General features: G+C 47.8%; 47 protein-coding genes (2 of these 47 cut by a window edge). 19 read left to right on the top strand and 28 right to left on the bottom strand.

What is annotated here, in order from left to right; translation table 11 throughout:
* A protein-coding gene (gene cydD, locus BLS14_RS13495; protein ID WP_090952208.1) for a thiol reductant ABC exporter subunit CydD crosses the window boundary here: on the top strand, positions 1-577 show its end. The gene continues 1298 nt to the left of window position 1, outside the view; the window shows 577 of its 1875 coding nt (coding positions 1299-1875); the start codon falls outside the window, past its left edge; it ends in the stop codon at positions 575-577.
* A 1-nt stretch (position 578) separates the two neighbouring features.
* Positions 579-2528, top strand: coding sequence for a thiol reductant ABC exporter subunit CydC (cydC, locus tag BLS14_RS13490; protein WP_090952205.1), 1950 nt, complete (start codon positions 579-581; stop codon positions 2526-2528).
* Positions 2529-2734: 206 nt separating this feature from the next.
* On the opposite strand, the gene BLS14_RS13485 is transcribed toward cydC, so the two are convergent.
* The 4 genes from BLS14_RS13485 to BLS14_RS13470 form a co-directional block, all read right to left on the bottom strand.
* Complete coding sequence (locus tag BLS14_RS13485) at positions 2735-3694, bottom strand: MraY family glycosyltransferase (RefSeq protein ID WP_063567347.1); 960 nt, start codon at positions 3692-3694, stop codon at positions 2735-2737.
* 105 nt (positions 3695-3799) lie between these two features.
* Positions 3800-4477: a hypothetical protein gene (locus BLS14_RS13480; RefSeq protein WP_079695485.1), complete on the bottom strand. Its 678-nt coding sequence runs from the start codon at positions 4475-4477 to the stop codon at positions 3800-3802.
* Position 4478: 1 nt separating this feature from the next.
* Complete coding sequence (locus BLS14_RS13475) at positions 4479-5336, bottom strand: ATP-binding cassette domain-containing protein (RefSeq protein ID WP_256336444.1); 858 nt, start codon at positions 5334-5336, stop codon at positions 4479-4481.
* 19 nt (positions 5337-5355) lie between these two features.
* Entirely contained in the window at positions 5356-5724 is a 369-nt protein-coding gene (locus tag BLS14_RS13470) for a GntR family transcriptional regulator (RefSeq protein ID WP_256336443.1), read from the bottom strand.
* 270 nt (positions 5725-5994) lie between these two features.
* On the opposite strand from BLS14_RS13470, the gene BLS14_RS13465 reads away from it, so the two are divergent.
* Together BLS14_RS13465 and BLS14_RS13460 are read left to right on the top strand one after the other, a co-directional pair.
* Positions 5995-6699: an ABC transporter ATP-binding protein gene (locus tag BLS14_RS13465; RefSeq protein WP_090952199.1), complete on the top strand. Its 705-nt coding sequence runs from the start codon at positions 5995-5997 to the stop codon at positions 6697-6699.
* Positions 6699-9023 carry an ABC transporter permease gene (locus BLS14_RS13460; RefSeq protein WP_090952197.1) on the top strand — a complete coding sequence of 775 codons (2325 nt, stop codon included), beginning with the start codon at positions 6699-6701 and terminating at the stop codon, positions 9021-9023. Before BLS14_RS13465 ends, BLS14_RS13460 begins: the two co-directional genes overlap by 1 nt.
* 248 nt (positions 9024-9271) lie before the next feature.
* On the opposite strand, the gene BLS14_RS13455 is transcribed toward BLS14_RS13460, so the two are convergent.
* Positions 9272-10087, bottom strand: coding sequence for a hypothetical protein (locus BLS14_RS13455; RefSeq protein WP_090952194.1), 816 nt, complete (start codon positions 10085-10087; stop codon positions 9272-9274).
* A gap of 63 nt (positions 10088-10150) precedes the next feature.
* Complete coding sequence (locus tag BLS14_RS13450; protein WP_063567345.1) at positions 10151-10468, bottom strand: ArsR/SmtB family transcription factor; 318 nt, start codon at positions 10466-10468, stop codon at positions 10151-10153.
* Positions 10469-10629: 161 nt separating this feature from the next.
* Here BLS14_RS13450 and BLS14_RS13445 point away from each other — a divergent pair, with 161 nt between their 5' ends.
* Complete coding sequence (locus BLS14_RS13445; RefSeq protein ID WP_072733735.1) at positions 10630-11004, top strand: polyketide cyclase; 375 nt, start codon at positions 10630-10632, stop codon at positions 11002-11004.
* Between the two features lie 375 nt (positions 11005-11379).
* Here the strand turns inward: BLS14_RS13445 and gntK are convergent, their stop codons facing one another.
* The 4 genes from gntK to BLS14_RS13425 all read right to left on the bottom strand — a co-directional run bounded on the left by gntK (position 11380) and on the right by BLS14_RS13425 (position 16179).
* Positions 11380-12930: a gluconokinase gene (gene gntK / locus BLS14_RS13440; protein ID WP_090952191.1), complete on the bottom strand. Its 1551-nt coding sequence runs from the start codon at positions 12928-12930 to the stop codon at positions 11380-11382.
* Between the two features lie 129 nt (positions 12931-13059).
* The gene (locus BLS14_RS13435) at positions 13060-13887 is read right to left on the bottom strand and encodes a carbohydrate ABC transporter permease (protein ID WP_090952188.1); all 828 of its coding nucleotides are present in this window, start codon (positions 13885-13887) and stop codon (positions 13060-13062) included.
* A 21-nt stretch (positions 13888-13908) separates the two neighbouring features.
* Positions 13909-14775: a carbohydrate ABC transporter permease gene (locus tag BLS14_RS13430; protein WP_090952660.1), complete on the bottom strand. Its 867-nt coding sequence runs from the start codon at positions 14773-14775 to the stop codon at positions 13909-13911.
* A 129-nt stretch (positions 14776-14904) separates the two neighbouring features.
* The gene (locus BLS14_RS13425) at positions 14905-16179 is read right to left on the bottom strand and encodes an ABC transporter substrate-binding protein (protein WP_063567341.1); all 1275 of its coding nucleotides are present in this window, start codon (positions 16177-16179) and stop codon (positions 14905-14907) included.
* A 322-nt stretch (positions 16180-16501) separates the two neighbouring features.
* Here BLS14_RS13425 and BLS14_RS13420 point away from each other — a divergent pair, with 322 nt between their 5' ends.
* The 5 genes from BLS14_RS13420 to BLS14_RS13400 all read left to right on the top strand — a co-directional run bounded on the left by BLS14_RS13420 (position 16502) and on the right by BLS14_RS13400 (position 22743).
* On the top strand, positions 16502-17269 hold the full coding sequence (locus tag BLS14_RS13420; RefSeq protein WP_090952186.1) for a GTP cyclohydrolase II: 768 nt from the start codon (positions 16502-16504) through the stop codon (positions 17267-17269).
* Between the two features lie 259 nt (positions 17270-17528).
* Positions 17529-18107, top strand: coding sequence for a glycerol-3-phosphate responsive antiterminator (locus BLS14_RS13415; protein ID WP_063567339.1), 579 nt, complete (start codon positions 17529-17531; stop codon positions 18105-18107).
* Positions 18108-18130: 23 nt separating this feature from the next.
* Positions 18131-19618: a glycerol kinase GlpK gene (glpK, locus tag BLS14_RS13410; protein ID WP_079695492.1), complete on the top strand. Its 1488-nt coding sequence runs from the start codon at positions 18131-18133 to the stop codon at positions 19616-19618.
* 393 nt (positions 19619-20011) lie between these two features.
* On the top strand, positions 20012-21670 hold the full coding sequence (locus BLS14_RS13405) for a glycerol-3-phosphate dehydrogenase/oxidase (RefSeq protein WP_090952184.1): 1659 nt from the start codon (positions 20012-20014) through the stop codon (positions 21668-21670).
* A 68-nt stretch (positions 21671-21738) separates the two neighbouring features.
* Positions 21739-22743, top strand: a complete 1005-nt coding sequence (locus tag BLS14_RS13400; protein WP_079695494.1) for a Gfo/Idh/MocA family protein — start codon at positions 21739-21741, stop codon at positions 22741-22743.
* Positions 22744-22858: 115 nt separating this feature from the next.
* Here the strand turns inward: BLS14_RS13400 and BLS14_RS13395 are convergent, their stop codons facing one another.
* Positions 22859-23146: a winged helix-turn-helix transcriptional regulator gene (locus BLS14_RS13395; protein WP_062321783.1), complete on the bottom strand. Its 288-nt coding sequence runs from the start codon at positions 23144-23146 to the stop codon at positions 22859-22861.
* 424 nt (positions 23147-23570) lie between these two features.
* On the opposite strand from BLS14_RS13395, the gene BLS14_RS13390 reads away from it, so the two are divergent.
* On the top strand, positions 23571-23957 hold the full coding sequence (locus tag BLS14_RS13390; RefSeq protein ID WP_176854501.1) for a DoxX family protein: 387 nt from the start codon (positions 23571-23573) through the stop codon (positions 23955-23957).
* Positions 23958-24137: 180 nt separating this feature from the next.
* Here BLS14_RS13390 and BLS14_RS13385 read toward each other — a convergent pair whose 3' ends face one another.
* The 3 genes from BLS14_RS13385 to BLS14_RS13375 all read right to left on the bottom strand — a co-directional run bounded on the left by BLS14_RS13385 (position 24138) and on the right by BLS14_RS13375 (position 25810).
* Entirely contained in the window at positions 24138-24656 is a 519-nt protein-coding gene (locus BLS14_RS13385) for an AbrB/MazE/SpoVT family DNA-binding domain-containing protein (protein WP_064641751.1), read from the bottom strand.
* Positions 24657-24761: 105 nt separating this feature from the next.
* Positions 24762-25442: a CidB/LrgB family autolysis modulator gene (locus BLS14_RS13380; RefSeq protein ID WP_063567333.1), complete on the bottom strand. Its 681-nt coding sequence runs from the start codon at positions 25440-25442 to the stop codon at positions 24762-24764.
* Entirely contained in the window at positions 25439-25810 is a 372-nt protein-coding gene (locus tag BLS14_RS13375) for a CidA/LrgA family protein (protein ID WP_063567332.1), read from the bottom strand. The genes BLS14_RS13380 and BLS14_RS13375 overlap by 4 nt, the downstream gene beginning before the upstream one ends.
* 287 nt (positions 25811-26097) lie before the next feature.
* On the opposite strand from BLS14_RS13375, the gene BLS14_RS13370 reads away from it, so the two are divergent.
* Positions 26098-26982: a cidABC operon transcriptional activator CidR gene (locus tag BLS14_RS13370; protein WP_079695497.1), complete on the top strand. Its 885-nt coding sequence runs from the start codon at positions 26098-26100 to the stop codon at positions 26980-26982.
* A gap of 193 nt (positions 26983-27175) precedes the next feature.
* On the opposite strand, the gene gcvPB is transcribed toward BLS14_RS13370, so the two are convergent.
* The 12 genes from gcvPB to BLS14_RS33475 all read right to left on the bottom strand — a co-directional run bounded on the left by gcvPB (position 27176) and on the right by BLS14_RS33475 (position 45268).
* The gene (gene gcvPB / locus BLS14_RS13365; protein ID WP_072733728.1) at positions 27176-28744 is read right to left on the bottom strand and encodes an aminomethyl-transferring glycine dehydrogenase subunit GcvPB; all 1569 of its coding nucleotides are present in this window, start codon (positions 28742-28744) and stop codon (positions 27176-27178) included.
* 27 nt (positions 28745-28771) lie between these two features.
* Complete coding sequence (gene gcvPA / locus BLS14_RS13360; protein WP_072733727.1) at positions 28772-30172, bottom strand: aminomethyl-transferring glycine dehydrogenase subunit GcvPA; 1401 nt, start codon at positions 30170-30172, stop codon at positions 28772-28774.
* A 48-nt stretch (positions 30173-30220) separates the two neighbouring features.
* A complete protein-coding gene (locus BLS14_RS13355; protein WP_090952178.1) occupies positions 30221-31003 on the bottom strand; it encodes an SDR family NAD(P)-dependent oxidoreductase in 783 nt (260 codons plus the stop codon).
* Entirely contained in the window at positions 30996-34127 is a 3132-nt protein-coding gene (locus BLS14_RS13350; RefSeq protein WP_090952175.1) for a beta-galactosidase, LacZ type, read from the bottom strand. The genes BLS14_RS13355 and BLS14_RS13350 overlap by 8 nt, the downstream gene beginning before the upstream one ends.
* Positions 34128-34158: 31 nt before the next feature.
* Positions 34159-34971 (bottom strand): carbohydrate ABC transporter permease, encoded by an 813-nt coding sequence (locus BLS14_RS13345; RefSeq protein ID WP_063567327.1) that lies wholly within the window; start codon positions 34969-34971, stop codon positions 34159-34161.
* Positions 34971-35957, bottom strand: coding sequence for a carbohydrate ABC transporter permease (locus BLS14_RS13340; protein WP_090952173.1), 987 nt, complete (start codon positions 35955-35957; stop codon positions 34971-34973). Before BLS14_RS13340 ends, BLS14_RS13345 begins: the two co-directional genes overlap by 1 nt.
* 24 nt (positions 35958-35981) lie before the next feature.
* Positions 35982-37244, bottom strand: coding sequence for an ABC transporter substrate-binding protein (locus tag BLS14_RS13335; RefSeq protein ID WP_090952170.1), 1263 nt, complete (start codon positions 37242-37244; stop codon positions 35982-35984).
* Between the two features lie 129 nt (positions 37245-37373).
* The gene (locus BLS14_RS13330) at positions 37374-38558 is read right to left on the bottom strand and encodes a response regulator transcription factor (protein WP_090952168.1); all 1185 of its coding nucleotides are present in this window, start codon (positions 38556-38558) and stop codon (positions 37374-37376) included.
* Entirely contained in the window at positions 38536-40281 is a 1746-nt protein-coding gene (locus BLS14_RS13325) for a sensor histidine kinase (protein ID WP_090952165.1), read from the bottom strand. The genes BLS14_RS13330 and BLS14_RS13325 overlap by 23 nt, the downstream gene beginning before the upstream one ends.
* A 193-nt stretch (positions 40282-40474) precedes the next feature.
* The gene (locus tag BLS14_RS13320; protein ID WP_090952162.1) at positions 40475-42181 is read right to left on the bottom strand and encodes an amylo-alpha-1,6-glucosidase; all 1707 of its coding nucleotides are present in this window, start codon (positions 42179-42181) and stop codon (positions 40475-40477) included.
* Between the two features lie 292 nt (positions 42182-42473).
* Positions 42474-44462 carry an LTA synthase family protein gene (locus tag BLS14_RS13315; RefSeq protein WP_244552127.1) on the bottom strand — a complete coding sequence of 663 codons (1989 nt, stop codon included), beginning with the start codon at positions 44460-44462 and terminating at the stop codon, positions 42474-42476.
* A 308-nt stretch (positions 44463-44770) separates the two neighbouring features.
* Positions 44771-45268, bottom strand: coding sequence for an antibiotic biosynthesis monooxygenase family protein (locus BLS14_RS33475; RefSeq protein WP_072733721.1), 498 nt, complete (start codon positions 45266-45268; stop codon positions 44771-44773).
* Positions 45269-45637: 369 nt separating this feature from the next.
* On the opposite strand from BLS14_RS33475, the gene BLS14_RS13305 reads away from it, so the two are divergent.
* The 3 genes from BLS14_RS13305 (at position 45638) to BLS14_RS13295 (ending at position 50420) form a co-directional block, all read left to right on the top strand.
* Positions 45638-47959, top strand: coding sequence for a helicase C-terminal domain-containing protein (locus BLS14_RS13305; RefSeq protein WP_072733720.1), 2322 nt, complete (start codon positions 45638-45640; stop codon positions 47957-47959).
* 165 nt (positions 47960-48124) lie between these two features.
* Positions 48125-49603, top strand: coding sequence for an alpha-amylase (locus tag BLS14_RS13300; protein WP_072733719.1), 1479 nt, complete (start codon positions 48125-48127; stop codon positions 49601-49603).
* Between the two features lie 202 nt (positions 49604-49805).
* A complete protein-coding gene (locus BLS14_RS13295) occupies positions 49806-50420 on the top strand; it encodes a hypothetical protein (RefSeq protein ID WP_072733718.1) in 615 nt (204 codons plus the stop codon).
* Between the two features lie 86 nt (positions 50421-50506).
* On the opposite strand, the gene BLS14_RS13290 is transcribed toward BLS14_RS13295, so the two are convergent.
* Complete coding sequence (locus tag BLS14_RS13290) at positions 50507-51253, bottom strand: MBL fold metallo-hydrolase (RefSeq protein WP_072733717.1); 747 nt, start codon at positions 51251-51253, stop codon at positions 50507-50509.
* 204 nt (positions 51254-51457) lie between these two features.
* On the opposite strand from BLS14_RS13290, the gene uxaC reads away from it, so the two are divergent.
* The 4 genes from uxaC to BLS14_RS13270 all read left to right on the top strand — a co-directional run bounded on the left by uxaC (position 51458) and on the right by BLS14_RS13270 (position 57244).
* Entirely contained in the window at positions 51458-52900 is a 1443-nt protein-coding gene (gene uxaC, locus BLS14_RS13285; protein ID WP_072733716.1) for a glucuronate isomerase, read from the top strand.
* A gap of 200 nt (positions 52901-53100) precedes the next feature.
* On the top strand, positions 53101-53643 hold the full coding sequence (locus BLS14_RS13280) for a MarR family winged helix-turn-helix transcriptional regulator (protein ID WP_063567315.1): 543 nt from the start codon (positions 53101-53103) through the stop codon (positions 53641-53643).
* Positions 53640-55367, top strand: a complete 1728-nt coding sequence (locus BLS14_RS13275) for an ABC transporter ATP-binding protein (protein ID WP_090952159.1) — start codon at positions 53640-53642, stop codon at positions 55365-55367. The genes BLS14_RS13280 and BLS14_RS13275 overlap by 4 nt, the downstream gene beginning before the upstream one ends.
* Positions 55364-57244 carry an ABC transporter ATP-binding protein gene (locus tag BLS14_RS13270; protein ID WP_090952157.1) on the top strand — a complete coding sequence of 627 codons (1881 nt, stop codon included), beginning with the start codon at positions 55364-55366 and terminating at the stop codon, positions 57242-57244. Before BLS14_RS13275 ends, BLS14_RS13270 begins: the two co-directional genes overlap by 4 nt.
* 99 nt (positions 57245-57343) lie before the next feature.
* Here the strand turns inward: BLS14_RS13270 and BLS14_RS13265 are convergent, their stop codons facing one another.
* Positions 57344-57671, bottom strand: partial view of a hypothetical protein gene (locus BLS14_RS13265; protein ID WP_063567312.1) — the 3' portion only. 263 nt of this gene lie beyond the right edge of the window; 328 of the gene's 591 nt are visible here — the last part of the coding sequence; its start codon lies off the right edge, out of view; it ends in the stop codon at positions 57344-57346.

Below are 57671 nucleotides of genomic sequence, written 5' to 3'. Positions count from 1 at the left end.
TTTCCAGCAGCATACTTCAGGTCAGATCTTATATAACGGCCAGCCCTTATCTCCAGAGATGATGGAAGATTGGAGAAAACAAACGGCGGCGATTCCGCAGCATCCAACTATTTTCAGTGGCAGCTTAGCGGATAATGTTCGGTTCTATATGCCTGAAGCTTCGGATGCGGAGGTGGCTGACGCCATTCACGCAGCAGGTCTGCATAAGCTTACCTCCTCCTTGCCGAATGGGTTGCAGGAGCCGATCGGGGCTGGGGGAAGGCAGCTCAGTGGGGGACAGGAGCAACGGGTAGCTTTGGCGAGAGCTCTGCTTAGTGCGCGCCCGATCCTACTGCTGGATGAGCCGACTGCGCATCTGGATGTGGAGACCGAGTATGAACTGAAACAGACGATGTTAACGCTGTTTGAGGGTAAGATGGTGTTTTTGGCAACACATCGACTGCATTGGATGCCCCATATGGATCGCATTATCGTGATGGAGGGCGGCACGGTTGCAGAGACAGGAACACATGAGGAATTGTTGGCCCGACAAGGCGTATATTACCAGATGATTCAGGCCCAGATGGAGGCGGTGTAAGATGAAAGCCGGATATGAGCAGACAGAAACAGCCCGGAGCGGGAGCAAAAAGAATAGCTGGATCACTCCGTACGTGGCACAGTACCGCTGGAGACTCGTGGCAGTCATTGCGCTGGGGATATGCGCTACATTATGTGCTGTGCTGCTGCTCTTCACCTCCGGGTTTCTGATCTCCAAGTCGGCGCTCCGTCCTGAAAATATTTTGATGGTATATGTACCTATCGTGGGTGTTCGTGCATTTGGGATTTTCCGTGCCGTATTCCGGTATGTCGAACGTCTGGCCGGACATGATGCGGTTTTGCGTATACTGGCGGATCAGCGCGTGAAGCTGTATCAAATTTTGGAGCCGCAGGCATTGTTCCTGCGCTCTCGTATGCAGACGGGAGACGTACTTGGTGCCCTCGCAGAGGACGTAGAACGACTGCAGGATATTTACCTGCGTACGGTATTTCCAGCGGTTACCGCGCTCATGATGTACGGTGGAGCTGTTGTGGTCTTTGGCAGCGTTGATCTGGGGTTTGCACTGTGGATGGGGTTGTATATGCTGTTTCTGGTTGCCGTGCTGCCTGCCATCTCCCTCCGCGTGACGTGGAAGTTGCGGGTGCGACTAAAGCGGGAGAACGCCAAGTTGTACACTCGTCTGACAGATGGTGTGCTTGGCCTCGGGGATTGGATAGCGAGTGGACGAGCTGAAGAATTTGTACGTCGGCAGGAAGTGACTGAAGGACAGGCGGATATGATTCGACTCCGCTTGCGGCAATGGACGCGCTGGCGTGATCTGATTGCCCAATGTGTGATCGGACTAATGGTGGTATCCGTGACCTTATGGGCGGGAAGTGCGGCTTCTGCCGGACAGCTGCCTGCAGTCATGATTGCTGCATTTGTGCTGGTGTTGTTTCCACTCACGGAAGCACTGCTGCCCGTAGGAGATGCGGTGGAGCATATCCCGCAGTATCGTGAATCGCTGGAACGATTGCAGCACTTGGAAGGTGAAGAGCATCAGCCAGAACAGTCTGGAACCGAAGAAGCGACAGCATCAGCCGGAGCCAAAAAGGATATGACCACAGGTATATCAGGCAGCAATCCCGTAGAAGGACAACATCTGGGTTCTCTGGAGCGTAAGGAAAAAGCTTCGGACCGACGTATCCGCCTACGCATTCCGCCCAGGCTGCGAGCCGACATTCAGATCGATCAGGTGAGTTATCGTTATACGTCAGGTGCTCCATTGGCTGTGCAGGAGGTGTCTCTTCATCTTCCGCAGGGCAAACGCTTGGCTATTCTCGGTCGCAGCGGCGGCGGTAAATCAACCCTCCTGAAGCTCATTCAGGGAGCGTTACTCCCATCCGCCGGGAACGTATTCATCAATGATCTTCCGGTACAAACGATGGGCGAAAATATAACGGATGTCATTGCAGTGCTGAACCAAAGTCCACATCTATTTGATACAACAGTAGCTAACAATTTGCGTATCGGCCGTCCTTATGCAACAGACGAAGAAATCCAGCGAGTGGCTGCGCAAGTAGGTTTATCCGATCTCATTGAATCTTTGCCGCAGGGTTATCATACCCCGATGCTGGAGACAGGACTTCGTTTCTCTGGTGGAGAAAGACAGCGGATTGCACTGGCTCGGGTACTTCTTCGCGAAACGCCTGTCGTTATTTTCGATGAACCGACTGTAGGACTTGATCCTGTAACGGAGCGAGCGCTCATGCGGACGATTCTGGACAGCATGCAAGGTAAAACAATGATCTGGGTCACCCATCACCTGATGGGAGCGGAACGGATGGATGAACTTATTTTTATGGAAAATGGACAGATCACCATGCAGGGTTCTCACGAACAATTGCTAGCCCGGGAAGAGCGTTATCGCCGTCTCGTTGAACTTGATCGACCGGGTTGGGCAGATGGGCAGCAACCTGCGGTCACGCTACCACCTGTAGCCTCAAGATAAGAGCGAATATAAGGTGCAGGTGCAGATGCAGGCAGGGCAGGGATCGGATAGAGTATGGCGCGTTGACAGAAGTTTGTGCACGAATCGGTAGTTACTCTATTAAAAGGATAATTCACTTCGTCAGTGAAATAGCAAAGAGACGAGCCACAGGATCAGTGGGCTCGTCTCTTTTTTTACATCTTTTGTTGAAACGTTTGTTACTAATATTACATCTCTACCAGCATCAAAATAATGGAAGAGAGGCATAGACAGGTACTGATGAGATACAGGACGCCAACCACCTGTTTGTGATTCAGGCCAGCGCGCAGCAAGCGATAATGGGCTTGACTTGCATCTGCCTGATAGATGGCTTTGCCTTGAATGAAACGTTTGATGACCACAAAAATGTTGTCGAAGATCGGCACACCGAGTGCCAAAATCGGAATGAAGATAGACAGCATGGTCGCTTGTTTGAAAGCACCATCCAGGGCGATTACCGCCAGGATGAAGCCGAGAAACGTAGCTCCTGCATCGCCCATGAACACCTTGGCGGGGGCTTTGTTATATTTCAGATAACCCAGGGTGACCCCGACCAGCGTAATGGCCATAAGGGCAGAATCGGTTTGGCCTTTGGTCATTGCCACGATAAACAGTGTAATGGCTGAGATGGCGGACAAACCGCCTGCCAGTCCGTCCATGCCGTCCGTGAAGTTAATGACTGTTGTCACACCGAAGATCCACAGGATCGTCAGAATAAATTGCAGCCAGATCGGAAGCATAATGTATTCGGAATTGAAGGGATTCACGAACCCGGTGAACGCAATGCCGGAAGCAAATACGAGCACTGCGGCAGAGATCTGTACGAGCATCTTGGGCAGGGCAGGGAAGTCTTTGCCTTTGGTTTTGTACCAGTCATCAACTGTACCAATCGTTAACAGAAGCATTCCGCCGGCGACCAGGGCCGCCGTTTCCCATGAAATTTCTTTCGTAAGAACAATGTATGTCAGGAAGAATCCAGTAAATATCGCGTAACTCGCCGTCAGTGGAATGGGCTGCCTGTGCAGCTTACGCTCCACATCTTCTCGGGGCTTGTCCACAAAATCGAGCCGATGTGCCAGTCGACCAAGCGGCGGAATAAGCAGAACCACGACAGCAAAAGACAGCATAAAAGCCAGTATGTATACCATAAATTCGCTTGATTCACTCCTATCTACCAATTTCCCCCTATTATACGAGCTAAACAGGAAATCTGTCGATGTCATTATTGTAACCTAAGCTTCTACCCAGATAGTTTAGTATGTTCTCCCCTTTGTGAAAAACCAACCACCGGCTACGAACACGATGAAAAGCACAAGATTAAATCCAACACCCTTGATTAGTGAGTCGTTGAATAACAATGCTTCGAAAAAAGAAACAACATGAGCGCGTAGCGCGGGAATCGCTGTTCCGGTTGGAATCGCCACAATGAATAGCACCCACAGCAGCCAGCCGACAAGGTGGTGGTAGCCGGAGATTAGCATGCTTAGGAGCGCCATCGTCATCAAATAAAAAATAGTTTGGTAGAGAAAAGAACCTGCCACGCCAAATTCGTTCCAATGAAACGCTTCAATAAGGTTTACGGTGTTTTTGTGGAGTAGATTCACTTCAAGCATAGGCCATAAAGAATTAAATAAAGCGATGGCCACTGCCCACACAGCATAAACGAATTGAAGACCAAAAAAATATTGTTTTCGGCTTGCTCCTAAATGTACGATGCGGTTGTAATAGCTAAGCGGAAGTACGATTGCGAAAATGAGCAAAATAAGCAGCAGCAGGTTGCCATCCGCGATTCCTGTGTTCTGACTGCTGTCTATAAAGAGGCCAACAATGAATTCTGCCAACCTGCCAAGGAGGATTAAAATAATGACCATCCATATATAAATCCTCATTTGCAAATAGGTCGCCTTTAAATGAACGGTCAATGCACCCAATTTAACGACCTCCTTCGATTAAATACGAAAAAAACTTCTGAAGCGTCAAATTTTCAATCGTTATGTCTAGTTTGCGGGCCTGCAGCCTGTCCTCATCGTTGAATTTTTCGTAGACGGCGGCAAGCTTTCCGTGGCCGTAAGATTCTGTATGTAATACTCGCTTTCCTTTTGTGAACAAAGCTACGGCATCTGAATTTCCGCGAATCAAATAAGCTGCCATCCGTATCCGATTCATCTCGTCATGAAGCAGGAGAGAGCCCTCATCAATGATATAGACTCGCTCTGCGATTGGGGCGATTTCATCAATCAAATGCGTAGAAATTAAAATCGTACGGGGATGATTGGCGTAATCCTCCAAAAGCTCCTTGTAAAACCTTTCCCGCATCAATACATCAAGGCCAAGCACTGGTTCGTCGAATAATGTCAACGACGATCGGCTAGACAGACCGATAATGTTTCCTACGAGTGATTCTGTGCCTCTTGAGAGCTGCTTGATTTTTTTGTTGGGATCAAGCTCAAACGTTTGAAGAAGCTTATGAGCAAACGTCCAATCCCAATTGGGATAGAAATTTGCAGCGAACTGCAAAATCTCAATCAATCGAGCTCCTCCAAATAGCTTGTTATTCTCCCGTACGAAACAGCAATCTTCTGGTAGGGCTCCTTTACCCAACTTTTTACCTCTTATCTCAATGGTGCCATCATTCGCGAAGAATCCACCTGCTATGATGTTTAGCAAGGTTGTTTTGCCTGCGCCGTTTCGTCCGAGCAAGCCGTAAATAACGTTTTCCTCGAGCTGTATATCCAGATCCCGTAATGCATAGGTTCGACCATATTTCTTATTTAATTTGTCGCAACTCACCAAGATGCTCACAATGAATTCATTCCTTCCTTAATTGTTTAATCATCTCAATGATATCCTCGGTTGCCAGTTCAAGTTTGTCAGCTTCACAAATGAGATTGGACAGCAATTCCTTATAAAAACGATTTCTTCGCTTATTCTTAATCTTTTGTTTGGCATCAGACGAGACATACATGCCAAGCCCTCTTTTTTTATACAATATTTCTTCATTTACGAGCAGGCCAATTCCCTTCACAACAGTCGCTGGATTGATTTGAAAGAGCTGAGAAAACTGAGCAACGGAAAGAATTTGCTCATCCTCTCGGTAAGTTCCGTTGAGAATATCGTCCTCAATGATATCTGCTACTTGTTGAAAAATTGGCTGCTTTTCGTCGAAAGTGACGTTCATTACCTCACCACTCAGCATTGTAGTTTGTTACACATCTAGCAGGAAAACATAACTTATATGCGAAAATTTGTCAATAAACAATCGTTCTGAAGGATAAGTGATGATTTTTTTTACACTGAGTCCAGTTATTGACAATTGATTGCGATGGAATTATAGTATGCTACATGAGTGACATACTCATACACTAACATACCTACATAAATAAAAATACACTTGCAACAGGGAGCGCTCCAGAAGTATGTCAAATAAATAATGGGGAGAGAGAAATTTATGAAAACATTAATTGAATTTAAAAATGTAACGAAAGAATACAAAATTGGCGAAGTGCCGATCAAAGCGCTGAACGGTGTTGACTTTACCATTAACGAGGGTGAATTCGTTGTTGTTCTCGGTGCAAGCGGAGCCGGTAAAAGCACGATTCTCAATATACTTGGTGGCATGGATACGGCAACCTCGGGTAAAGTGACTGTTGGCGATAAGGATATTACTAGCTTTAACGAGAAGAAGCTTACGGGATATCGCGCCGAGAAGGTAGGTTTTGTCTTTCAATTCTATAACTTAATTCCTAATTTGAATGCTTTAGAGAACGTTGAATTCGCCACTGAAGTATGCAAAGACCATCGGGATGCCAAAGAGATATTAAATAAAGTCGGCTTAAATAATCGTATAAAAAACTTCCCGTCCCAGCTCTCCGGAGGAGAACAGCAGCGAGTTGCTATAGCACGAGCCGTTGCAAAGAACCCTCTGCTATTGCTATGCGATGAGCCGACTGGTGCGTTGGATTATGTCACTGGCAAGTCGGTTTTGAAGCTGCTTCAGGATTTGAATACGGAAACGAAAAAATGTGTTGTGCTGGTCACGCATAACTCCGCGATTGTGCCGATGGCGGATAAAATCATTCGGGTGAAAAGCGGAAAAATCGAAAGCGTAACGGTCAATGAGCATAAACAAAGCGTTGAAGGGATTGAGTGGTGATGAAATTATTCAAAAAATTGATAAGGGATATCAAGCAATCGATCGGTCAATTTCTGGCCTTTGTATTGGTTATCACCATAGGCGCTTTTTTCTACACGGGGTTGGTTACGTTAAGCAATAATCTTAGCTCTTATTCAAAGAATTACTTTCAAACTCATAATTTAAGTGACTTAAACGTTTACTACGACCAAGTATCCAAGCAGGATATGTCGAAGTTGAGTGGAATTGAAGGGATAAAGAAGGTGGAGGGACGGTATACCTTTGATGCGACGCAATCATTTGGTGATACTAAAGCAACTTTAAAGATCCACTCCATCCCCGAAATCAATAGCATTAATACGCCTACTATAATTGAGGGCAACATTCCGTCTCGCCAGGATCAAATCTTGCTTGATTCCCATTACGCCAAGGAGCACCAGTACAGAGTCGGGGATCAAATGAAGTTAAGCGTCAATGACCAGGAAGTGCCATTCACCATTAGCGGCTTGGGCGAAAATGTGGAATATGCCAAAAAAAACGAAACTCAGGACCATAAAACTTCGGGATTTGCATATGTGGCTGAAGCGGGAATTCCTCGAATCGCAGGTAACCTTTATTATAATGAGGTTTTAATTGACGCTGAAGAAGGGTACGATATAGACCGATTAGGCCAAAATGTTGAAGCGCAGTCTCAACAACTTTCTTATGTAAGCCAAATAAGTAAAGACCGAACATTCAGTTACTCGCAACTCCAACAAACAGTCTATAACAATAAATTAATGAGCAAGGTTATTCCGCTAGTTCTCTTTATAATCGAAGCCATCATTCTCTTCCTCACCATGTCTCGGATCATCGATTCACAAAGGAACCAGGTAGGAATTATGAAGGCTTTAGGAGTGAAGAACAGCAGTATCATGCTCCATTACATGGGGTTCCCGATACTTGTCGGTATCATAGGTTCCATTCTTGGCTGTATCGTTTCGGCAATCATATTTGTTCCAATGATTGAGGCGTCAAATGCTAGATCCTACTCTTTGCCGAACATAACATTCTCCTTATCCCCCTTCTCGATCATTATGCCTATCCTGTTCTCGAGTGCATTCGGCATGCTGGCTTGTTACTTGAGCGGCATAGGTATTCTGCGAGAACACGCAGTACAGGCGATGAGGCCTAAACCGCCGAAGAAGATGAAAAAACTGCTCATTGAACAGCTTCCGAAAATTTGGGGAAGTATTCCCTATAGCAATAAACTCATTTTGAGAAACATCTTTCTTAATAAGCAAAAGGCGATAGCAAGTTCCGTTGGCGTTGTTGTGAGCACAGTGTTGTTGATCACTGCGTTCGGGACACAAACGTCCTTACAAAGGGTCGCCGACCAGATCGAAGAGGTGAATACCTATGATCTGAAGGTTGAATACACGAGTGGGGCAGAGCTAGAAAAGGTGGAATTACCCACTGGGATTGAAAGCAGTTATTATCAATCGACCTTTCCTGTGGAATTCGCCAAGGGAGATGATCATGAGAATGCCACTCTAACCGTTACGCAGAAGTACAACGCACTTATCCAATTTTTCGACGGGAAAGATAATCCGATAACACTTATGGACAGTGGTGTGCTGGTACCAAAATCATATGCGGATCACTATAAGGTTGCAATAGGGGATACGATCCGAATTCGATTCACTGATCCTTCGTTTGCGAATAAAACGGTCGATATGAAGGTTGCACAAATATCTAATCAGTATTCCAATCCGTCTTTCTTTTGCTCGATAGCGTATCTGGAGAGTTTTGGGATCGACTACAACCCAACCACAATTCTAGTGAAAGCTAGCAATGCCACAGACCTTACTAACGTACGACAGTTCTTCGAACAAGACAATCTGGTAGATACAATCGCGGACAAGGATGATTTGAAAAAATCTGCACAATTTATTATGAAGCAGAATAGTTTTATCTTTATCATGTTTATCATTAGTGCTGTCATTCTTTCGTTTGGTGCCATCTACACCATATCCTCCATCAACATTTATGAAAGAAATCGCGAGCTGGCTACTCTTAAAGTATTGGGTTATCAAAAAAATAAAATAAATCGGCTTATCTTCTCTGAGAACATGATACTCACCACTTTTGCGGTCATTATAGCACTGCCAATCAGTGTATATATGTATTCCATTATTATTGAGGCGCTGTCGAGTACCCATCAACAAATCCCAGATCAAATAAATATTTTTGTTATGCTGATATCAATCATTATTGCATTTTTACTTACCGGGCTCTCTAACTTGATGCTTCAGAGAAAGGTCTCCCGAATTAATATGATTGAATCGTTAAAAAGTTTAGAATAAATCGGGCGGTAAAGAGTGGATTATTGCCAATAATATAAAAAACGACAAGTGTGAATTGATTCCACACATAGTAAGTCGTCCTTCAAATATGTCTTGATTCTTGATGCCTATCGGAAAATTAATGGTCAATTTTTGATGAAACACTACGAGCCTCCAAGCTGTAGTGTTTTTTACTATATAGACCTAAGTATTTGTTTGTTATTCATATAACCGGCTTAAACAGATTTAGAGCTGGGCTGTTTAAGGGCTTAGAGTTTCTGGGGCAGATAGGAACCAAAGAGGGAAATCGCCGCATCTGCGCTGTACCCATCATCGCCCTGCCAGGTTGCGGCAAAGTGGAAGTCGCTGTACCCGCCTCTGCTTTTTCGTGGCGTATCCTGCGGAACAAGCAGACCGGATGCACCCCAGATTTCGAGGATCGCGTTGCGTTCCTGTTTGCTCGAAGGAAACAAGCCTTTCCAGCGTTTCTCCAACCCGCGTGCACTCTCATGGGGTTCGCAGGTTTGCGCTGCTTCAAGCATGCTCACAAGTATAGCGATGTCTGCGTCAGTCACTTCATAGATGGCTTCCTTGCTAGCCAGCAGTAGATCCAGATCCATCAGGCAGTATAACAGGTTGTTGTGGCGAACCCCGCCCCATTTCACCCGTTCAAAGTTCAGTACATTCAGATCGACGTCCGTGTACGTCTTGTCCGATTGCAGGCGCAGGAAGTTGCAATCCCCGCAGGAGCTGGTGTTGGCATGCAGTGCACGGCGTTCCTCGTAGGTATGCAAAGGCAGTTGCGATGTTAAAGCCCAGCTGGAAAGGGCGCTGCGCAGATAAACTTTTTTGGTAGATAAACTGTGTAAAAATGCTGATACTACCCGCCGCTTGATGGAGTTGTCCTGATGAATCTCATGCAAACGTGCGACGATCTCATCATGGGTAATGGTCAGTGGATCGAACATAACACCTCTGCTTTTGGCATATTCAAAGTCATCCCCCGAGAAGTGAGCAGATATTGTTTTCCAGCCGCCGCTTCCCCAGAAGGTGCCCAGCAGAATTTTTGCCGCTTTTTTATCCAAGAAATCAACCTCCTGTATACAATCCATAAGATGATGTATCGCAAGATTCAAGCTTCGTTTTCCTTAATGTACATATTCCTCGGTTGTATTCAGAATCAGTTCAACAAGACCGGGAAAACGGGAGTTCAAATCGTCCTTTCGTAGAGAATAAAAGTGCTGTTTGCCTTCAATGCGAGGCCGGATAAGGCCTGCTTCACGCAAGATTTTGATGTGATGAGACAACGTTGATTTGGAAATATGGTCTACTTCGAAGGCGGAACAGTTTTTCTCGCCAGAGCTGGCCAGACAGTGTGCAATTTTCATCCGTACCGGATCACCGAGTGCGTTGCAGACCGTGGTCAGATTCAATTCCGAAGCCATAGGTATCGTTGGAGTTTTCATATCTATGACGGTAGCATATTCGACAATCTCTTTCAATGTTTGATTTTTTTCGAACTGAGGGTTGTTCTATGGACATAAAGTGTGGTACATTTCTTCTAGATTAGTTTGAAATTTTTCGAACTGAAATCCAAATCAGCTTATCAACCTCAGGAGGAATACCCATGACTACCTTGTTAAACAACTATTTCCGTTTATTTGACGCTTCCCGTACAGACGAACGCGCGATGCAAGATTTGTTGTCCCTGTTTACACCGGATGCCGAGATTGTGTTGAACGGCACCAGCAGAACGGGATTTGATGGTTTTATGAAGGCTTTCTATGAATACAATAGCGATGTGAAACACATGTGGGACGAATGGAAGCTTCAGCCGGACGGTAGCTATCAAACAAACTGGGCGGTATGCGGACAAGCTTCGGACGGAACGGTGTATGCCAAAACAGGCATCGATATCGCTCGTGTGAATGAGGCGGGACAGATTGTGTATTTGGAAAATGTGCAGGCAGATAAGGATGCATTCAGCAAATATAATGGATGATTGCAATAATTAGGATATAGATGCATATCCAGATTGAAATAGAAAGGGAGCAACCGATCGATTACTTTTCGATTAATTGTTCTCTTTTTTTGTCGTACTCCGGATCAGTTAGGCGTTAACTTATTTCCTACAGATAGTTCAAAGTTAGGTGTTTTATTTGGATGCATAAATGTTCTTTTGTGGTTCTTCTTATTGAGATACTTCGTTATCTATCTTGCATATCATGTCACCATTGCTGATGGTGTGGTGGGCAATGCAACTATGGTACTTGGGGTATTTGTACAAAAAAAGTACATGAAGAAGGGCCACCCCATATGTCATAGACATAGTGGGATGCCCCTCTTTAACGTGCAGCGATTCGTTGGCGTAGCTAACTCACTTCTGCATCGTTTTATTCTGAAAAGCAGCGATATCGGCATACTCTTCTTCAAACTTGCGGGAGATGCGGATGAAGATCGGCAGCAGTTCGCGATAGACGCGAACGCTATCCGGGTCTGGCTGATGCCGATGCGTCGATCCAATCATGCCGGAGACGGCGCTGAGGGAATCGATGCGGCCAAGAGCATATAGCCCCAGTACGGCTGCCCCCAGGCAGGAGCTCTCGATACTTTCGGGAATGATGACATCCTGGTCGAAAATATCAGCCATCATCTGGCGCCACAGCTCAGAGCGGGCGAATCCGCCCGTGGCCTGAATCTTTTTGGGACGTCCGATCTTCTCTTCAATCGCCAGCATGACGGTGTACAGGTTAAACAAGACACCTTCGAGAGCAGCGCGAATCATATGCTCCTTCTTATGATGCAGCGTCAGGCCGAAGAACGAACCGCGTGCATTCGGATTCCAGAGTGGGGCCCGCTCACCCGTCATGTACGGATGGAACAGCAGGCCTTCCGAGCCTGGAGGTACATTTTCGGCGACACGGGTCAATACTTCATACGGATCAATGCCGAGTCGTTTCGCTGTCTCTACCTCAGATGCCGCAAACTCATCCCGAATCCAACGGAATATCACCCCGCCATTGTTGACCGGACCGCCAATCACCCATGCATCCTCAGTGAGCGCATAACAGAAGAAACGCCCTTTCGGATCAGTGACTGGCTTGTCCACGACGGTACGAATCGCTCCGCTGGTACCGATAGTAACGGCCACGACGCCTGGATCAATGGCGTTTACGCCCAGATTGGAGAGCACGCCGTCACTTGCCCCGATGACAAATGGCGTCGAATCCGCAATACCCATCTCCTTGGCATACTCAGGATTCAAGCCTTTCTTGAGTACATGTGTCGTCGGCACGAGGCGGGACAGATGATCCGGAGTGATGCCTGCGACATGGAGAGCTTCCTCGTCCCAGTCTAGCTTTTCGAGATTCATCATTCCGGTGGCTGAGGCCATGGAATGGTCAATCACATACTCGGAGAACAATTTATAAAATACGTATTCTTTCATTGAAATAAATTTGTGCGTCTGTTTGAACAGCTCAGGTTGATCTCTGGTTAGCCACATGATTTTGGTCAGAGGTGACATCGGATGAATCGGCGTACCGGTTCTCAAATAGATTTCGTGACCGTTCATTTCGGTTTTGAGTGCTTCCGTCCACTCGGCACTGCGATTGTCTGCCCAAGTCATCGCCCGCATCAGTGGTTTGCCGTGTTCATCAATAGGCAGAATGCTGTGCATGGCTGAACTGAACGATACAAACAGGATTTCATCCGGTTTGATGCCGGCCTTGGAGGTCGCTTGTTTAACCGATTCTACTACTGCTTTGAAAATATCTTCTGCATCCTGCTCTGCAATCGCAGGAGTAGGGGTATACAGCGGGTAATCGGCACCGCCTTGAGCCACGATGGTTCCGTTCTCTTCAAACAGGACGGTCTTCGTGGAGGTGGTGCCGATATCTACGCCGATCATATAGGGTGAAGAAGCCATTTTGTCATCCCTCTTTCTTGAATATATAAGTGAAATGAATGCTGTCTATTCATCCAACTTATATGGCATCTGGTATTTATCTATAGATAAGAATATCAGACTTGAGGGATGGATCAAAATGCGCGATCCCTAATCCTTTACAGCTCCTGCGGCAATATCGGAGATAAACTGGCGGCTGATGAACAGGAACATCACGATTAGCGGAATAACAGCCAGCAATGTACCCGCGATAACCATCGCGTAATCCGTATTGTACAGTCCGTTTAATTGAGACAAAGCAATCTGCAGCGTATACTTTCGTGCATCCGTCAAGACGATCAGGGGCCAGAGATAATCATTCCATACGCCAATAAACGTGAACGCACCGAGGAAAGCAAACGCAGGCCGCAGAATGGGCAACGCCACGTTCCAATAGAGCCGAAAAAAGTTACAGCCGTCAATTCGTCCGGCATCCAGCAGGTCATTCGGTATGGACTCCGTGGCATATTGGCGAATCCAGAATATGCCGAAGGCGTTCACCATGCCCGGAATAATGAGGGCTTTGAAGGAGCCAACCCATCCGAACGTCGCCATGAGCACAAAGGAAGGGACCAGCGACAGCTGGGAAGGCACCATCATGGTGGCGAGCAGTAGGACGAAGAGCCATTTTTTACCCGGGAATTCAAACTTCGCAAACGCAAACCCTGCCAGTGAGTCAAAAAACAGCACCAGTACCGTCACCAAGCCCGATACAAACAACGTATTCATGAATGCGCCCCAGAAGTCGATCTGCTGTAGTACTCGACTAACATTATTCCATAGCTCGCTCCCAAACCAGAGCTGAGGTGGGAACTTATAAATGTCGGACGTCGTCCGGGTGGACATTACAATCAGCCAATAGAACGGGAACATGGAAATGAGCATGCCCCCGATAAGACCGATATACAACACCAGCGATTTGAGAGATTTGGACGTCATGAGCGCTCCCCCCTTGTCACTTCAGGATGACTTGCCTTGAACGAGCTTCCAGTTCACAATCGAGAACAGGGCGATAATGAGGAACATGCCCCAACCAACCGCAGCACCGTAGCCGAAGTAGTTATTAATGAAAGATTCGCGGTAAAGGTACAATACAATGGTCATCCCGGCTGCACCTGCGCCGCCATCGTTACCCACGAGAATTTGTGGCTCGGTAAATAGCTGCATGCCGCCGATTGTTGATGTGATCACAGTGAACAGAATGACGGGACGCAGCATTGGAATCGTAATTCGGAAAAAAGACTGTATCCCGGATGCCCCGTCAATCTTGGCAGCCTCGTACAATGTCTGCGGGATGCTCTGAAGTCCAGCCAGATAGATGACTGCGTTGTATCCTGTCCAGCGCCAGACCACCATGGAGGAGATTGCCACTTTGATGCCCCATGGCGCGTTCAGCCACTCCACCACTGGAAGTCCGACGGACTGTAACAGATAATTGAGAAACCCGTAGTTGTTGGCAAATAGGGCACCGAAGATAATGGCGACGGCCACGATGGACGTCACGTTCGGCAGGAAATATCCCACGCGAAACAGCGTACGGAACTTCACAAAAGGTGCATGCAGCAGAAACGCAATGATCAGGGCAAAGAACAACATCGGGATGGTTGCGTATATCCAGATCATGAACGTATTGCCCACCGCTTGCCAGAATTCTGCATCGGTCAGCATATATTTAAAGTTGTTTAGTCCGTTATAGGTCATCACACCAATGCCATCCCATTTGTGGAAGGCCAGATATAAGGAAAAACCGATCGGAAACAGTCCAAACACGGCAAACAGAATGTAAAAAGGGGAGATCGCCACATAGAGTGCACGATGTTCCCACATCCGGGACAAGAGTGATTTCTGCCGATCCAAATCCGGACTTACCTTTCCGGGATCCGGAGTGAGGCGAGGTTCGGTTACAGCCATATGAATTCCTCCTTTGCGGATTGCCATCTCATAAGAGTGTTTGAATTAACGCTGTAACTCCCGCTCAACACGGTGAACCGTATCAGGCCAGACCTGCTCCGGGTTGGCATTTTGCTTCGCAATATCATTCAGCCGCCGAGTAATGATGTTGTGCACCGAAGGGTATCGTTCGCCAAAGAAAGCCTCGGGCACATGCTGTGCCGATTCGGCAAATACAGGCCCTGTTGCCTGTCCGCCGAAGAAGGGTTCTTCTTCTTTCATCGCCGGTGTATCGAACACACCAGGTGCCGAAGGAAACAGGTTCAACGTCTTATATTGTTCAAGCTGATTATCCGGGCTTTGCAGCCACTGGATGACTTCGAACGCTTCTTTAGGGTGTTTGCTTGACTTCAAAATGGACAGGAATGATCCACCGTTATTGCCGTCTCCACCAGGAGCGCGAGTGACTCGCCACTTGCCAGATGTATCCGGCGCGGCTTCCTGCAGTACCTGCTTCATCCAGACGGCTCCCACAAAGGAAGCAATCTCACCATTATTCATCGCTGCGTTCCAGCCCGGGGTCCAGCCGTCGGCATTAGCGAGCAGCCCTTTTTGCTTGAAGGATACGGCGGTATCCCAGCTCTGCTTGACGAGTGGAGAATCCATGCCGATAAACGAGCCGTCAGGACGGAAATACCGTTCGGTTCCTTGCGATAACACTTGATTGTAAACGGTTCCAATATTGTCGGTTAGAAATACCTTGCCTCCGAACTTCTCCTTGATCTTTTCTCCTGCAGCAGAATAGGCATCCCAGTTGTTGATCTGACGAGCCACTTCTTCAGGCTCGGAAGGCAATCCGGCCTCTTTAAATAGATCTGCACGGTAGAAGAGGGCTGTCGGTCCCGTATCCATAGGGAAACCGATCATTTGTCCACCCGGTGTAACGCCTTGCTTCCATTTCCAATCCAGATATTGGTCTTCGACGTCACCTGCGCCGAGATCATACAGATTATAGAAACGGTCCTCGCTGGGAAAGAGCTCCATGATCCAATCGTTCAATGCGACAATGTCGGGCTCACCTGAGCGCGCAGCGAGTGTCGTTTTGAGTTTTGCTTTGAAATCACCACCGATTTTCTGAGCGGTCAGTTCAATATTGGGGAACTTTTCCTTGGCCTTGGCAATCAGCTTATCATCGATGGAACGGTTCCAGTACCATAATGTAAGCGCTACCTTTTTATTGCTCGATGAATCGTTCTGTCCCGGCCATATGGAGCATCCGCTCACCAGCATGACGCAGACTAGCAGAATGGCTGTCCAGCATGTTCTTTTCCGGCGGATCATGTGATAACCCCCTCATCGTTAAGTTCGAGGCATGAAGTGCGATGGACTACAACATAAGTGTATGAGCAGTTTATAAACTCATACCCAATATTCCTGAAATGAAACACAAATTTGTGTCGGTTGCGTATCATAAATTTATTAGTTACTTTAGAAACAAAAGTTACTTGACACAACATAATTTTTATTTTAAACTTGCTTACATAAAGTAACTAATGATGATGACAATAATATAGATACGTATGATATGCAATCCAGTGATCCATTTTCCGTCTGGATGCGAATCAATTCATAACCAAGATGGCTTAACAGGAGGAACTTACTAATGATTAATTCACATATTATTCAACTGCTTGCCCCTAAAATCCAGACTTTTCCGAGTGGAAAAGAATTCATTTACCTCGTTGGGCCGATTAAGCTTCCGGTGAACCTTGATGGAGAGACACACACCTTCCAGTGGTACAGCTGGATGAAATCGGAGAAAGCTATGGAAAGCGGCGAGCTGATTGAATCTCTCGCTACTGCCGAACTGGCTGAACGTCAGCAATCCAGCGTATTAGTGTACGGTGATTTTGCCGAAGCACAGGAAGCACTGATTCGGATGCACAGCATCTGTCATACGGGCGACATCTTTGGCAGCAAACGTTGTGACTGCGGCTTCCAACTGGAGCAATCGATGAAGATGATTGCTGCCCATGGAGCAGGAGCACTCTTTTATCTGGCGAATCATGAGGGCCGTGGCATCGGTCTGTTCAGCAAAGCGATGGCATACCTGTTGCAAGAGGAAGGTCTGGATACCGTTGACGCTAACCTGCAACTTGGGTTCACAGACGATGCGCGTAATTATGATGATGCCATTGCCGTATTGCGTGCGCTTCGTTCAGCTCCTGTTACATTGATCACGAACAATCCACGCAAGCTTGCTGCTTTGCAGGAAGCGGGACTGAATGTAGGTGGACGTGTGCCACTGTGGGGAGATCGCTCGTCCTTTAACGAAAAATATTTGCAGACCAAAGTGAGCCGTTCTGGTCACTTGGCAGAAAATGATGCATGGGCTGGCGAAGAGACCTTGCTTCCACACGCCCAAGCCTAAAAGGTTGATCCCGATCCCGATCGATCGTTCAATATAATTTTGACATAAAGCCTGTTTGCCATTCTGTCCAATAGACAGGACAATTTAAGCTGTTTGTGTATGCTCCTTCTGGGGTATACATGAACAGCTTTTTTAAGTTTAGAGAATGGAACGGTCCCGTCTCACGCCAAGAATTAATCTGACGGTCCTGACTTTGCTTGCCGTTCATACCATACGAACTATACAATATAGGCATCTGATTTATGCGGGAGGAACGAAGGTGCCATTTGAGGGACAGTATGTGTTACCGGCTGCCAAGAGCATGAAGCAGTTTGAAGCAATGATTGAAGGCCCTTACACCTATGGGGTTATGCTGGATACGCATATTGCGCAGCTTCATAGTCTGCTGGAAGAAGCACGGCGACGTGGTAAAAAAATAGTACTGCATGCCGATCTGGTGCAGGGGCTGAAGAACGATGAATATGCCGCAGAGTATTTATGCCAGCATATTCGTCCGGCAGGACTGATTTCGACGCGAGCCAGTGTAATTCAGAAGGCGAAACAGAAAGGGATTACAGCCATTCAGCGCGTTTTTCTGCTGGATACAAATGCGCTGGAGAAAAGTTATCTTTTGCTGTCCAAGACCCAACCGGATTATATTGAAGTACTGCCCGGTGTTATCCCGCATATTATTGCAGAAGTATCCATACGGACAGGTATACCCATTATTGCAGGTGGGTTGATCCGCTCAACGGAAGAGGTTGAACTGGCGCTGGAAGCTGGAGCTACCGCAGTAACCACTTCCAACGTGGACCTGATTCGGCACTACAAGAAATCGCATACAGAATATAAGCAGTAATCCCACAACAGGAGGTTGTCTGTATGGAAAAATATATACTGGCCCTAGATCAGGGGACGACAAGTTCCCGGGCTATTCTATTTAACCGGAGCGGGGAGATTGTACATATTGCACAGCAGGAATTTCCACAGTACTTTCCCAAGCCGGGCTGGGTGGAGCAGAACGCCAATGAAATTTGGAGCTCCATTCTGGCAGTGATGGCTTCATGTCTGGCCGAAAGTGGAATCAAGCCCGTCCAGATTGCCGGCATCGGCATTACGAACCAGCGAGAAACGGTTGTGATATGGGACAAAGAAACGGGCCGGCCCATCTATAATGCAGTAGTCTGGCAGTCCAGACAAACGGCTGATATTTGTGATGAGTTGAAGGCGAAGGGTCTGGGTGACCTATTTCATCGCAAAACGGGTCTACTCATTGACCCTTACTTCTCGGGAACCAAGGTAAAGTGGATTCTGGATCATGTGCCTGGTGCCCGGGAGCGTGCAGAGAAGGGTGAACTCCTGTTTGGTACAATTGATAGTTGGCTGATCTGGAAGCTGAGCGGTGGTAAACATGTCACCGATGTATCTAATGCTTCTCGCACCTTAATGTACAACATCTATGATCTGCAATGGGATGAGGAATTGCTGCAAATTTTGGACATTCCCAAAGCGATGCTGCCGGAAGTGCGCGGTTCATCCGAGGTGTACGCACACACGGTTGACTACCATTTCTTTGGTCATCGGATTCCGATTGCCGGAGCAGCAGGAGATCAGCAGTCGGCATTATTCGGTCAGGGCTGTTACACAAAGGGAAGCATGAAAAATACGTACGGCACCGGCTGTTTCATGCTTATGAATACTGGAGAACAACCCGTACAGTCCAACCACGGGCTGATTACAACTATTGCATGGGGCATTAATGGTAAAATCGAGTATGCGCTGGAAGGCAGTATTTTTGTTGCAGGTTCGGCGGTACAGTGGCTGCGTGACGGCTTACGGATGCTTCGTTCCTCAAAAGACAGTGAGGACTATGCGGCACGTGTACCCTCTACAGACGGCGTTTATATGGTGCCTGCATTTGTGGGTCTGGGCAGCCCTTACTGGGACAGTGAAGTTAAGGGAGCTGTGTTTGGTTTGACGCGAGGAACGACCAAAGAACATTTTATCCGTGCAACCCTGGAAGCACTGGCGTATCAGACCAAGGATGTACTGACGGCAATGGAATCCGATTCAGGTATTCCGGTGAATGCCTTGCGTGTGGATGGGGGAGCGGCTGCCAATGATTTTCTGATGCAATTCCAGAGTGATATTCTGAATATTCCTGTGGAGCGTCCCAATGTGAACGAAACGACAGCATTAGGTGCGGCTTATCTGGCAGGACTTGCAGTAGGCTATTGGAATAGCGCGGATGAATTGGCGAATCACGAGAATACGGAGCGTGTCTTCCATCCGGTTATGGCTGAAGATGAGCGTACAGGACTGTATGCAGGGTGGCAACGTGCAGTGAAGGCAGCGATGGTTTTCAAATGAGTGGATTATATTTCGAATGGGCATTTGTACTTTTTCGTTAAAGTTCTACAATAAATGATATTTATTGGTGGAAAATGATGCATAACTTACAGGGGTTATTTTCCTGGAGAAGAGAAAACATATACCCACTATAAGGAAAAATAAATGATTAGTGGATCAGCTTGAAATTCCATCCGCAGGCAGAACAACTTTTTGAAATTTTTTTGAATAATGTGTCATTTCAGGCCTTCACGCCGCCTTAATTGTGTGATAGGATTAAGTCACAAGTTAAAAAAATGATGTCTGGAGATCGGGAGAGACCACGTACCGCTCAGCAATTGCTGAAGCGAATGACGTGGTCTTTTTTTTGTGCTTTTGTGGGTATAACAGAGGTAATCAATGGGAGGAATCAGAATGACAACATCGTTCTCGGCGGAAAAGCGTACGGAATATCTGGATCGGATGGCGAATGCACATTTTGACATATTGATTATTGGTGGGGGAATCACGGGAGCCGGGATTGCGCTGGATGCAGCTTCCCGCGGATTAAAGACAGCACTGGTGGAAATGCAGGATTTTGCAGCAGGCACATCCAGTCGTTCGACCAAACTGGTGCATGGTGGTCTACGGTATCTGAAGCAGTTTGAAGTGAAAATGGTGGCTGAGGTGGGACGGGAGCGAGCGGTGGTGTACGAGAATGGGCCGCATGTGACGACACCCGAACCGATGCTGCTCCCCATCTATACGGCGGGTACCTTTGGCCGCTTCAGCACATCCATGGGCCTGATGGTGTACGACCGGCTTGCCGGAGTGAAGCGTAGTGAACGACGCCAAATGTTAAATGCCGGTGCCGTCTCAGACAGTGAGCCTTTGCTGCGCAAGGAAGGACTGCTGGGTGGTGGACGTTATGTGGAATACCGAACGGATGATGCCCGGCTTACCATTGAAGTGATGAAGGAAGCGGTGCGGCGCGGCGCACAGGCAGTGAACTATGTGAAGGCAGCGAAATTCCTGAAGGAGAATGGGGTCATTACCGGAATTCAGGCTGTGGACCAGATCAGCGGTCAATCTTATGATTTGCGGGCAACCAAGGTGATTAATGCTTCCGGTCCATGGGTGGATGAGCTGCGCAAGATCGATGGGTCTCGCCAGGGCAAAACGTTGCAGATGACCAAAGGTATTCATCTGGTATTCGACGGTACGCGTTTCCCGTTAAGGCAGGCTGTATATTTTGATACACCGGATGGACGAATGGTCTTTGCTGTCCCGCGGGATGGGAAAACCTATGTGGGAACCACAGATACCGTATTCGAAGATGATCCCGCACACCCGTTAATCTCTGAGGCAGACCGGAATTATGTCATCGATGCCGTCAACGGCATGTTCCCGGACGTTCGGATTCGAGCCGAGGATGTGGAGTCCGGTTGGGCAGGTGTGCGTCCGTTGATTCATGAGGAAGGCAAAGGACCTTCCGAAATTTCCCGCAAGGATGAAGTGTGGGTAGCCCCTTCGGGGTTGATCACGATTGCCGGGGGTAAATTAACCGGGTACCGCAAAATGGCCGAGATGGTTGTTGATCTCGCTGCTCGCCAATTGGAGCAGGAGACGGGAAAATCGATAGGACCATGTATAACGAAAGAGATGCCAATCTCTGGAGGTCATGTTGGCGGTTCCGCCGGTTTTGGCGCGTATGCAGAACGCAAGATTAAGGACGGCGTAGCACTTGGGCTCGACAGATCTACTGCGGAACGGTTAGCCCGAGTGTATGGTTCCAATGTGGACGCACTGTACGAGCGGATGCCTGATCCGCGGGCAAAGGCAGAGCTGCATGGTATGTCGCAGGAGCTGCTGCTGATGCTGCGTTATGCCATTGACGAGGAGATGGCTGTGACACCTGCAGACTTTTTTGTGAGACGCACCGGAGACCTGTTTTTCCGCATTGACGAAGTCCGTCAGTATAAGGCAGTAGTGATTCAGTTTATGGCTGAACGCCTGGATTGGCGGGAGGAGCAAGCGATACGGTTTGCGAATGAACTGGATCAGTTGCTCTTGGAAGCATCGGGCAAAATGTAATGCAGGATTTCGCATCTGGGGGTCGAATGGAACATGTAAGCGTGTAACAAGGAGAGGGGTTTACATCTATGACTTTACAGATCGGAATCATTGGAACAGGTTGGTTCAGCAAGGTACATGCAGATATTCTGGCACGAATGGAAGGCGTTCGTGTAGCAGCTGTCTGTGGAACAACGCTGGAAAAGGCGGAGGCTATGGCTTCCGTTTATGATGCTGTTGGCTACGGTGAACTTGAACATATGCTGGATGGTGAAAAGCTGGATGCAGTCTATATCTGTGTTCCTCCGATGTCTCATGGATCGATTGAAGCTGAATTGATTCGTCGGGGTATCCCGTTCCTGGTGGAAAAACCGCTGAGTACAGGCATGGATATTCCTCGTCAGGTGCTGGATCAGGTACAGAAGTCTGGATTGTTGACATCCGTAGGTTATCATTTCCGTTATCAGGAGGCTGCACAGGTACTGAAAGAAGCGATGAAAGAGCAGACCGTCGGCATGGCGCTTGGGCGCTGGATGGGCGGAATGCCAGGAGTCGCCTGGTGGCGTCGCCAGGAAGGATCCGGGGGACAGTTTGTGGAACAGACGACCCATATCGTGGATTTGCTGCGGTACTGTGCTGGTGAAGTGACAGAGGTATACGCTGCAGCGGCCCAGCGCAGCATGCATGAGAAGCACGAACATGTCACGGTAGCCGATGTGGCGAATGTAACGCTTAAGCTAGAAAGTGGGGCGATCGCGAGCATTGCCAACACTTGCCTGCTGCCAGATGGTGAAGGCGGTGCAGGGCTCCAGTTTTACACGGACGCCGGAGTCTGGGATTGGACGCCTGAACGTCTTCTTCTGCCAAGTGCTGCCCCTCATGCGATGGCAGGTCTGGAGATTCCAGCAGGGCATAACCCGTATGAGCGGGAAAATGAAGCGTTCATTCACGCCCTTCGTACCGGAGATCGTTCACGGATTTTGTCCGATTATGCGGATGCCTGCCGTACACAGGAAATTACAACGGCGGCATTGGTTTCGGCAGATTCGGGATTGCCGGTACAGCTTCAGCGCTCCAAACATCTCTCTCATTAATCCTTTTATGACGTAACCAGAAATATAACCACATGAAAAAGACGCCTGAATCTGGACTGATCCGAAGATCAGTTCAATTCAGGCGTCTTTGTGTTGTACATGAATCAGAATCTGGCTACTTAGTAGACTGCTGCTGTTTCAACCAGTCTGAGGACCAGTTGTAAATCTGATTGATGACGGGTTCGATGGCTCTTCCTTTGGGCGTCAATTCATACTCTACGCGGGGCGGAATTTCAGGATACATATGCCGGGTTACGATACCTTCCATTTCCATCTCCTTTAGACGTTCGGATAATAACCGACCGCTAATCGCCATTTCTGCTTCCAGCTCTGTGAATCGTTTCGGTCCGGATAACAGTTGGTACATGATGAGCAGTACCCATTTCTTACCGATGATATCCATGGCCTGAGTAATGAGACAGGGACTTGGTGATTTTACTTTTCTCAGCTTCAACGTGTTCACCTCGATTCAAGTATTGATGGATTTCTTCGTATATTCGTATATATAAAAGTGCGTGGCTTTCTGCCGCTCTGACCAAAGTAAGGGACAATGAAGTCAACATGTTACTACAAAATGTACTGTAACATACCTTTTGTATGTATTATACACTATTCGTCAAAAAATTACTTGAATAAATAATGTTATTATTATATACTCACTTCATAAAAGTAAGTTAATGATTATTAATATGTATAATATCAGCACGTACCTTTTTTTGCAGTGCAAACTGCCCATTTTAAAAATAGAGTTACGCAGTAACTTTTACATAGATTGCTTTTTATACAACAGATGGATATGGACATTCATTTTCAGGAGGATTATACATATGAACAAGGGCTTAAGAATTTTGGGATATATTGCGTTGGTTGTGCTTGCAGGTGTGTTTGTGATGGCGGGGTTTAACAAGGTTAGTGGAGCAGAGATGATGGTGCAGACTTTCGAAGGTTTCTCTTATCCTACATGGACGATGTATCTCACTGGTGCAGTAGAGCTGCTCAGTGCGGTGGGTCTGTTGATTCCACGAACTCGTATTCTGGCTTCAGGAGTATTGACGTTTATTCTGATTGGGGCTGTGGGAAGTCATCTGATTTACGGACAATATACGGCTGTTCCTTTCCCGGCAGTGCTACTAGTTGCCAACATTCTCGTTCTTATTATGGGCATGCGTAAACTGGAAGCAGAAGAAATGGATATGGATCTCGTGCAGGTCTAAAGAGTTAGACGCTGGAGTAACGAATATTGAAAAAGATGACCACTGTGATTAAGCGGTAGTCGTCTTTTTTACGTTTATCTCAAAAAAAAGAAGAACCCACGGATTTCAAAGGGTTCTCTTGCAACGGGACTTCTTGAAACGGAAGGTCTCCTGATTAATAAATAATCGAATAAATTCCTATTATAGTAGTTTTTTAAGTTGGGAGACGCGTCCTTGGCTAATGCCAAGCTTTTCCGCAATTTGCTGTTGAGCCAAACCAGGATTCTGTTCAACAATTTCCTTCATCTGTTGCAGCATGCGTGCCGTCTTCGGCCGCAGGTCCGGGTACTCATGGTTGGCAGCTGTAGTCCCTTCTTCCCATGCGGGAGATGAGACTGTGGCGGATTCGGTAGCAGGACGCTCCACGGGTGCAGGAGCCTGTTTGTTTGGAGGAACGAACCAATCGGGAGTGTCATCCGGGTGTTTTAATTGAATTGCACAAGTCCGGCAGATGAATTGCTCTTTGAAATACATTTCAGTATCCACATCACCGCAAAAAATACACAATGTTGATTTGTACTTTCTCAAAATCAACTCTTTCCCTTCAATGAAAAACTCGAGCGGATCGCCGATATGGATTTCCATCGTATCCCGCATTTCTTTGGGAAGGACAATTCGTCCAAGGCGGTCCAGAGATCTCTTCATTCCGGTTCTTTTCATCGCATCTCCCCCGCAATATTCACAATTAAAACCTGTCCTTATTGTAAGGAAGAAAGGGCTTTAATACAACAATAATATTTCAAGAAATAGGGTTAATTCCATCTATTATGGGAAAATAAGTTTGGATAGCACGGGTGCAACCGCTAATGTGAACAATGCGGCCAGTACCATGGAGATGCTGGAGATGGTACCTGTCAGTGAACTGAGCTCAAAAGCCTTGGATGTGCCTGTTCCATGGGCACCGGTTCCAAGCAGCGTTCCACGTGCAATCTCACCATCAATACGCAGCATTTTCACAATGGATGGCCCCATAATCGCCCCCAGCAGACCGGTCATGATGACAAAAACCGCCGTAACCGCCGGAATGCCTCCAATGGTAGCCGATACATTCATGGCAATAGGGGTCGTGATCGATCTTGGGATCAGACTATGAATGAGTCCGGAGTCCAGGCGCAGCCATTTGGCGAGCAGGGCAGAAGAGAGGACCGCCACAACGGAGCCCGTCATAACGCTGAAGACGATCTCGGAAATATGTTTTTTGAGTACATGGAAGAATGTATAGAGCGGAATAGCGAAGGCTACCGTTGCCGGTTGAAGCAGCAAACTTAGCCATTTACCACCACTGCTGTAGGCTGCGTAATCCGTGCCTGTTGCGAGCAGCACACCGACGACAAGAAGCGGCGTAATCAGCAGCGGAGACAGATACACTTTGGGCAGGTTGCGATACATGCGTTTGGCGACCAAGTAAATACCGACGGTTAACAAGAGACAGAGGAATCCAATCATCCGGTGTGACGCTCCTTTCGTTTGGCGATTCGGGTGGCAACAAGGCCTGTGCAGGCCATGACCAGAAATGTGCTAAGCAGAACAATAAACAAAATTTGCAGTCCATCTTGCTCCAGCATGGGCATGTAGTTCATAATGCCAACGGCTGACGGGATGAAAAACAGCAGCAGCTCACCGAGCAGCCAGGCAGCTCCAATTTCGATCCAGCGCAGCTTCACGACCCGGGTCTGAAGCAGAATGAATAGCACGATCATACCGAGTATGGAACCTGGTACAGGTAGATGGAGAGCACGGGCCAACTGGTCCATGAGCAGTGAAAAGGCCATCAAGAGCGCAACTTGCAAAATGCCAAGGCCCCATTTCTTCACTTCAATCCCTCCTTGTATAATGAACGTGATGATTTTGAGTTGTTTATGAAAATGAATGGAAGCATTGTTTGAATCAATTTCATAACTCACTAAAAGTGAATTTAAGTAACTAGATATAGACAAATTGAATCGTTTTGATCTATATCTAGCCCTGATTGAAGCAGACAAATGTATTATGAAAATGATTCACTTGATATAACAAATTTTACATCGCATTCTTTCATGAGTAAAATGCATATTAAGAATGTTTACCATTCCATTTATCTATGAGAGATGGGGATCAGACGATGGATATCCGCCATTTGCAATATTTTCTGGAAGTTGCGCGGCAGCAAAGCTTCACCAAAGCGGCCGAAGTGCTGTTCATTACACAACCGACGATTAGCAAAACCGTCAAAAGCTTGGAAGACGAATTGGGCGTAACGCTGCTTGATCGTTATGGCAAGAAGGTAGCGTTAACGGATGCAGGGCATGTCTTTTTTCGGCAGGCGCTGGAGATTGAAAAGTCATTTCGCAGCTTATCGTCCGAATTGGATGACTTGATGAATCTGAAGAAAGGACACCTGCGGATCGGCTTGCCGCCGATGATAGGTTCGAGCTTTTTTCCGATGATTATCGGTGAATTTCATAAAGCTTACCCACAGGTAACCATTCAGCTCTTCGAAGACGGTGCCAAAAAAGTAGAGGCCGATGTGATTAGTGGTGCACTGGATATTGGTGTCTCCGTTCTGCCTACCGTGGATGAACTCGTGGACCACTTTGTTTTTGTGGAAGAGAAACTGAATCTGATCGTACACCCTTCACACCCGCTTGCGGGCAAAGAGTCCATCGCGCTGCGCGAGCTGGAGCATGATGCATTTGTGCTGTTTCGGGAAGATTTTGCGCTGCATGACCGGATTATCGCCGCCTGTCAGCATGCGGGATTCCAGCCTCGGGTGGTGTACGAGAGCTCCCAATGGGACCTGCTCAGTGCAATGGTAGCGGCCAATCTGGGTGTGGCTTTGCTGCCAGAAACGATCTGCCGTGAGGTGGATCATATGCGTGTGCGCATTATACCTGTGATGGAACCTGTGATTCCGTGGCAGCTCGGCATGATTTGGCGGAAGGACCGATATTTATCCTTTGCAACCCGGGAGTGGATCAGTTTCACACAGTCCATGCTGAGTGAATAAGAAAATAGGTGTAAACGGGGAAGAGGAACCGGAGAGATCGTTATCTTAACTCCACTGAAAGCTATAGAATCATATTAAAGCGCCCCTCAACACGGTTGAGGGGCGCTGCTTTTCTGTCTATTTATAAAACGAGTAATATTAATGTTCCTCTATATGCACAATAAGAGTAGCTACAGCGTACATGCTAATGCAGTTAGTGAAGCTCTGGCTGTGTTTTTTTCAAATATGCACGCCAAGTAATACACCATTGTTTCGGGTCGTCCAAAGATGATTCGTCATTGCGATGCACCGTACTGTTATGCGGAGCTGATTTGACGATATCTGGCTGAGTATAGGCTTCATTTGAGATATGCTCCAGCGCATGGATATATTCGTCGAGATCCTCCTTGGAATAGGATTCCGTTGGCTCCAGTGTGAACGGCTGTGGAACAATATACGGGTGATGAGAGGTCCAGTAATGCAAGCCAAAATCGCACATTCTTCGCGTAATATCCTCCGTCGTCACTCCAGTCTCATCCGTGAGTTGTTTCCAGCTGTAGCGGACCTGTTCTAAACGGCGTCCTTGGACATACGGGGCACTCGCTCCGCGTATTTGAACAATTTTATGATATAGATAGTTGTTATTCAGCACCGCCACCTGAGCGACATCCTTCAGACCGTCCGGTCCGAGGCTCATAATCCAGGCGTAGGAGCGGAGTACAGTTTGGGCTACACCGTGAAAACTCCGTACCTTACCAATGCTGACTTCCGTTTGATCTCTCAAAATATAACGTCCGTCATCTTCCTTATCCACCAAAGGGCCGGGCATGAAATTCTTCAATTCTTCCGTCACTCCGAGAGCGCCCGTAGCAGGACCACCGCACATATGGGGCGCAGCAAAGGTTTTGTGAAGATTGAAAAAGCACATATCAAAACCCGCTTCCTTCGCTCGTGTAATTCCGAGCAGGCCATTGGCGTTAGCCTGATCATAGTAGCAGACACCACCAGCTTCGTGCACGACATCCGTAAATTCTCGGATACGATGATTGTAGATGCCTGTGTCCTCTGGATTAGCCACAACAAATCCGGCAGTCCGCTCGGAGACAACGTTCTTCAGCTTCTCAAGGTCCGGGAATCCATTCTCGTCTGGATGCAACGTAATAATCTTATATCCCTTAACCGCAGCTGTAGCGGCTTGCGAAGGATGAGAGAAGATCGTTGTAATAATCTCATCACGTTGCTCACCTTCACCGCGCGAATCATGATAGGCGCGAACGATGGAGGCCATAGCCAGAAGTGCCTGGGTTCCGCTACTCGGCTGAAAGGAGAACGCATCCATACCCGAAATCTCTCGCATTGCCAGATCGAGATTGTGGAATATCTCCAGCATCCCCTGAACAGAATCCACATCTTGTAGCGGATGAAGCTCGGTCATACGTGGATTTCGGATAAGCATTTCGTTAATCCGGGGAATATATTTCATCGTGCAGGTTCCCTGACCAATCTCCACGTTCATATCCGATCCCAGCGTTTCCTGGGATAATCTCAGATAATGCCGCAGTACCTTTGCCTGCCCGATTTCTGGCAAAGCGGGAATAGTGCGCCGCCACATGGATGCCGGTATGTTGTCTTCTGCGGAGCCTACTTCAGCTGCTACAGTCGCTTCCGTTCCCGGCGGCACGACGCCTCGCTCCCCGGGTCGGTGAAGTTCAAAGATAACGGGCTCATCCCATTTAGCTTGGTGAAACTTCCGAACCTTATGATCTCTGCGAATTCGTTTCATGGCGTTCAGTCCTCCTCTATATGATCGTTATGACGTGCTGACAATGGAACGAAGAGTATCGACGAGTCGGTCCAAATCCGCCTGGGTATGCGTTTCCGTAACGCAGTACAGTGCACATTGACCCCATGATGGGTAGGATAAAGACAGATCCTTACCTCCGAAAATTCCTGTCTCCATTAATCTTTGGTTGATCTCATCAACGGTTAGACCTGTATCATTAAAATCAACAACAAACTCTTTGAAAAAGGTGCCATTTTCGAAGTGAAGAGATACACCTGGAATTCGTGATATCTGTTTTGCAGCGTAATGCGATTTCTGGATAATGGTGCTGCCAACCTCTTGCATTCCAGCAGGACCGAGAAGAGCCAGATATACTCCTGCCGTAATGCCCCATAATGCGGTCTGAGTTCCTACCGATTCCTTGCCTTTCTCCCGAAGAGCGAATGATGTACGTTCATAGGCCACATCTCCGAAGCCATATTCGCCTTCCACTTCGGTTGGCACGATGCCAAATAGCCGGGAAGGGTATTCCATTACGTATTTTTCCTCATCACGTGTTGCAATGAAGCCAGCCTGCCCACCGCCAAAGTTCATATGCATACCCAGCGGCTGTAAATCTCCGCAAATGATATCGGCCCCGTAATGGCCCGGAGGCTCCAGAACTCCAAGTGATATGGGATCAACACCTACAATAGAAACGGCATTAATCTTATGAGCTAGTTCAGATATCTCGGCACCCTGATCCTCAATGATTCCAAGATAACAGGGATTTTCAAAGTATACTGCCGCCGTATCGTCATTTAATTTGCTGCTCAGATCATTCAGATCCATTCGTCCTGTTACCTGATCGATGTCAACATACTGAATCTCCATTACCGGAGTACAGTAATTACGAATAATCGCCGCCTTATCCGGATCTACGGAACGCGGGAGCAGCACGGTTTTGCGCCCTGTAATACGCCCAGCCATCCGAATCGCGGTGGAAGCCGCCTGAGCCCAGTCAAAGGTTGGAACATTTACGACATCCATGTCCACGAGCTCGGCAAGCAGGCTCTGATATTCGAATAGGGCTTGGAATCGACCATGGTCTTCATAAGGTTCTCCGGCATAGGCCGTCACGAACTCAGAACGCTGATTGATCTCGTCGCATACAGCCGGGATGAAATGCTGCCAGCATCCTGCACCCAGAAAATTAAGATAATCTCCACTGTGCTTGTTCTTTGCTAACAGTCCATCAATATGTCGGCGCAGTTCATACTCGTTCATGGCTGGCGGAAGGTCCATCTCCCGCTTCAGCTTCAGGCTGTCAGGGATCGCGTCGTGGAGTTGCTCCATAGACGTTAAACCAATTTCTTTCAGCATCGCGTCCCGGACCTCCGGAACGGTATTTGGAATATAGGGATGGGCATATGTTTTGTTGTCAGCCACAATTAACGCCTCCGTTCATATGTTGGGAAAATGGTAATTCTTATCGTCCTAAGCGATCCCGCCTCCGTCAACAACGAGCACACTGCCTGTTACCCATGAGGATAAGTCACTCGCTAGGAACAATACGGCATTCGCGATATCACGCGGTGTACCTAGACGCTCCAGCGGTCTGCCTCCTGCAGAGGCAACCAGAAATGCTGACTCATCCTGCTGCAGCTGCTTCGCTTCGTCACGCAGGAGTGGTGTATCCGTATCTCCTGGTGATACACAGTTGACTCGAATATTCGCCGTTCCATGGTCGATAGCCATGGCGCGCGTCAGATTAACAACGCCTGCTTTTGCTGCACAATAAGCTGCTGCGCGGTCTCCACCTTTCAGTCCCCAACCTGAGCCTGTGTTAATGATGCTACCGCCACCGCTTTGCTCCATAATGGGAATTACATATTTAGAAAGGAGAAAGACACCTTTGAGTGAGACATCTAGTACAAGATCCCAGTCTCTTTCATCCAACTCGGTAACCGTTTTGCGGCGAATAACCCCTGCGTTATTGAACAGGACATGAATTCCTCCAAGAGTCGATTTGATCTCTGAAGCTGTGCGTTCACAATCTGCGGCAGAGGTCACGTTGCAGCAGTAAAAGCTGGCCTGACCTCCCTGTTCACGGATACTGGCGACTGCCTCGTTACCCGCAGCCTCATTAATATCAATCAAGACAGCATGTGCCCCGAAGCTCGCTAGAAGCTCAGCGGTGGCCAGCCCAATGCCTGATGCCCCACCAGTAACGACGGCTACCTTGCCAGATAAATTCAAAACGTCCTGTGTATTAAGCATCTTTATCTTCCTCCATTTCATATTGCATCGCTTCTGTACTCATTCGGCGGCTCAGCCTTTCAGGAGAGCTATCCTCCGCCATATACGCCTGAAGCAAGATACGGAACCGGAACGCTTCCGGTTTAACTGTATTCTCAGGCGACTGTGCTGGGCCGCAGCTATTACTTCCCAGTCCGTTCTGTCGGTAATCCAGATTCAGAGTAATGAAATCACGAGGTGCCAAATCGCTCATATGCTGCGCCTTCTCCAGATCACCATCCGTGTAACGTCTAGCGCTGAAATCAAGCGTTGGCGCTCCTGCCGCCAGCAGACCGATTCCTGCTCCATCGGCAATCGAAACCCATCTTACATCTGTCCGATTTCCATTCTCTTGGGGATAAATATATGACGTGAACAATCCATCTACACTGCTCTGATATACGCCGAAGCGTCCGGCCTCCCGGCTATCCGAATAGCTCTCTCCCGGCCCACGGCCATACCATTTCACACGATCTATATCACCGGGAACTTTCATCTGAAGACCGATTTTCGGGAGCATAGCAGGTGGTGTTCCTTCCGGCATTCCCTTCACATCTATAATGATTAGTCCGCTTGCAGTAACCGTATAGGACGTTTCACAGCGGAAGCCCCAATCGTAGACAGGAGGTGCTATGCGTGAAGTCCAAGTCATACGCACAGATGTTTCATTCAATCGATCCCAGCGGAAGTCGTCTATCCGCTCGGTCAGTCGATCGAGGTGTGCCTTGCGCCAATCCGGGAGCACATACATATCGTTATCAATGGGAGCACGCCAGAAATTCAGTCGTGGTCCATGTTGAATGAGTTCCTTTCCGTTCAGGTGAAGTGAGGTGACCCCTGCACGTAGACGATTAAAAGAAATACGGAAACTGTCATTCGTAAGGATTAGCTCTCGCCCTTCTTCGGTAACTGACAACTTCTGCTCTACAGACAGCAGGGATGAGGGAGATACGGCTGAGGTGGAATGATTCGGCAGTGCAAACTGCGCCCAAGCCACCTCATGCCCCTGTTCCGCCCAAGCGCAGTCTGCTGCCAGCGTAAATCCGACATTCAGCCACATCTCCGTACCCGGCTCAAGATGAATCGACTGTTGATCTGTTAAATTCAAATGTGGAATCAATACGTTTGCGCTATCACCCGGACCAATCTGAGGAAGTACGAGTGCACCACTGTTTATGGTTCTTCCATCAGCCGTGACGCTGTAGTGAATCTGCAGATGATCTAATGTCACAAAGTCATACCGGTTCGTTACGCGAATCTTTCCTGCGTCTATCATTTCGACTCGTACAGGTTCGATGATTTTCTTATATTCAATGAGTCCCGGAGAGGGGGTGCGGTCTGGGCGAACCAGCCCGTCAATAACAAAATTACTGTTATTCGGTACATCTCCGTAATCTCCGCCGTAAGCGTAGTCAGCCTTGCCATCGATTGATTTTCTGCTCAGCCCATGATCGATCCATTCCCAGACAAAGCCGCCTTGAAGACGTCGATAAGCATCAAAGGTGTCAAAATACGTCCGTAACCCTCCGGGCCCATTGCCCATCGCATGGGCAAATTCGCATAGAATATGCGGTTTCGGATGATCGGTTAGCTGGCCGAATCCTTCCATTTTCTCCACAGAAGAATACATCGTGCTCACCACATCACAGACTTCTGCTTCACGGTCTTCTTCATAATGGATAAGACGTGTGGAATCATTGGCTTTGCACCATTCAGACATCGCACGGAAATTGCAGCCGAATCCCGATTCATTGCCAAGCGACCAGAAAATCACGGAAGGGTGATTCTTGTCGCGCTCCACCATACGGCGGATGCGGTCAACATAAGCATCCTTCCAAGCGGGGTCATCGCTAAGTCGTGAAATATTACCCAGCGGCTCAAAGCCGTGTGTCTCCAGGTCCGTCTCTTCCATAACGTATAACCCATACTCATCACACAGATCATAGAACCGCGGGTCGTTCGGATAATGTGCTGTCCGCACCGCATTGATATTGTGCTGCTTCATCATTTGAATTTCTTCGAGCATGGTGGATACCGTGACGGTTCGTCCCGTATCTGGATGATGGTCATGCCGGTTTACTCCTTTGAGAAGGATCGCTACTCCATTCACTAAGAACTGTCCATCCTTGACTTTCACACGGCGGAACCCAACTCGCTGGGCAATCGTTTCTATAACCTGATTCTTCGAATCAACCACTGAAATGATTAGATGATATAAATAAGGAGATTCAGCATTCCATAAAAAAGGCTTTGCCACAGGCAGATTGAACTCGACACTCGAAGGATGGTTTAGATTCTTCTCAGCAGACAGGATCTGCTCGCCAACGTTATTCAGCAGTTGCAACTGTACCGTGCCCTGAACTTCTTCTCCATCCAGATCTAAGCGGACCGACAGTACCGCATTGGTAAACTCTGTATCTAGCTCCGTTACAATTCGATAATCTGTAATACGGGATGCTGAAGGCTCGGAAACCAGATAGACATCCCGGAAAATGCCACTCATCCACCACATATCCTGGTCCTCCAAATAACTACCGTCAGACCACTGGTATACCCGGACCGCCAATCGGTTAATTCCCGCCTGAAGGAAAGGGGTCAGATCGAACTCTGATGTCAGGCGGCTGCCTTGGCTGTAGCCGACAAATGAACCATTCAGCCATACATGAAAGGCGCTATCTACACCGTCGAACTTAAGTGAAACAACTCTTCCGTCCCAATGGTCTGGCAGCGTAAATTCCCTTATATAGCTACCCGTTGGGTTATCATTAGGTACATGAGGAGGATCAACAGGGATTGGGTACTCGAGATCCGTGTAATGCGGATTTCCGTAGCCTTGCAACTGCCAGTGGCCAGGGACACGAATATCATCCCAACCTGAGGTGTCATATTCATTTTGATGAAAATCCGGGGGCGCTATATCCGGTCCCTCAGCAAATTGGAACTTCCAAATACCGTTCAGCGATTTGAACCACGGAGAGCTTCCTCTGTCATAGCTCAGAGCACTTTCTTTATTGGAATGAGGAATAAAATAGGAGCGACTCTTCGCACGGTTTCTCTCCAGCACGCTGAGGTTATCCCAGTCGCGCTCAATATTCATAACAGTCATGATCGTCAATCCTTTCCTCTATCTGTGTGTCCTATCCTTTAATACCTGTCGTGGCAATTCCGCCGACAATGTAACGCTGGGCGAAGAAGAAAATCGCAAGTGGCGGAATTGAAATTAAGCAGGTAATGGCCATGATGGATTGCATATCAACACCGTACATGCCCTTAAATTGAGAAAGGCCTAACGTTAACGTATATTTCGTCTGATCATTTAGGAAAATGAGAGGCCCCAGATAGTCATTCCAACAACTCATGAACTGGAATACGGAGACCAGGATCAGCGAAGGTCCCATTAGCGGTACGATGATTCGCAGTAGAATCGTCATTTTACTAGCGCCGTCAATCGTCGCTGCTTCATCCAGCTCCCGGGGGAGGGTCATAATGAACTGCCGCAATAAAAAGATATAATAGGCAGAGCCAAACCACGATGGAATAATCAGCGGTTTGAGTGTGTTGATCCAACCCAAATAGTTAAACTCCATATACTGTGGAATCATCGTTACTTCCCAAGGGATCATCATGGTTGCCAGAACGACAAGAAACAGGAAATCACGCCCCTTGAACTGGAATCTGGCGAAGCCGTAAGCGACGAGCGTACAGGATATCAGCTGTCCAAGGGTGGATAAGACCGTAACGATCAGTGTGTTTTTCAAAAATAAATTAAAGGGCTGAATGTTCCATGCCTCTGCGAAGTTACTGAATTTCCAATCGGACGGAATCCATTTGGGAGGAAACAGATAAAGCTCCTGCGGTGATTTCAGTGCCGTGGTCACCGCCCAGAACAGTGGGGCGATGAATAGCAGTGAGAACCCAATCAGCAACGTGTATGCAACTATTTTTTTCATTAGGACCGCCCCCTTGTACTGGCCTTAAGTTTCTTCTGCGGCTGCTTTTTCATTTCACCTTCATAGAACACCCAGGCTTCCGAAGATTTGAATACCAGAAACGTCAAGGTAAGCACGATCAGAAACATAAACCAGGCGTTGGCAGCAGAGTAACCCATCTTAAAATATTTGAAAGCGTTCTCATACATATACATCGCATAGAAATAGGTTGATTTCATTGGCCCGCCTCCCGTAAGTAGCAGGGCGAGAGTTAATTGCTGGAATGCTGCAATAATTGATGTAATGAGATTGAACAGAATGGTTGGCGTAATCATCGGAATGGTTACACTCAAGAACTTTCGGATTTTACCTGCTCCGTCGATTGATGCCGATTCATACAGGTCCTTAGGAATGCCTTTAAGTCCTGCTAAGAAAATAAGCATCATGGATCCTTGTCCCCAGAGGCTAGCAACGACCATCGCAACAAGCGACCAATTCGTATCATTCAGCCAATCGGGCCCCTGAATGCCCAGGACAGACAAGAAATAGTTTAGAATTCCATAGTCTCCGCTGTATACCCATGACCAGATCATAGCAAGCGCAACACCTGAGATTACAGAGGGGAGATAAAATGCCGTACGGAAAATGGCGCTTCCTCTTACCCTTTGGTTGAGCAGCATGGCAAGTCCGAGTGCGACTACAATATTGAGCGGAACGAAGAGGGCTGCAAATTTCAGTGTTACAAATAGTGATTTCCAAAAAAGAGGATCATTCGAAAACATCTCTACGTAGTTGTCTAGCCCGATAAAAGTTACCTTACCGACGATTGGCCAATCAAAAAATGAAATGACCAATGAGAACAGTAGGGGACCTAAAGTGAAGAAAACAAATCCAAATATCCAAGGGAAGATAAAGAGGTAGGGTGCAAGCCCACCCCATTTGCGTTTTTTCAAGGCCTTAAAGGTAGCTGTCGGTTCTGATGTATTCTGCAGGTAGGTCTGAGCCATCTCCTAACCTTCTTTCTACAAGTGTTATTTCAAAAATCGCTCGCTGTCCTTAACCGCCTGATTCAGCGCTTCTTGGGCATTGCTGCCGTGCATAACTGCTTCCACTGCAGCCGACAGCTGTCGGTTCACTTCATTCCACTTCGGATTGAGTAGAAATGCAGGTGTATTGTCCGAACGCTCAAGCATGGTGTAATAAGGTTTGTAGAGCGGGTCCTGATCCTTCTTGAGTTCGTTTACAACACTTTGTCGTACTGGCAGGTCAGCAACACGCATTTTGATCGATTCATTAGAGACATAGAATTTAACAAATTCCCATGCCAGATCTTTGTGCTTGGAGTCTTTAGCAATAGACAAGGCAGATTCTGCAAGTACACCTTTAACCGGTTTGCCTGGAAAAGCCGGAATTTCGACCGTACCTACATCAACTCCCGCTTGTTTGAATGATTCGAGCGGCCAGATTCCGCTTTCCCACATGGCGATCTTACCGCCTTTAAAGATATCATCACCGCTTTGCTGGCCTTTACCACCTGTGAGCACGGCGGTGCCGTCCTTCACCATATCACCAAACATTTGGATGGCTTCAGCGGTTTCTTTACTGTTCATGTAGCCCTCGATGGTTTTACCATCTGGGGAAATAAAGGAGCCACCGTTGCTCCAGACAAAGCCCTGCAAGTCATACGTATCATTCTCGGCACGGGCACCGAAGCCGTACTGCTTCTTGGAGGTGTCCGTCAGCTTTTTAGCGATATCCTGGAAATCGCTCCATTCCCATCCGTCTTTAGGATAAGGGACACCGGCAGCATCAAAGAGCTTTTTGTTATAATAGACGACACGAGTCGTGAAGCCGGCCGGAATGCCGTATAACTTATCGTCAATTTTTCCATAGTTGAACAATCCTTTGTAAAAATCATCTATCTTCAGGTCTTTATCTTTTTCTGCGAAGCTATCCAGTGGTTCAAGAGATTGATGGTAAGTAGGGAAGTCCCACATGTACATGACGTCTGGCGGGTTACCCGCTCCAAAGCCTGCGGCAAGCTTCTGGTCAAATCCGTCCGCATAGGCCTCAACCTGCACCTTTGTACCGGGATGTTCTGCTTCAAACTTCTTGGCGATATCCTGCTCAATTTTGAGCGCGTCTCCCGTATCCCAGGTTGCAAAACGAAGCGTCTTCGTCTGATCCGAACCGCCGTTCTCCGGATTGGCTGTTCCAGCGTTACCGCTGCATGCAGACAGTATAGATACCATCAGCGTCGTTGCAAGGACAATGTGTGAAATTCTTTTTTTCATATTGTCAGCTCCCTGTCAGTGAGGTTTATAATAATTGAACCGCTTTCATTGTAACGCGAATGAAAGCGGTTCAAAACGTGTATCTATTCGAATGTTGTTGTGATTTTGTTCGAATTATTGAAGCAGGTGTCAATCTGTTCGGGACCCTTCGTCTTTTTGTTGGGAACGGTAATGACTCGGTGTTTGACCCGTACAGCGTTTGAACCATTTGCTGAAATATTTGCTGTCTCCAAGTCCTGTCCGTTCCGCAATTTCCTGCATGGTTAGATGTGTATCCCGCAGTAAGCCATAAGCAAGGCGCAGTTTCCGTTTATATTGGAAGGCAATGAAGCTATCGCCGACAGCCTTCTTAAAGAGAATGGAGAAATGACTGCGGCTGAGCCCAACCTCTTCCGCCAGTTCGCTGGCTGACCAGTCTGCTGCGGGATTAGCATACAGTAGATTCACGGCTTTCCAGATCGGATCTGGCCAATGATTTACGGATATCCCATACAGCTTCTCTAGCTCAGCTTCTTTATGAAGGTTTTGGAACGCCTGCTTCAGATCATCACTGTGGAGCAAGGATTCTTTACGAGTCCACTTCAACTGACTGCATTTGCTCTTACTCTCTACCAGAAGGCTGTCTGCAGACCCTCTCAGCGTATCAGGAACGATCCAATAGTAGTATTCTTCTCCATAAGGAATGATCGTACCCTTGCGCATACTGCGGTCATTCTTCTCAGCTTCTTGTAGTAACTCGTTCCAAGATGCTCCGCATTCTGCCGTTCGAATCAGATATATCAACAGCGGCTGACCGTTAACATGCGATTGACCGCCATGCAGCTTCTCCAGCTCCTCTGGAAATTTACAGCTATGTCCGTTCAGCCATGCAAAGAGTAGTGTTTCCATACGTTCTTCGTCTTTTGGAGAGGGGGGAGCGGAGACAGACAGTTCCTGCTGGAACTTCTTTAACATGTCTTCAAGTTCTTCGTCCTCAAAAGCGGTTTTCAAAAGATATCCGGAGGCCCCAAGTTGAATTCCCTGCTGTGCGTATTCAAAATCTCGGTGGCAACTGAGTAGAATTATTTTGGTCTTCGCTGCCATCTCCTTTATCTTGCGAGACAGCTCGATGCCATCCATCTCTGGCATTACAATATCTGTTATTACAATTTCAGGCTGATGCTCCAGGAAGGCTTCCCAGGCTTTTTGTCCATTGGGCGCGTCAGCTATAACTTCCATTCCATATTTCTCCCAAGCTACGGTCGAACGTAGGCCTTTCCGTACAATACTCTCATCATCTGCAATCAGCACCTTAATTCTCTTTGCTGTATCCATCCGGACGCTCCTCCTCTTTGGGCCAATGAATGACAATCGCTGTACCTTCACCCTTAGTCGAAAATACTGTAAGTCCGTACTGCGGGCCGAAATGCAGTTTGAATTTCTGGTCTGCGTTCTGGACGCCTAATCCTCCGCGTCCACGACGTTTTGGATCTGGAACAAGCAAACGCTCCCGTTTTTCTTCCGTCATACCCGCTCCATTATCCCGGAGGGTCAGCAGAAGCTCATTCTTTTCTACGGTGACATCCAGCTTAATTACACCTAATCCATCCGTGAAGCCGTGGAAAAATATATTTTCAAACAGCGGCTGCAGAGTCATACGCGGGATCAGATACTGCTTCAGGGAGTCTTCGCAATTCAGCTCATAGCTGAACACATTTCCGTACCTGATCTCCTGAATTTTCAAGAAATGCTCAATCATGCGTAGTTCTCTGCCCACCGTGATCAGTTCCTGCGAAATATCCAGATTTCCTTCCAGCACCATCGTTAAGTGATATAACATCTGACGGATATCATCAGCCCCTTCCAGACGGGCCTTCCACTGAATGGAGTTCAACGTATTGAACAGCAGGTGAGGGTTAATCTGATAATGAAAAGCCTTCAGTTCCGCTTCCTTCTTGAGTCTTTCGCTCTGTTCCACTTCTTGTACAAGCGATTGGACACCACTTACCATCCGGTTAAAACTCATATCAAGGCTACCTAGCTCATCTCGACCTTCGATCGGCATCCGTGTATCCAGCTTACCGAAGCTGACCTTCTGCATCGAATCCTTTAGCGTACGAATACGTGCTGTAAACCTCGATGAGAACAGATAGGCGAATCCAAAGGCAAGCAGACATGAAATAATGGCTACGACAATGGTATTCGACCGAATAATGCCCGAGGACAAGTAGAAGGCTTTGGCAGGTAATCTCGCTTCGATGGTCCACTGGTTCACGGCAAGCGTCCGAATCCATGTAATGTCACTATCCTTCTTCGTAAAATTGGATGCGCTTTCATATACAATCCTTCCGTCCGAAGCTTTAATGGTCAGATGCGACTTCGTATCTGTCTCAAATAGTTTGAACATATGGATTAATTCCTGCGCATTCTCCTCTATGAGTATAGTACTGCCGTTTTGCGTTCCGTTGGAATTATGAATCGGAACAGCGAGCCCAAGGACGGGGAGATTCGAATCGCCTGAGCTGCTCATTGCGTGATTTTGCATATAAAAGCCAAGCCAGTATAATCCTTTATAAGAAGCGGGTTTTGTCTTCCATTCTGGTATATTTCTCAGCTTGGCAACATCCAAATTGTTCTCTCCATAATAATAGCCAGAGGGTGTAATGATATAGATTCCTGCGGTTTGGTCCGTCCGCAGTGATTTCAGTAGGGCTTCAAAGTCATTCTTCTCAATGATTTCACTATAGCTTACTGGTGCTTGATTCCTTAGATCGGTATGGGCGGGATCAAGCAAATACGAATAGATCGTTTCACTCATTTGTTTCATTCGGCTTAAAGATGAGCTCGTTTGTTGCTCCAACTGCGCTACAGCATTTTCACCATATTTGCCAAACTGAGAATTAATGATTTTGGCCGATTGGTAATAGGACAATGCACCAAGCGAGAGCAGTGGAATCAGAGTCACGATGAGAAAACAGAAGAGCAGCTTGGTCCGTATACTGCGGTAGGAACCAGAGAAAATGCGTTTATTAAGCTGCCTGATCCATTGGATGTTCATAAACGGCTTCCCCTCTCGCTATAACTACATCTACCTGCATTCTAGCATGGACAGGTAGCCTATAGAAGAATCCAATCATTTCATGGTAACGCTTTCAATTTGTTGTTTGCAAATAAAATTTTTCGAGGAAACGGGAAAAGCACCTCCCCGGAAAGCTGTTTAAAACAGCAGCCAGGGACGTGCAATATTGGTTTTAGATTGTGTACTCGTGCCCCAGAACCAGGAACACACTTGATGTCCATGTAAATGCCCTGTCACGTAGGCCTTCACCAGTCAGCGCATCGAAGTTCTCCGCCATACCACTCCGGCTAAGCATATTGCAGAAGCGGCGGGATACTTCCCGAGCCAGCTCCAGGTCACCGGCAGCAGCTACGCCCTCCACGAGCAGCATGGTTGATGGAGCCCAGATCGGTCCACGCCAGTACCCGTCTGGTATATAGTAAGGGCTGCTTATGCTCTCGGTCGCCCAACCATTTTCCGTTAGGAAGCGATTCTCCTCCCGTAACCCTTTTAGAAGAAGATCTCTGATGGGTTCAGGCAGGCGTCTGCCCAGTAGGATCGGAACGAATAACAGCAGACTGTCTCCAGCTGAAGGCTCATGTGTACCTGAACGTAAGGAGATAAATCTATCCTCTTTCCAGAAGTGGCTGATCATCTTCTCCAGCGTATCATCCGCCAGTTTTCTCCATTCCGAAGATTCCTTCGTAAGCCCAAGCAACCCAGCAATTTCAGCCAGAAGCTCTGTCTGGATAATCAGAAAGGCAGCTAAATCCGGACTTTCTACGGGAATTCCATTATTAAACGCGGTGCTGTTATCCCAACCGGAATCATTACCGTGGTTATATTGGGGAATACCATCACCATCATCATCACGATACCTGAACCACCATTTCGTCCACTTGGACAATGGGCCGTACACTTCACGAAGCTGCGCCTCGCGAATATAATCCGTACGCTGCATCATCCAAGCCAGTGTCCATCCGTGAATAGGAGGTTTGTTGCAGTTCCACAGTTCATATTTATCGTTCACAAAGTCAGGAATTAATCCACTCTCATCTTGCCGATCAAAAAAGATCATGAACTGGTCCCACGCCAGCTTTGGATCATGGCGAACAAGCGCCATCGCATTGAAACAGTGGTCCCAGCTCCATATATTCGTCATCCAGTTCTTCGACATATACATAGCTGGACGCGTCAGACAACCCTCCGCCGGAACGAGGCAGGACCAAGTAATGTAAGCCGCGAGCTCCCGCGCATCCTGCCAGCGATCAGGGATCGCAAGACTGCTGTCCAGCCACTGGCTGAATTCAGTCCGAACCGCTTTTACGTCATCATCAAAGGAATCCCATTGTGGGCGAGGCTCCCATACTGTGCGGAACTCCTCAACGGCAAACTCAGCTGTATTCGTGTCTGTATCCGGATTGAACTCTGCGATTACGCGTGAGCTCTTGATTTTATCCCACGGCACTTCCAGCTTCATGTCGCCTACAATTCCAGTCAGCATGAAGCGGCATTCATGGGTGAAGCTATTTACTTCCCAGCTGTTTTTATTGACCTCATATGCATAATCATAAGTTGAGGGGATAAAGGTCAATCTGATCCCGCACCCTTTCGAGCGGAAGCGGACCGTGCAGCTATCCGAAATACAGATTTCGGCAAAGATTGCGGGCTCTGGTGAATTCAGCCGGACAGTTTCTGGAGAAGCTTCTGCCGTGAATGGAATCGTCTGATTCTGCTGATCCAACAGTTCAATACGGAACGCCTCGCCAAATTTATCATCTCCACCCCGCACAGTTCGTAGGTAGAGGCCCTGCTGTCTATTCTTGCCTTCAGGCAGATGAGAGACGGCAAGGAACGACTCTCTGCGACTGAAGGGTACAAAGTTCAGATCGAATTTCATAATTCTCCTCCTTCAACAAGGAATAATACGCTTTCATTGTAAACCGCTGCTCAAGGAACAGGAACGTCCAGGTGTCTTCACTAAAGAGGGGAATTTGTTGGCAATGGATCATTCGGGTAGTTATAGGTGTCTTTTTGTTAGAGGATTGGGGAGAATGTGTTAGATATAGAGGTCAGAAGGAATGGAAAGAGCCCATGAATCAGGTCGTTTCAGACCTTTCTTGGGCTCTTGTCTTTTTTCATGATGGATTAAAATTGTTAAAGTTAAAAATAAGTTCATTTCGCATGTTGGATCATTTTAATGCATTTCGATTCGGTAACTGACTCAGATAACTGTTGGATAAGTGTAGAAGATCCAAAGCCCGATCGTACTGTTCCTTCGTAATATATTCGGGAGAGGTCGATTCTTCTTCAGATGGTATGGCAGATGCGGGCAAGGCCGGTTGATCCTCCAGACTGTCTGGAATCGTTCCCTTCTCCTGATCAAGCTCTGCCGAGACGACATCCTGTCTCCCGGCATCCGCAAGGGAGTAATGAGTACCGTCACCGTACCCCGTCTCAGGAACGAACAGTGAAGCATCGTTCAGTACGGAACCGGAGGGCAGATAATAGCGCTCTGGCAGCAGATTATTTCCATCACGCAGCAAATCCTGCCCAAAATACAGTTGGTTCTGGAGAGAGGCACCGGTCAACCCGGCGATCGTTGGCAGAATATCCACCTGTCCTCCGATCTGTTCCAGTTGAGCAGCCGGCGTGATGCCAGGAGCCGTGACGATAAGTGGAATATTAATCATGTCCGCAGACGTGTACTCCCGACCGTAGATTTCCTGCATGAGCTTCTCGTCAGTCCGATCCAGCGAGTAGATAGGCAGACCCAGATGGTCACCGTAAACGACCAGCACGCTATTTTCCCATAGTCCACGTTCCTTAAGTCCCTCAATAAATTGTCCCACCGCCTGATCGGCATAATGCTGGGATACAAGATAATCCCCGGGCAACGTATTAACGTACCGTTCCGGCAACGTCAGACTTTTCTTATCTTCTGGTAGATGGTAAGGATGGTGTGCAGACATGGATATGATTTGTGCATAGAAAGGTGACCCTGATGCCTGCATGGACTCGAGTTTATCCAGTGTCTTGCTGTACAACACTTCATCTGATGCCGAGAAGGCGATGGAGTCCTCTGTTCCGAAATAATTCATGTCATAATACTGATCAAATCCAAGCGCCTTGTATAACTGATCGCGATTCCAGAAGTGCACATCATTTGTATGGAATGTGGCTGTCTGGTAACCGTTCGCGGACATCAGTCTGGGCAGACTTGGCAATTCCTTATTGGCATAGACGGTAGCTGCGGCCCCGTTGGGCGGTGTATAAAACGATGTATTCACGACAAACTCGGCATCCGATGTGTTACCCTGTCCCACTTGCTGATAAAAGTTGGGGAAGTACAGGCTTTGTCCAGCCAACATATTCAGATTGGGTGTAACTTCCTGTCCGTCCACCTGCAATCCGATCAGGAAGTTCTGGAATGATTCGAGCTGGAGGACAATGACGTTGCGTCCCTTGGCTGCACCCTCCTCCACAACAGGGGGCAATGCTGTCGTTTGTTTAATCTCATCGATATGATTCTGATCGATTTGATCGAGGGGCATGGGTTTGTCAGGCCGATCAGCCAGGATGGTGTACGCTTCGTAACCGAGGATCCCCATCTGCTCCGCCTGTGTAATCTCGCTCATGCTCGCCCGATTGGGGTAAATGTTGAGCATGCACAGCACCATCGACAGAATCAGAATGACTGAGGCAATCCGTCTTCTGGCCCTTCGTTCAAGCGGCACTCTGCCTGGACGTTCAGTCCCGCCGAGCTTGATCCGCCGACGAATCAGAATCCCCGCGATAACCAGAATATCTGCAAAAATAAACAAATAATACGGATCGAGCAAAGAGAACATGCTGCTCTTGACCGAGGTTACCTGATTAACCTGTGCGAGTGCGTGATAATTAACAATAACACCATAATATTTGTAGTACATGATCGCTGCGAAGAAGATGCCCGATAGCACCAGATTTAGTCCGAGATAGAGCCACATCCGGTGTTTGGCTGCGAACCACTCAATGAGACAGAAGCAGATCCAGATCAGCGGCAACTCTGTCAGCAGCGGTTTCCAGACGGGGATGTCATCGAAGATCACAATCCAGGCCAGAGAGCTTTTGATCATCATAATAACGGTGAACACTATAAACGGTCCGCTTAGAAACCGGGTGAGTGAATTGCGTGACAAGTTACCGCCTTCCTTCCTTTCCGAAGTTTCATTTAACAAGTATTATGCTATCTCATGGTATGTCGTGTCAAAAGCACCGAACTTATTGTTTGCTCAATTCTTGCAATTATTGGAAAAAGGAGAGAGGAGCTTGGGATCATTCTTGACCTCACGTATACAAAAAGCCCCTTCCATTGAAGAAGAGGCGGAAGGGGTTATCATTTTAAAGTACAAATAATTAAATGATGCTTGTCCAAAGTGTGATCACAGTATATCTGTAAACTTGCATACAGATTCTGGAGCACAAAAACAAGTTTGCTCCCGTTCGTTTACTCTATGGTGAATGTCGTGACGAATGAAGGTCTTGGAAACATGGTGGGCTTCTGTGCGGTCAGCCCTTCACTCGTGCTGCGGTTGCGGTGAGCATGGTTATAGGCTTGAGACTGCTGCCAGTTCTTGAAATGATCTTCGGACTGCCAAAGTGTAAGTACGACATACGTATCGTCCTTTAATGGACGAAGCACACGAATGCCGACAAAGCCGGGTTCGGCTTCCACTTTGCGCGCACGGTTCTTGAAACGTTCCTCAAAGTCGTTCCGTCCATCTTCGGTTACCGGTATATTGTTGAGAACGGCATAACCGCCGCCTGTCCAGGAGCCTGCGGCATCGAAGGCTTCGTACGCCGCTACGTTGTCATCGGACTCGATGTTCATCAGACGTTCTGTCGATTCAATGGCCAAACGAACCTGTTCCTCGCTGCGCAAAGTCAGATGAGGATATGCAGCAAGTGCATCCGGAATCGGTGAAGGGACCAAATAGATATACATAGAAGATGCCTCCTCATTTAAGTAAATTCAATATAAGTTTAACTACACTTTTACACGAGAACGTAGAGGACAGAAATAAGCTGGAGAAGCGAAGCGTTCGCCTGAAAGCTTTCTGAAAGAAAGCTGCATCGGAAGCATACGCTTATCCTCGGATGTTTACCTTTGTAAAAATGAATCAAAAAAATCTGGGGATAACAGCGGATCGGAAGATTGTTCTGTCATCGGAGTGGCAAGTGTAACTTTATCTAGTTCAACTTATACACCCCAACATAGCATATGGGAAAGGACGAGTCCAATCCGCTGATTGGCTGGTTTGAGCACCGCTTTTCGTGATAAAGTATAGTCACTACAAACAGAACGGGTGATCGCATGACAACCGCAATTCGAATATCAGTCAGGCCTTTGGTGGAATATGTGTACCGCAGTGGCAGCATACGTCCAGGGTTCCGCACCAATGCATCGATGCAGGAGGGAACTCGGATACACCAACGGGTGCAGAAGGATTACACAGAAGAGGATTTGAAAGAAGTGGTTCTCGAAGTGGAACTGCAGCACGGAGACTTGACCTACGTGGTGGAGGGACGATGTGACGGGCTGATTCGTCTGGATGGTCAGCTGACGGTGGATGAGATCAAATCAACTGCGGGCAATCTGGACGATCTGGGCGATGGGGCCCCAGTACACTGGGCGCAGGCCATGATGTATGCCTATATGTACGCCGTTCAGCATGATGAACCCCGTATGCAGGTACAGCTTACATACGTGCACACCGTGAATAATGAGGAAAGACGTTTTCGGCGGATGCTGGAACGGCAGGAGCTGGAACAGTTTGCAGCAGAGCTGGTCGCTGGTTACGCGCCATACGCAGAGATGATTGTGGCTTATGAAGAGAAGCGCGATATAAGCGTGCGAGAGCTGCCTTTCCCTTTTCGCAAATACAGAGAGGGACAGCGCAAGCTGGCAGGAGCCGTATACAAGACCATCCGCGAGGGGCAGGGACTGATGGCGAAAGCGCCAACGGGTATTGGCAAAACGATGTCAGTCCTGTTTCCCACGGTCAAGGCCATTGGTGAAGGAGAAGCCAAACGATTGTTCTATCTGACCGCAAGAACGACGACGCGAGTGGCGGCAGAAGAGGCTTTTGCCCGGATGCAGGCGGAAGGATTGAAGATGCATGTGATCAGTCTGACCGCAAAGGACAAGATCTGTTTCAAGGAAGAGGAAGCCTGTGATACGGGACAGTGTGGCATGTGCGAAGGATATTATGACCGTATTAATGGAGCCGTGCTGGATATGCTGGAACATGAGACGTTAATGACACGCCCGGTTATAGAACAGTACGCACGCAAGCATCGGGTATGTCCGTTTGAATTTTCACTGGATGCTGCGTATGCAGCCGATGCGGTGATCTGCGACTATAACTATATTTTCGATCCGCGTATCTCGCTCAAACGAATGCTGGAGGAGCAGAAGCGCAAGACGGTATTACTGGTCGATGAGGCACATAATCTGGTCGATCGGGGCCGAATGATGTTTTCGGCAGAGCTGGAGAAGGCCGTCTTTCTGGATGTCAAAAGGGAATTCCAAACGCTGGGCAGCAGTGTGACCGCGGCTAAAGCCATCGCGGATCGGACGGGAGCCATCGACAAATACCTGATTACGCTTCGCAAAAACGGTGGGGATGAGGGCAAATTGCTGCAACAGGAGGCGCCAGAGGAACTGATTGAACTGCTGGAGCCTTTTGTCATGGTTGCGGAGCAATGCCTTGTTGAAGGCGGTTCGGGAAATGCCGAGACGGATGAATTGCTGCTGGCAGCCTACTTCACCGCACAGAATTTCCTGCGTATTGCCAAGTTGTACGATGAACGCTTCATTACCTATGCGGAATGTGTACGAAGTGAAGTACGAGTGAAGCTGTTCTGCCTGGATCCATCTGTGCTGCTGCGCCAGACTGCCAAGGGGTTCCGCTCTACCATTCATTTCTCTGCGACATTGTCACCTCTTGGTTATTACCGGGATATGCTAGGTGCGGAGGAAGAGGATTATACCTTGCGTATTGCTTCGCCTTTCCAGCGGGAGCAGCTGGATGTGAGATTGCTGCCATTATCGATTCGCTATCGGGATCGTGAACGTTCCAGACAGCCTATTGCCAATATGCTGCGCCAATTGGTTGCCGAGTGGCCTCATAGCAACCTGCTCGTCTTTTTCCCATCCTATCCTTATATGCGCGAAGTACATGCGACGTATATGGAACAGCCGGGTGAGGCAGAAGTCGTGATGCAGGAGCAGGGCATGAGTGAAGAGGAACGGGAGGCGTTTCTGAACGCGTTCCAGCCACATCCTGAACGAACACGATTGGTATTTGCCGTTATGGGCGGTGTATTTTCCGAAGGTGTGGATCTTCCGGGTGATCGTCTGAACGGAGTGGTGGTGGTGGGGGCCGGACTTCCCCAGATTGGTCTGGAGAACAACGTACTCCGCGATTATTATAGTCGGACAGGGCGCAACGGATTTAATTATGCCTATGTTTTCCCCGGCATGAACAAGGTATTGCAGGCAGGTGGAAGGCTGATACGTACGGAAGAGGACAAGGGCGTACTGGTACTGGTCGACGATCGATTCACCGAGGAACCGTATCGTTCATTGCTGCCAGAGGAATGGCAGGACTACACACGGATTTCACCCCAATAACGATATATAGCTAAAGAACGATCGCAGACTTTCCGGCTTTCTTTTCTGTCCATGATTGAAGGGTAGGCCGAAAAGGGTATTACTTGGATAGCATACGAACGAACAAGGACGATACAGATACGTGCCGTGGTCCGCTTCGAAAGCAATCAAGGAGGTCGGTTGGGAATGAAGAGAAATCATACGATGATGCAGTTTTTTGAATGGCACCTGGCCGCAGACGGAAACCACTGGAAACGATTGGCCGAAATGGCGCCAAAACTGAAAGCCAAAGGCATTGACTCCGTGTGGGTGCCTCCGGTGACCAAAGCCGTGTCTGCCGAGGATACCGGTTACGGCGTATATGACCTGTACGATCTGGGCGAATTTGACCAGAAAGGCAGCGTGCGCACCAAATACGGTACCAAGCAGGAACTGGTGGATGCGATTGCTGAGTGCCAGAAGAATGGTGTTGCCGTCTATGTGGATCTGGTGATGAACCATAAGGCGGGGGCCGATGAGACGGAAGTCTTCAAGGTGATTGAGGTTGATCCCAATGATCGATTGAAGGAAATCTCCAAACCGTTCGAGATTGAGGGCTGGACCAAATTCACATTTCCGGGCCGCGGGGATCAGTACTCCTCTTTCAAATGGAACGCCGAACACTTCAACGGTACAGACTTTGATGCCAAGGAAGAACGGAGCGGTGTGTTCCGCATTGCAGGGGAGAACAAGAACTGGAATCAAAATGTCGACGATGAGTTCGGCAACTATGATTACCTGATGTTCGCCAATATCGATTACAATCACCCGGATGTCCGGCAGGAAATGCTCCAATGGGGAAAATGGCTCATCGATACGCTGCAATGCAGCGGTTTTCGACTGGATGCGATCAAACATATCAACCACGAATTCATCAAGGAATTCGCTGCTGAGATGATCCGCAAACGCGGGCAGGACTTCTACATTGTAGGTGAGTTCTGGAACTCCAATCTCGATGCATGCCGTGAATTCCTGGATACGGTGGACTATCAGATTGATCTGTTCGATGTGTCCCTGCATTACAAACTTCATGAAGCCTCTCTGGCTGGGCGGGATTTCGATCTTTCCAAGATTTTTGATGATACCCTGGTGCAGACACATCCAACGCATGCTGTAACGTTTGTCGATAACCATGATTCCCAACCGCATGAAGCGCTGGAATCCTGGGTAGGCGATTGGTTCAAGCCGAGCGCATATGCGCTGACGCTGCTGCGTCGTGACGGTTATCCGGTTGTCTTTTACGGTGATTATTACGGCATTGGTGGTCCCGAACCTGTCGAGGGCAAGAAGGACATTCTCGACATTCTGATGTCAGCCCGTTACGACAAAGCTTATGGAGAGCAGGAAGATTACTTCGATCACGCGAACACGATTGGGTGGGTACGCCGCGGGGTGGACGAAATCGAAGGTTCTGGTTGTGCAGTAGTTATCTCGAATGGTGATGATGGTGAGAAAAGGATGTTTGTTGGCGAACACCGTGCTGGCGAGCTCTGGACCGATCTGACGCACAGCTGTGAGGACGACATCACTATTGAGAAAGACGGTTGGGCCACTTTCCATGTATGTGGTGGAGGCGTCTCCGTGTGGGCTCTCCCGAATCAGGGTGAGGAATCTTCCGCTAAATAATACGTTGAGGATCAGTAAATCTTCATATAGAATGTTAAACCACCTGAACTGGCGATCTATCTGCCAGGCAGGTGGTTTATTTATGTTAGGTAGACTAAGCTTATTCGTGTTATCCTTATATGGAATAATAAACCAATATAATGATTGCTATTAAAATAGATTCGTGATCATTTTAGATAGATCATACCGAGGGGGAAATCGGGTGAGGAAATTAGTACAGTTGGGGTTGTTTGTGCTTGTGCTGGCGGTTTGTCTGGGGGCTTGCAGTTTGGGAACAAACAAAGGGCCAAGGGGAGAACCGAAGCGAACGGATGATTATACGCTGAATACCGAGCGAAGAGATTTGACCCAGCGTTTGCTGGAAAATCCAGATTCCTTTCAGGAGCGTTTGCCAGATGATTATAGCTTGACTGCTACCGTTAGGGTTCATCATGAATCTGATCTGGACCGCATTATATATGAGATTTCTGTTCAAGAGGCCCGGGTACCGATGGTCAATGTAATACAGTCTTTTACACTTGATCCATCCTTGATGAACAGCATTAACGCAACTGAGCTCCTCAACTCCAATGCGGTAAATACGCACGAGACTACTCTGGGTCCTGGAAAAGAACCGTTGGGATTAAGTTTACTCAGAGATTATATTTTGAAGCCCAAAGCGGAGATCCATAGTAATAGCATTAAAACGTATCAGGATATGTATATCAAAATTTCCTACGGACCAAATGATCAGCGTACGGAAGATTACATTCATGTTAAAGCCAAACCATCTCCTGAAACTATTGAATATATGAAATCATGGAATGCAGATCAATAGAAAGGCAGCACCGGAAAGCTCCTTCAAAGGAACCTGAATGGATGCTGCCTCTTTATTTTGGTGATACATATAGTTCGAGTTGCGTACTACACTTCCAGTTCAAACGACTCCAGCGTGCCCACCATTCTTAGATCATGTTCTTGGTTGAACTGTGCCCGTTTGTCCGCATCAGCGTATTCATCATGATAATGCATGAGCACGGTTTTCTGTCTCACTTCGGCAGGCAGTTGTTGCAGATCCTTCAGTGAGGTATGTGATTTGATCACCAGATCATGCATATGACATTCGTGGAAAATGAGCTGTACGTCTGCGGCGGCCTGCTCAACCCGTTCCTGATCCAGCGTGCTATCTGCGCTATAGTAGAAGTAGGGTTTTGCGAGAAGGCCATTGCTGACCATACCCGGCACGTGCTGTGTTCGAAAAGTCTCAAACGTTACGCCCCCCAGCTCAAATGTGCCTCCATCCGGTAAAGGTACGATATCATAATAGTCGCTCATCGTACGCTCCCCATCGGTTGTATAACGCATGCCTGGGGATAAAATGTTCCATAACGGATCAACTAGTTCCTCGTGAATAAACAGGCGTGGCTTGCGGTCGCCCACAATCTGTGAATAATATCCGAGCATCTGTACTCCGTTAATATGATCTTCATGCAGATGGGTAATAAACACATTGTGAATATCCGTCATTGGAAAGCCGTATTCCTTTAATGCTTTTGCATTGGATTCCGGAAAATCAATCACCAGATGTGTATCGCCGAATTCGGCCAGCATACTGTTGTGGTGTTGCTCTACACTGAACATGTCTCCTGTACCGAGAAATGTTATTTTCATCCATTTCATCTCCTTCTATCATCTTCAGATCAGCATCAATTAGATTAAAAACAGTATACCTCGTTCCAGGAAATATGCCTAAATCAACCTTTTGTGATAACGCTATCATTTTATATTGAACTTTGTGGGCAAACAGTGTAGCGTAAAGATTGGGAAGTGAACCCATATGAACGTAAACTCACCTAAAGGGAGCGTGCGAGGCGAATGAAGTCTTTTCTGGATGAACAATTTTTGCTGCACAATGAAACGGCGATCAGGTTATATGAGGACTATGCGAAAGACATGCCGATTATTGACTATCACTGCCACTTAAGTCCACAGGAGATCTACGAGAATAAAACCTTTGGCAATATTACAGAGGCTTGGTTATACGGTGATCACTACAAATGGCGGCTGATGCGCGCAAACGGGATTGAGGAGCAGTACATTACGGGAGGAGAGGGCGTAACCGATTATGATCGTTTTCTGGCGTACGCCAAAACTGTACCGATGATGATTGGTAACCCGCTGTACGCGTGGTCTCATTTGGAATTACAGCGTTATTTCGGTGTCTATGAAGTGTTGAATGAGACGAGCGCCCCGGCCATCTGGGAAAAAGTAAATGCGAAGCTGAACAGTGACGGATTCGGTGCACGTGATCTCATTACCAAATCCAATGTTACCGTGGTATGCACGACGGATGATCCGTGTGATTCCTTGGAATACCACCTGAAGATTCAGGAGATCGAAGGTTTCGATACCGCTGTACTGCCTTCATTCCGTCCGGATAAAGGATTGGAATTGAACCGTGACACCTTCTCGGAATGGGTAGGCAAGCTGTCGCAGGCAGCCGGAACGGCGATTTCCGATTATGACTCATTCCTCTCGGCCCTAGAGTCCCGGGTAGAGTTCTTCCACTCCGTAGGAGGCCGGGTGTCTGACCATGCACTCGATTATGTACCTTACGGCACGGCCACACGTGAGGAAGCAGCAGCGATTTTTGCCAAGGCTATTGCAGGGGAGAAGGTTAGTCGTGAGGAAGAGGACAAGTACAAGACGGTAACACTGACTTTCCTCGGCAAGCTGTACGCAGATCGGGGCTGGGTAATGCAGTTCCATATTAATGCGGCCCGCAACAATAACAGCCGTATGTTCGCCCAGCTTGGCCCGGATACCGGTTATGATTCCGTTAATGATACGCCGCTTTCCTCAGCCATGATCGGATTACTCGATGCGCTGGAGCAGCAGCATGCGCTGCCGAAAACGATCCTGTATTCCTTGAATCCTCGGGACAATGAAGTGCTCGCAGCGATTATCGGCAGCTTCCAGGGCGGCGGCATTCCAGGCAAAATCCAGCTTGGTGCAGCCTGGTGGTTCAACGATACGAAGGACGGCATGCTTGCTCAAATGAAGGCGCTGGCGAATGTAGGTCTAATCAGCCGTTTCGTCGGTATGCTAACCGATTCCCGCAGTTTCCTCTCTTACACACGACATGAGTATTTCCGCCGCCTGGTCTGCAACCTCATCGGTGAATGGGCCGAACAGGGCGAGGTACCACATGATATGGAACTGCTTGGACAGATCGTACAGGGCATCGCCTACAACAATGCGAAGGAGTATTTCCCTTTTGCTTCTGCGCTCAAAACTGTTTCTGCTTCACAGTCCTGATTCTTATATTTTGGTTCAAAACCGTGACTTTAAAGTCACGGTTTTTTGGTGTGCATTTGCTATTTGACATTCAACTTTCGCAGGAATATACTTAGTACACCTAATTAATTGATTGGCTATTTAATTGGAATGCTATTTAATAGATGCCCTATGATGTTGGACGTCTATGGAATGATAATGAAATTAAAGGGGGGACAATAATGACTGGCATAGATCCGGTTGCCCAGAAGCTTTTGTATTCCATAATGCAGTTTAATAAAGGCAAATGGAGGCAACATAAACCACATGGGCGTAATCACAATGAAATTATGGTACTGGGTTGTTTGCTCCACGGCATGCATCCGGGAGAACGATTGAATTGGCAGGATAATCCTCCTAATTTCAATGACACACTACATTCAAATCATCCAGGACTAAAAGTATCGGAAATTAGTGCTTTGTTGCGTGTGAAATCGCCGACGATTACTCCTGTCATTCGAGGGCTTGAAGACGAAGGGCTGGTTGAACGAACCATGGACCCGGAGGATCGTCGCGCAGTCCGCATCACCATTACCGAAGCAGGTCGTGAAATTATTCGGGCGGCACATCAGGAGCGCATGGAGATATTTAATAAGCTCGTTGAGCATCTGGGTGAGGAAGACAGTCTTCAATTAGCGGCATTGTTGACCAAGGTGTACACCTTTTTTGATACAAAGGTTTCCCAACAGATGGATGCGTCCACACAAGGAGATGATAAGCCATGATGAAATTGTTTCGCATGCTTAAGCCTTACCGAGTCCCCATTTTCTTCATACTGGGTCTGGTGCTGTTACAGTCGTTAGCTGAACTGTATTTGCCAACCCTGATGGCGGACATCGTTAATGGCGGCATAATAAAAGGAGATGTTCCATATATCTGGCAGATTGGTGGCTGGATGCTGGTGATTGCGATAGCAGGAACGGCTTGTTCCATCACAGCCAGTTACCTTTCATCCCGCACAGCGGGTGGATTTGCCAAACAGCTGCGCAGCAGAGTATTCCGCCATGTGGAGAACTATTCGCTGCAGGAATTTGATAAATTGGGTACAGCTTCACTAATTACCCGTACCACCAATGATATTACGCAGGTACAGAACGTATTAACGATGATGCTGCGCATGATGGTTATGGCTCCGATGATGTGTATCGGTGGTATCTTCATGGCGGTATCCCAGGATGCCAAATTATCGACCATCTTCCTGGTTGTCTTGCCTGTACTGGCTGGAGCCATTGCACTGATTGGTGCGAAAGGTCTACCTTTGTTCAAACAAATTCAGAAAAAACTCGACCGACTCAATCTGGTCCTGCGTGAGCAACTAACTGGGATTCGCGTGGTTCGTTCCTTTAATCGTGGGGAACATGAACGTGCTCGCTTTAATGGAGCCAATACAGATCTGAGAGACGTTTCCATTAAAGTGAATGTGCTCATGGCAACATTAATGCCTGTTATGATGCTGGTTATGAACTTTTCAATGATTGCCATCCTGTATTTCGGTGGACAGCGTATCGACAGCGGGAATATGAATATTGGTTCATTAATTGCCTTTATTCAATATGCGATGCAAATCATGTTCTCCCTCATTATGGTCTCCATTATCTTTGTCATGATTCCAAGAGCTTCGGCTTCGGCAGAGCGGATCAACGAAGTATTGGATATGCATCCGGATCTCAGCAACCCAGAGCAGCCTCGTGAGATGAAATCGCTGCAAGGCACGATTGAATTCGATAACGTGACATTCCGTTATCCGGGTGCGGAAAATGCTGCGTTGTCAGGCATTTCATTTACGGCACGCCCGGGTGAGACCACAGCGATTATTGGGGGTACGGGCTCAGGTAAATCCACATTGCTCAGTCTCATTCCACGTTTTTATGATGTAACGGAGGGCAGTGTACGGGTAAATGGAACAGATGTCCGTGAGCTACGGCAGGAAGATCTGCGGGCCAAAATCGGATTTGTACCACAAAAAGCGATTCTTTTCACCGGAACAATTGCGGAGAATATCCGCCACGGGAAGGATGACGCTACGATGGAGGAGATTGTTCGAGCCGCTCAAACGGCCCAGGCAGAGAACTTCATTACGGAGATGAAAGACGGTTACGATAGCGTCATTGCGCAGGGAGGTAACAACGTATCCGGTGGACAGAAGCAGCGTTTGTCCATTGCACGCGCACTGGTTCGCCGTCCGGAAGTATATATTTTTGACGACAGCTTCTCGGCTCTCGATTTCAAAACCGATGCCAAACTTCGTGCTGCCCTGAAGTCCGAAACGACTGAAGCAGCAGTGCTTATTGTGGCTCAGCGCGTAAGTACGGTTATGGATGCAGATCGCATTCTGATTATGGATGAGGGACGGATTGTCGGTTCGGGAACACATAAAGAGCTGATGGAGCACAATGAAGTATATCGCGAGATTGTATCCTCCCAGCTGACAGAGGAGGAGATCGCATGAGTGAACGTACAGAACGCAAGTCATCTCGTCCCCCTGGCGGGCCGGGTCATCCCGGAGGCGGAATGGGCATGCGGCCTCCCGTGGAGAAAGCGAAGGATTTCAAAGGTACACTGCGACGCTTGATGCGTTATCTTCAGCCCCACAGCTATCGTTTGCTGGGTGTGCTGGTTGCTGCAATTCTAAGTACCGTGTTCAGCATTATCAGCCCAAAGGTTATGGCAGAAGGTACGGATATTCTCAGTAAAGGCGCTATTGCCATCCTTCAGGGTGTACAGGGGGCCGGCATTGATTTTCCTGCCTTGATGAAAGTATTGTATCTGCTTGGGGGACTCTATCTGTTTAGTGCAGCTTTCATGTACATTCAGCAATATCTGATGGCTGGTGTTGCTCAGCGAGTTGTGTATGACATGCGTGAGCAGATCAGTGCCAAGGTTGGACGTCTGCCGCTGAAATATTTTGACTCCCGTACCCACGGGGAAACATTAAGCCGGGCGACGAACGATGTGGACAACATCAGTAATACGCTCCAGCAAAGTTTGGCGCAGTTCATTACGTCTGTAGTCACCATTGTCGGGGTTATCATCATGATGTTGACCATTAGTCCATGGATGACCCTGATAACCATTTTGACACTGCCATTAAGTGTAGTTGTTGTTATTCTGGTGGCATCCCGTTCGCAAAAACACTTTGCAGGCCAGCAGAAATCACTTGGTGAATTGAATGGCCATGTCGAGGAAATGTACACCGGACATAAGGTGGTCAAAGCCTTTGGACGGGAAGAACATTCGGTAGAGCAGTTCGAAAAAGTGAACGAAGAGCTGTATGAATCCGGTTGGAAAGCCCAGTTTATCTCAGGGATTATTATGCCACTGATGACGTTTGTAGGTAACCTTGGTTATGTGCTGATTTGTGTGGTCGGCGGGATCTTTGTTACACGTGGTGCCATCTCCATCGGGGATATCCTTGCATTCACACAGTACTCCCGTCAGTTCACTCAGCCAATTAACCAGATTGCCAACATCTCGAATATCATTCAGTCCACCATCGCTTCGGCGGAGCGGGTATTTGAATTGCTGGATGAGGAGGAAGAGGTTCCAGAATCTTCGAAACCAGTACAATTGCAGCAACCACAGGGTGCCGTTGCATTCCATGGTGTGAATTTTGGATATAAAGCGGATGAGTTACTCATCCAAAATATGAATATTGATGTAAAACCGGGACAGACGGTGGCCATTGTCGGGCCGACTGGAGCGGGTAAAACAACGCTGATCAACCTCCTGATGCGTTTCTACGAAATTCAGGACGGCCAAATTACAATTGACGGTGTTAATATCGTGGACATGGAGCGCGGCAAGCTGCGCAGCCTGTTTGGGATGGTGCTTCAGGACACATGGCTGTTCAACGGAACGATTCGTGACAACATCGCCTATGGCCGAGAAGGCGCAACGGAAGAAGAAGTCATCAAGGCAGCCGATGCGGCCCATGCTGATCACTTCATTCGTACTTTGCCTGATGGATATGATACGGTGCTGAATGAAGAAGCATCGAACATTTCACAGGGGCAGAAACAATTGTTGACTATTGCGAGAGCAATTCTGGCGAATCCGGCCATTCTGATTCTCGATGAAGCGACGAGCAGTGTCGATACACGGACCGAAGTGTTCATCCAGAAAGCGATGAATGATCTGATGAAGGATCGCACCAGCTTTGTCATTGCCCACAGATTGTCCACCATTCGCGGAGCCGACCTGATTCTTGTCATGGATCATGGTAACGTGATTGAGCAGGGTAATCATGAGGAACTGATGGAGAACCAAGGCTTCTATGCTGATCTGTACAACAGTCAGTTTACGGAGCAACAGCCACAGGCGATCTGATCCTAGATGGCGTTAACATAATAGCCGGGTTCACCATTTAGGTGAACCCGGCTATTTGTTTGCTGCCGCGGAAAGTCCCACGATATCATTTTTCTTTCTTTAGTCCTTTTTCGAATCTTCTGGAGCTTTACCTTCGTTGTCGCCGGATGACGTCTTTACCTCCAGCTTTGGATCTTCGTCTGCTTCCTCAAGCGCAGAAGGTGCCGGCTCGCCCGGTAGTAATTCACGCTGCTCGATCATACGTTTCACGACCTCATAACAGTCCTCAACATGTTTGTTGCCGACATACCGCATGGCTGTAAAGCTGAGCGCGGCAGCCAGTCCTTGACCTGCAAAAGGTACAAATTTGGCGACTGATTTGGTAGCTACGCGTACTCCGACCCTTTTTAGCACGACTACTACCAGTTCTTTGGTTACCATACGTCCA

It is taken from the genome of Paenibacillus sp. OK060 (assembly GCF_900101205.1).
GTDB lineage: Bacteria > Bacillota > Bacilli > Paenibacillales > Paenibacillaceae > Paenibacillus > Paenibacillus marchantiae.
This window is presented reverse-complemented; position numbering and strand designations above follow the sequence as displayed.

What these genes read in the sequence shown, in the direction of transcription:
- cydC (WP_090952205.1), top strand. Translation starts at nt 579, where the DNA reads ATGAAAGCCGGATATGAGCAGACAGAAACAGCCCGGAGCGGGAGCAAA.
- BLS14_RS13485 (WP_063567347.1), bottom strand. Translation starts at nt 3,694, where the DNA reads ATGGTATACATACTGGCTTTTATGCTGTCTTTTGCTGTCGTGGTTCTG.
- BLS14_RS13470 (WP_256336443.1), bottom strand. Translation starts at nt 5,724, where the DNA reads ATGAACGTCACTTTCGACGAAAAGCAGCCAATTTTTCAACAAGTAGCA.
- BLS14_RS13465 (WP_090952199.1), top strand. Translation starts at nt 5,995, where the DNA reads ATGAAAACATTAATTGAATTTAAAAATGTAACGAAAGAATACAAAATT.
- BLS14_RS13460 (WP_090952197.1), top strand. Translation starts at nt 6,699, where the DNA reads ATGAAATTATTCAAAAAATTGATAAGGGATATCAAGCAATCGATCGGT.
- BLS14_RS13450 (WP_063567345.1), bottom strand. Translation starts at nt 10,468, where the DNA reads ATGAAAACTCCAACGATACCTATGGCTTCGGAATTGAATCTGACCACG.
- BLS14_RS13445 (WP_072733735.1), top strand. Translation starts at nt 10,630, where the DNA reads ATGACTACCTTGTTAAACAACTATTTCCGTTTATTTGACGCTTCCCGT.
- gntK (WP_090952191.1), bottom strand. Translation starts at nt 12,930, where the DNA reads ATGGCTTCTTCACCCTATATGATCGGCGTAGATATCGGCACCACCTCC.
- BLS14_RS13435 (WP_090952188.1), bottom strand. Translation starts at nt 13,887, where the DNA reads ATGACGTCCAAATCTCTCAAATCGCTGGTGTTGTATATCGGTCTTATC.
- BLS14_RS13430 (WP_090952660.1), bottom strand. Translation starts at nt 14,775, where the DNA reads ATGTGGGAACATCGTGCACTCTATGTGGCGATCTCCCCTTTTTACATT.
- BLS14_RS13425 (WP_063567341.1), bottom strand. Translation starts at nt 16,179, where the DNA reads ATGATCCGCCGGAAAAGAACATGCTGGACAGCCATTCTGCTAGTCTGC.
- BLS14_RS13420 (WP_090952186.1), top strand. Translation starts at nt 16,502, where the DNA reads ATGATTAATTCACATATTATTCAACTGCTTGCCCCTAAAATCCAGACT.
- glpK (WP_079695492.1), top strand. Translation starts at nt 18,131, where the DNA reads ATGGAAAAATATATACTGGCCCTAGATCAGGGGACGACAAGTTCCCGG.
- BLS14_RS13405 (WP_090952184.1), top strand. Translation starts at nt 20,012, where the DNA reads ATGACAACATCGTTCTCGGCGGAAAAGCGTACGGAATATCTGGATCGG.
- BLS14_RS13400 (WP_079695494.1), top strand. Translation starts at nt 21,739, where the DNA reads ATGACTTTACAGATCGGAATCATTGGAACAGGTTGGTTCAGCAAGGTA.
- BLS14_RS13395 (WP_062321783.1), bottom strand. Translation starts at nt 23,146, where the DNA reads ATGGATATCATCGGTAAGAAATGGGTACTGCTCATCATGTACCAACTG.
- BLS14_RS13390 (WP_176854501.1), top strand. Translation starts at nt 23,571, where the DNA reads ATGAACAAGGGCTTAAGAATTTTGGGATATATTGCGTTGGTTGTGCTT.
- BLS14_RS13385 (WP_064641751.1), bottom strand. Translation starts at nt 24,656, where the DNA reads ATGAAAAGAACCGGAATGAAGAGATCTCTGGACCGCCTTGGACGAATT.
- BLS14_RS13380 (WP_063567333.1), bottom strand. Translation starts at nt 25,442, where the DNA reads ATGATTGGATTCCTCTGTCTCTTGTTAACCGTCGGTATTTACTTGGTC.
- BLS14_RS13370 (WP_079695497.1), top strand. Translation starts at nt 26,098, where the DNA reads ATGGATATCCGCCATTTGCAATATTTTCTGGAAGTTGCGCGGCAGCAA.
- gcvPB (WP_072733728.1), bottom strand. Translation starts at nt 28,744, where the DNA reads ATGAAACGAATTCGCAGAGATCATAAGGTTCGGAAGTTTCACCAAGCT.
- BLS14_RS13355 (WP_090952178.1), bottom strand. Translation starts at nt 31,003, where the DNA reads ATGCTTAATACACAGGACGTTTTGAATTTATCTGGCAAGGTAGCCGTC.
- BLS14_RS13350 (WP_090952175.1), bottom strand. Translation starts at nt 34,127, where the DNA reads ATGACTGTTATGAATATTGAGCGCGACTGGGATAACCTCAGCGTGCTG.
- BLS14_RS13345 (WP_063567327.1), bottom strand. Translation starts at nt 34,971, where the DNA reads ATGAAAAAAATAGTTGCATACACGTTGCTGATTGGGTTCTCACTGCTA.
- BLS14_RS13340 (WP_090952173.1), bottom strand. Translation starts at nt 35,957, where the DNA reads ATGGCTCAGACCTACCTGCAGAATACATCAGAACCGACAGCTACCTTT.
- BLS14_RS13335 (WP_090952170.1), bottom strand. Translation starts at nt 37,244, where the DNA reads ATGAAAAAAAGAATTTCACACATTGTCCTTGCAACGACGCTGATGGTA.
- BLS14_RS13330 (WP_090952168.1), bottom strand. Translation starts at nt 38,558, where the DNA reads ATGGATACAGCAAAGAGAATTAAGGTGCTGATTGCAGATGATGAGAGT.
- BLS14_RS13325 (WP_090952165.1), bottom strand. Translation starts at nt 40,281, where the DNA reads ATGAACATCCAATGGATCAGGCAGCTTAATAAACGCATTTTCTCTGGT.
- BLS14_RS13320 (WP_090952162.1), bottom strand. Translation starts at nt 42,181, where the DNA reads ATGAAATTCGATCTGAACTTTGTACCCTTCAGTCGCAGAGAGTCGTTC.
- BLS14_RS33475 (WP_072733721.1), bottom strand. Translation starts at nt 45,268, where the DNA reads ATGTATATCTATTTGGTCCCTTCACCGATTCCGGATGCACTTGCTGCA.
- BLS14_RS13305 (WP_072733720.1), top strand. Translation starts at nt 45,638, where the DNA reads ATGACAACCGCAATTCGAATATCAGTCAGGCCTTTGGTGGAATATGTG.
- BLS14_RS13300 (WP_072733719.1), top strand. Translation starts at nt 48,125, where the DNA reads ATGAAGAGAAATCATACGATGATGCAGTTTTTTGAATGGCACCTGGCC.
- BLS14_RS13290 (WP_072733717.1), bottom strand. Translation starts at nt 51,253, where the DNA reads ATGAAAATAACATTTCTCGGTACAGGAGACATGTTCAGTGTAGAGCAA.
- uxaC (WP_072733716.1), top strand. Translation starts at nt 51,458, where the DNA reads ATGAAGTCTTTTCTGGATGAACAATTTTTGCTGCACAATGAAACGGCG.
- BLS14_RS13280 (WP_063567315.1), top strand. Translation starts at nt 53,101, where the DNA reads ATGACTGGCATAGATCCGGTTGCCCAGAAGCTTTTGTATTCCATAATG.
- BLS14_RS13275 (WP_090952159.1), top strand. Translation starts at nt 53,640, where the DNA reads ATGATGAAATTGTTTCGCATGCTTAAGCCTTACCGAGTCCCCATTTTC.
- BLS14_RS13270 (WP_090952157.1), top strand. Translation starts at nt 55,364, where the DNA reads ATGAGTGAACGTACAGAACGCAAGTCATCTCGTCCCCCTGGCGGGCCG.